A 57,671-nucleotide genomic window follows, 5' to 3' on the forward strand; every position below is an offset into this window, starting at 1 on the left:
GGGCTGCCGCTGGTGATCGCCATCACACCCGGTCACTTGGGTGACGCACCCATGTTGATCCCGCTGCTGGAGCAGCTGCGCGTCGCCCGCCCGGTCGGCGACCAAGGACCCGCCCGGACGCGATCCGCGGCGACAAGGCCTACTCGTCCCGTGCGATCCGACAGCACCTGCGCGACCGCGGCATCGAAGCCGTCATCCCGCAGCCCTCCGATCAGATCGGGCACCGCCTCCGCCGCGGATCCCGAGGCGGCCGCCCGATCAGCTACGAACGGATCGACTACCGCAACCGCAACGTCATCGAACGCCGCTTCGCGAGCCTGAAGCAATGGCGCGGCATCGCCACCCGCTACGACAAACTCGCGATCCTGTTCCGCGCCGCCGCCGTCCTGAACGCCGTCATCGCCTGGACCAAACCATTAGGAGACACACCCTAGCTCGCGGACGAGCGGGTAGATCATTGTGGGGAGACGCCGAGTTTGAGGTTCGCCTGCGACAAATACGCCGCCGCCTCCCGCAACACCTCATTCTCCTGCTCCAGCAATCGGATCCGCTTCTTTGTCTCCCGCAGATCCTCGGCCTCCGCCTTTGTCACCCCGGGCCGGGCGCCGGCCTCGACATCGGCTTGCCGCATCCAGTGCCAACGGCACCCCAGATCTGGTGTCACCTATCCATGCGGCAGTCCCGTTTGAGGTCAGCGTAGTAGCTGGCCCCAAACGGGACTGCTACTCCGCTGACCTCAACGCGCCATCCCAACTGGAGATGGCACCCGCATAGAAGCGACATCAAACCCGGGACGCTACCCTCTAGTCTGGATGACTACTTCCATCGGCCAGCTGGATTGCCCACCCAACTGGTTGTTGATCACCGCAATATATGTTCCGGTATCCGTCACCTTCGGATACACGGGCGCCTCCCTGTTCGTACCCTCAATACCGAAGGTGAGCATGTAAAACGTACTCTTCCCATCGTCGCTGGGCATACTAGTTGCTTGGGTTCGAGGATTGTTCGGGTCCGAGTTCTGCCCGTCCGGCGCACCATCCCAATCATCCACGTACTCCATCGTGGTTTCGTCCCATTTCTTCCACAGCACCGTCGGAGGCGGAGATCCGACAACCTGCATACCTAACTGCGCATCCCCAATACTCCACGTATTCCCAACCACGGAACCATCACCCTGCCCCGGTACCTGAGCCACAATGCTCGGATACACCCAATTACCAATCATTACCTGCATCGATGTCGACCGGCCCGTGCCCAAACTATTTCTGGCCACCAACCGGTACCACCCCGAATCTGACGGGTCGGCGGGATTGGTATTGGTGCCAAAGGTCAGAACACTCGTGTCTGCCCCAGACACAGCCGGGGATACCACTGGCGCATAGTCACCGTCGTTCCCAGTTTTCGAGAACTCCCACGACAGTTGTGGTTGCTCGTCTTCCATCCCCGGATACGCAGCAAACACACTAAATACGCCCTGGGTTCCTCTCGTGACATACACCGGAACACCCGGACGCACTCCCGCGATCGGCCGCGGCGACTCCACCGTCACCACCTGGTTGCTTTCCGCCCCAGGCAATGGAACTCCGTCATCACCCAAACCGATCACCTTGCCAGAAACAGTCATCGGCAAAACCGTCAGATCCCACCGCCCCGGAGTATTCCCATCATTCACAGGTACCACAGCAACTCCGCGTTGATTCCCCGTCTGTGAGTCAACTTTCACCGGTTGAGCAGACCGCCACGAATCCTGCTCGGCCGGCTTCCCGAACACCCAATACCCCGAAACCTTCACCTCGCGCGACACCGTGGAAGACAAATTCCATGACACCAACACATTCCCTCGGCCCGCCCCCTGCGCCACCGCAGCAAGCTTCGACGGCATCGAAAACCCAGCCGTTCCCGTCACGAACTGGTTCGAACCCGCATCCGGCAATGGGAAACCATCCGGTCCAACCCCCAACACTGTCCCACTAGCATCAACGGGCAACGCCACCACCGACCACAACACCTCAGAACCACCCATCCCACCAACAGGCAGGTCCGCGTAGGGTGAGCCCGCAGGAACAAACTGTTGGGTCGCCTTTGACCAGGACGGACCATCCGTCGCATGTTTATAGAAGAACTGAAGGCCCCGCATATCAGACGTCACCGAGCACCACGGCGGGACCCAGCCATCGTCACGTGTCCTTGATGTTGAGGGGGTACATGTTTCGTTTGTGAACAAGCGAAGAATGCTCTCGCCAGATGCGTCTAATTCGTATGTGGGCCACACACCTATTTCGCGCAGAAAAGGCAGCTCACGAGAGAATACGACTCCACCCATCTCGAGAGGTGGCTCGTCGTCATAGCGGACGGTCAGAACTCCGACTACTCTCCGTTCATCGCCTTCGCCGACCACAATCGGGCCGCCTGAATCACCATCCTCGATTTGGCCAAACTCTTGAGTGAAAAAAGCAAGAAACGTACCTGGATAGGTATTACTGGCCCGAAAACCAAGGGTTGTGCCGTCCACGCTGCGAAGCTGACCATGGGAATTGTAACCGTACGCCGATGCGCGGGTGCGGTTAGCAGCAGCAGACAGCACATTGAATGACAAATCCAGTCGCGCAAACGCGCTCCTTGGCCAGTTTTCTAGCGGGTTGGCAAGGTGCAGAGCAGCAATATCGCCGTGACCGGAAAGAACCCTATCTACCGCAACGTAAGAATTCCTTAAGGAATTGGTGGGGGTACCCGGTTCTTGTAATTGAATACGTGCAGTGTGTGTGCCTTCTCCTCGCCTGGGGAGGACATGGCCAGCAGTGATCACCCACTCAGGCGAAACCACAAAACCTGTTCCGAAACCTACCTCATCAGGACTTGAGGGGCCCCCGACCTCGACTCGAGCAACCCAAGGAGAAGCTGGCGCACCTTGCCCATTTACAATGGTGTTAGCGGGGCTTGAAGCTGCAACGCGCGGCTGGCCAGAGCTGCCTCCCCCTTGTGCCTGAGGAATCCGGTTATTCGTCATGGAGACTCCCTCCGTGGTTGCTGAGGCAGGGCTCTGCATCGTGTCGTACAACTATTGCTTCGCTTGCCGGAGGTGGATACAGCCGGTTCGTCTTCATAGACCCCACTCTTATCACTGTATGCCGTATTTATCCCTAGCGACCGTCGAGAAAGCCAGGGGATACCTCAAGGAACAGCAGCTCGCCTACCAGACCACGTTGGTTGCGGCCGCCGACCTCGAAGCCGACCCGATGAGTGACCCGACCGAATTGCGTGTCGTGCAAGCGCAGCTTCGGAGCATCAAACGCGACCTCGACATTGTCGGCACGGACATACGGGCACTCACCCAGCTGAACGCTGAAGAGGGCAAAGCCGAGAGCGATGCTCGCGACTGCACGGCGGCTATGCCGACAGCCGAGCAGCCAGGCGCATATCTGGAATGGAGATCAACATGCCACCTCGAATGGACGACGCGCTTTAGCAACACGCCCTGGACACCACACCTACTCGGACCCAGCCAAACTCATCGTCCAGAAAGTCGGAACGACAACGCCCCAATAACTGCACCCCTAGGATGTGCTGCTTTCCGCATCTTCCGTCGAATCAGCCAGCTCAGCGCGACATGCGCCGAGCCAGAGTCGAGCGCACCACCAAACCTTGACAAGTGGAACTCGATCACGGCGTATCGGACCAGTCCCCGCGAGGTCGTTTGCGACCGCGCTCTCAACAGCGTGGCGAGCTCCGGTGCCGAAGATAACACCACGCGTTCGCGGTTCACTGCGTGGGGCTACCCGGTCCGGGTTGCGTTCGAACGGGGCAGCGACCGGGTGGCCCAGCGCAACGGGACTCGGCCGCGCGCACTGACCACCACCGCCGGCGAGTGGTGTTCCAAGTCGTGGTCGTCGCGGTCGGTGTCGCCGCGGACGGACGCCCGGAGGTCCTGGGCTTCAAGGTCGGCGAGACCGAGTCGCAACCGTTCTGGACCACGTTCCTGCGCTCGGTGAAAGCGCGCGGGCTGGGTGGAGAGAAGCTGGTGATCTCCGACGCTCACACCGGACTGATCGCCACTATTCAGACCGTGTTCGCTGGCGCGGCCTGGCAGCGCTGGCCGCGTTCACTTAATGCGCAACGTCCTCGCGAACGTCCCGAAGACCGCCGGGCCCATGGCCGCCTCGATCATCCGCACGATCTTCGCCCAACCCGACACCGAACATGTGATCGCCCAGTTCGGGGAGGTCACCCGGATTCTGGCACGCTCACACCCGAAGATCGCGGACATGCTCGATCACGCCCGCGATGACCTGCTCGCGTTCACCGGGTTCCGAGCGCGCACTGGCGGCAGATCTGGTCCACGAACCTGCTGGAGCGGGTCAACACGGAGATCGAACGCCGCACCGACGTCGTCGGCACCTTCCCCAACCCCGCCGCCCTGCTACGCCTGGCCGGGCACGTCCTGATCGAGCAGCACGATGAACGGGACGGCGCCGACCGCCACTACTTCAGTGAGCACTCCATGAAGCTCTTGAATGTCGAAACCGAGGAGGTGGCAATCCCCAAACTCGCTGCGGCATAATCACAGACAACTGATCCCGCACGGTGTCGAGAAATTCCACCACTCAACGGGACGCCACCGGTCACGGACACTTCAGAGTGGCTTGCTGTTGGGGGCGTGCCCGCGGGCCTGGACCGACCGGCAGTAGCGGGCGTTGATCGACTTGATGGTTCTGACGCTGCCGAACAACGCACTGGCCCTGAATTGGGAACGTTCCCAGTTCAGGGCCAGCGCTGAGTTTGTCAAATATGAGCGAATGAAAAGCGGGGCAGTTCAGCGTCAGAGCCGGATGGCGAGTGTGGGTGGGATGGCGCTATCGATGAGGGCCTGTTGGATGGTGTCGGTTTCGTCGGCCAGCTCCGTGTGGTGAGGGAGTGTGCTGCTGGTGAGTGCGGTGAGGACGGGCCCCAGTTGGGTGAGGAGAGTGGCGCGGTGTGCGAGGTGTTCTGCCCGCGTCAGGTGAGTGCTGGCGCGCAGACCGGCTCCGTAGTTGACGACGCCTGAAATTGTTGCGTAGGGCAGGCCGCTCGCGCGAGCGCAGAGAGCCTCGGCACCGATGGTCATTCCGATGATGGTGCCTCCGAGCTGATGAAACATGCGGATCTCCGCCGCGGTCTCAAACCGTGGCCCGTCGATGTTGACATAGCAGCCGCTGCGAACATCCGCATTCGGCAGTTCTCGATTCAGGGCTGCGTGCGCGGCCTGGCGAACGTCTTCGTCGAAGGGGACCGTGACATCAATCTCCCGGTAACGGCGCTGGCGCAGCAGCGGACTGGTGTGCCGGGCGAAGTCGATCAGCTGGTGCGGGAGCACAATCGTCAACGGTGGCAGATCGCTGCTCAGACTGCCCACCATCGACGTGCTGATGACCGCATCCACCCCCAATCGTTTCAACGCCTCCATGTTTGCTCGATGGTTCACGCGATGCGGACAAACCCTTCGATTTTGCCCACGAACCACGGTAATGACCTCGTTGGCGCCGCAACGGTTCAGCCGGTACCGGACAGGGCCATGAACAGTCCAAATCGTTCGCAGTCGAGTAGGGTGCTCCTGGCCGACCTCGCACGTGCTGCTGATTATCGCCCACCGCATCATGTACCTCCCATTGAGAGCGCCGATCGCTCTCCGCTCAGGTTCGGCCATTGCGCGCACTCAGGTAAACAGCCCCAGGTACGGCAGCTGCTCATACCCACGTGCCATGCCCCCAGTGCCCCGCTGATGCCTTCGGAAGTGAGCTATTCTTCGGATCTCAACTGCATCTCGCAGTGGCCATCGTGCAGCTATGCTGCGATGGCGGTGAAATCGCTTCCGGCGTTTGGTTCGTCCGGGATGACGTCGTTGGTTCCGAGGACGGGGCGGGTGGCGCCGACTCCGGTTGTGATGCCGCCGGTGACGGCGGCGATGGTTGCTGCGCCGAGTGTGCTGCTTGCCTCTGGTCGGTTGCCGGTAAGCGCGTTGATTCCCTGGACCAGCAGTGTCGCGGCGATGCCTTCGGCCATTCCGCCGGCAAAGAGAATGAGCCGTTCGGTGGTTCGCATGGTAGGACCTATTGTGCCCAGCAGACGATGCCGGCGAAGGCCATTTCGATGCCGGTGCCGTTCTCGCTCAGGCGTCGATCGACCAGGCGGCGTACTGGACCAGTACGGGGACGATCGCGACAAGCGCGGCAACAGAGAGCCCTGCCGCGGCTCCGGCGATGGCGGCGGCCAGCACCTCCGGTCGCGTGGGATCGAGTAGCGTGATCCCAGAGCCCCGCGACCAGCGAGCACACCGGAAACGGCGCGGTCACGCGGCGGCCGCCAGGTCACCTACGACGAGGTCGACTACAAGAACCGCAACGTGATCGAACGCGGCTTCTGCCCACTCAAGCAGTGGTGCGAGCATCCGCGCGATCGCGGAGCGGCTCGGGAGGGCGCCGTCTTCTAGTAAGGAGGGGACGAAACTCAGGCCGATTCAGTGGAAGCGACTGCGAACCCGTGACCCTGAAACTCGACGGTGTTGCGCTGCTCAGCCTCCGTAAGCCTCAGCGTAAGCAGTATAGAGGGCGTCGGACGTCCGCGGAATCAGAGGTCGGCGGATCATCGAATAAGGGGACCCGGCTGGAGGACGCCGGTGCCTGTCAGGGTTCCGGCCGACCCCCGCAGACACGAGTCTTGGATCACGGGTGCGGAGCACCTTCCCCGACCATCTGCAGTTGCGGGGGAGGGAGTGTCCCTTGACAGGTTCCGAGCGGCCGGACAGAGAATCCCCTCGATGCTCCGGCACCCGCCTGCAGGTGGCGACCTCCCCTGGGGCCAGGGCGCCGTGCCGGTGGGTGGGGGCAGGGTGAAACTGCAGGGCACCATCACACGGAGCGGCCCGGGCATGTCGGGGAGGTGCGTAGGATTTTCGTGTGTCCCGGGCTAAGACGCGATTTCCCCCAAAGAGTTGGTCCGCCCGGGGCGCTTCTTCATGCGGTATCCCGGTGTGCTGCAGCAGATAATCTTGCGGAGCCGCTGCTGCAGCACGCCACCGCATGAGAACTGTGTCGTCTGCCTGGGTCGTGACCAGCGGCGGCGCCTCACAAGCTGGTGGGGCGGGTGCTAGGGCGTGTCTTCTAACCGTTTGAGCCAGAGTGTGATTGCGCGGAGGACGACTGCTCCCCGGTAGGTGACGGCGAGGTTGTCGTAGTGGGTGGCGAGGCCTCGCCATTGCTTGGTGTCGCAGAAGCCGCGTTCGATGACGTTCCGTCCTCGGTAGTTGATCGCGTCGAATCGGGGTGGTCTGCCGCCCGCGCTGCCGCGGTTGAGGCGGTGTCGCTTCTGATCGTCGGGTTCGGGGATGACTGCCGCGATACCGCGTCGGCGGAGGTGGGAGCGGATTGCGCGTGATGAATACGCTTTGTCGCCGCGGACGGCGTCGGGCCGGGTGCGAGCTCGACCCATTCGATCTACTCGGAGCTGTCCCATCAAGGCGTCAAACATCGGCGAATCACCGGACTGGCCCGGCGTGAGGAGCACGACAAGCGGGAGTCCGTTGCCATCGACGAGTTGGTGGATCTTCGTCGACAGGCCGCCACGCGAGCGGCCGATCGCGTGGTCAGCGGGTTCCTGACGAAGATTCTTGTGATTCGATCGTGCCCCCTGGGGTGTTGGTGGGGCGGCGGCCCGCGGGCTCCTCGACACGGGCGAAGGTGGTCGCATGCTGGTGGGCTCGGTTGATCGTGGAATCCACGCTCACCGTCCAATCCAGCACCCCGGCCGCGTCGGCCTCAGTCAACAGCGCAGCATGCACCCGGTCCCAGGTGCCGTCGTGACTGAATCGGTTGTGACGCTTCCAGACCGTCTGCCAGGGACCGAACTCCGCCGGCAGATCCCGCCACGGAATCCCGGTCCGATACCGCCAAATGATGGCCTCGACCACCAAACGATGATCACCGAACGGGCGACCGCCCTTCGGCGACGGGGCCGGCATCAACGACGCGATCCGCTCCCACTGAGAATCCGACAACACCCGAGACCGCGACACAACGCCCAGCCTGCACCACGACCACAACAACGGTTAGAAGACACGCCCTAGGTGTTCTTCCTCGAGAGCCCTCGTGTGGGTCGGGGTGAGTTTCGCACCCATCGGACTCCAGGGAATCCCCCACGTAGCAACATCATTATGGTCGGAAGCGCATATCTTGCCGAGAAGGGTGATCATGATGGGTCTGTTTCCGGCCAGGGCGGCGGCGAGGACTGTATCTCTCTCCCTTCCATCCGGGCACTTGCTGCGAGCGGGGGAGTGGGTGCGTCAATTGATGGGTCGCTTAGAGGCATCCGACACGTTGCTCAGCGCCAGGGACCTCTCGGCGACGGATGTCTATCGAGTGGCATGCTATGACGCGGTCACCGGTGTGCGAGGCGGGGCGTCGTTGCTCGGCCAGCGGGCGGTGGCTTCGAAGACCGGTCTGACAGTCTCCGAAGTGAACCGTGCCCGACTCGTCATGTTTGAGCTCGGTTTCTGCGCAAGAGACCTGTCTGGAATTTCGAGTATTAGTAAGCGGCGTGGGTGAGTTGTCGCACGTTAACAGCCGCGGCCGTATATCCCAACCGACCCGACCGCCTCACCCACATCGGGCGACGAGCCACGCTGTGCGCCGGATCTGACGAACTCTTCAGCGTTGGCCGCTGTGCGCAACGGCACGTCCTACGCGGACGCCAACGGGAACCTAAGAATTGAGCGGGTGCCCGATGCGACCGATACCACCCATCAGTTCACCGATGAAACGGTGGCATTGAGCACTGACTACGGAGTGTCGGCGATCTGCACCAGTGGCGGCTATCCCAGCGGACACACAACGAAGGCCTATCAGGCCGGAATCACACTCGCGACGCTGCTCCCAGAACTTGCACCAGAAATCCTTGCCCGTGCCTCCGAGGCGGGCAACAACCGTATCGTTCTCGGGGTGCATTCACCCCTGGACGTCATCGGTGGGCGCATTGTCGGGCAAGCCGCGTCAGCAGCACGGTGGTCCGACCCGATCTACCGGAGCAAGGTACTCGAACCGGCGCGAACAGAGCTCATCACCTACCTCGAAAACAGGTGTGGAGGAACTGTCGCGGGCTGCGCCGCAAGAGGCGATCCCTACCAATCGAACCCGTACGGCGGCCGCTCGACCCCTGCCGACACCGATGAGACAGTCACCGATCGCGCCAGCGCCGTGTCCACCTACCAATCACGATTGACGTACGGATTCTCCCCGATCGACGACACCAGCCTGCCGCCATCTGTCCCCGCCGGCGCGGCCAACCTCCTCCTGACCACATTTCCCACGTTGTCCGAGGAACAACGTACATCCGTCCTTGCGCAGACACAGCTCGCTTCCGGATACCCACTGGACCTGACAGTAACCGGGGGCCCGGCCTGGCAACGGCTGAACCTCGCCGCAGCGATGAGCGCCACCGTGCGCATCAACCACGACGGAACGGTCACCGTCACCAACACCGGAGGGCAAGCATCCGTACTCGAAGATCCTGACCGGCTCAAAGGAGAGAACACAGGATGACAACCTCGCCAGCCACCGGCATCATCTACCGCACCGCCGTCGTCCTCAACACCGTCATCGCCCGGACCAAAGACTTTGTCAGACACACCCTAGCAAGCGGTGAGGGGCACCCCGTTGGGGTGCCCCTCACCGCTTTGGACGGACCGTTGGTGACTTCTTGACAGTCTCGGTTTGGTGGCCGAGCTTGTCTTCGATGGTGTGGCGAGCATCATCAAGCTGCTGTTCGAATTTGCCACCAGTGGCCTTGTTGACTGCACCTTCAACAGCGTCCAGCACCTTGTCGACGACAACCTCACCCTCCGCGCTCTGCATGAGCCCTTCGACCTTCCCGACCGCATCCTCAATCCCCATTGCCACCACTCCCTTCACTTGAGCAGTCACACAACGCCCAACATCACGAGAAACCACGACGCCCCAGCTCCTACCGGACGAAAACACCCCACCATTAACCCGCGCACACGCAATCCATCTGAAGTCGCCGGGGTGATGCTCCCACGCTCAGGTTTGCGGGGAACGGTGGGGGCCGTTGTTGAGAGGGCGCCGCGTACGTCCCCGTCGGTCACGGCGCCCTCTGGGTGGCACGGCCAGCGAAAGCCGCGCCGCTCACCTGCCCTGTCAACCCACCCGTCGACTGGGCTGCTTCGAGCCAACCAGCCACTCCTGTCGCAACCGTTCGGTAGACGAAGCTGTCCACTATTTTCACCCGGACTGTAGGTCTTTCCGGCCAACGGTCGATAAGGGGCGAAATAACAGACCACGGTCATGGTGGACCCCGTAGCGTCGGATCGGAATGAACTGTCAATGCGGGGTGAACTTTCACCCCGTTTCGCCGTTTGAATCTTGACCCTCTGGGGTCAGTTTTTTGTCGGCGTGGTCTTTGGTGATGAGGTCTCGGCGGCCGCAGCTCAGAGACCCGAGCGCGGAAGATCGACGCCGAATGCTGCCAGTCGACCCGCTCCGCGATCACCGACGCCGGCATCCTCGGGAACTCGGCCAACAGCGCCCGAATCTGCGGCTCGAACGCGTCGACCAGCGATCCCGCGGCAGGTCGTTGATACTCCGGCGGCCTGTCTGATCGCAACGCGGCCCGCACCGTGTTCCGCGAGATCCCAAGCCGCCGAACGATCTCCTTGATCAGGAACTTCTCCGCCGTACAACCGACAGATCTCTGCCCAATCTTCCACTTCGATCACCCTCCCAAGAGTGCCGAAGAAGTCAAAATTCAAACGACACCAGAGGGTGATTATTCACCCGGCAGCGACAAAAACGTTCAGTTTCTCACGAACGCTGACACATGGAGTGCAAGCGCGGCCCGACGGGGCCGCCACCTCACCCGGGGAGGGTGAACCCGGTCCTGGGCGCCGACCCGAATGATCCACACGAGTAAGGACGCTGGAGGGTGAGGGGTGTTCCGGGTGGAGCGAGGATCCCCTAATGTTGTCGCCGACCCGGGACGCTCCCACCTGCGGGCATCGATCCTTCCCTCGAGCATCGCGTCGACCTCCGCCCTGTCGGTCAGGTCAGCGGGCGCGCCCGATCACGGGCGTTCAGTTTCGTGCGCTGGCCCGCTGTAGCATGGGACCTCCGTGACGAGAGGAGCCAGCATGCCGGTGACGGGCATCGGAGGAGTGTTCCTCCGCAGCCGTGATCCAGAGGTACGGGCCGCCTGGTACCGAGAGCACCTCGGCATCGATGCTGGCCAGAATGCCCTGTGGGCGCAGGAAGCCGGTCCGACAGTGTTCGCACCGTTCCCGGCCGACTCGGACTATTTCACCGCCGACCAACCGATGATGTTGAACCTGCGCGTGACCAATCTCGATGAGCTTGCCGCGTCGCTGGAAGAAGCGGGCATCAACGTCGAGCGTCGCACCGAGTGGGAGGGGGAGTACGGTCGCTTCGCGCGCATCCACGACCCCGAGGGCCTGCCGATCGAGCTGTGGGAATCCGCCAACTGACACAGCGCGGCCACCAGCCCAACTACATCACCCCCGCCGGTACCCGACCCTCGGTTCGGTAAGGACGGGTCTGGATCCACAAACCGGGCGCAGGCGTCAGCCGAAGCCCGCCCATGTGCTCTGATGGGCGCATAGCGACCGATGCGAGCGGTCATCGACGACCCGGCGACGACCGTGTTTCAGCTGCAGGCGCACATCCGGTCGGTGCAGCGCGACGATCCCGGGGGGGGACCCGGCCCCCGACCACTCGTCACCCCCAACACTACTTGTCGGTCTGGGACAAACTCAGGAATACCGGGCCAATCCCGCAGCCACGCCGGCTGCTCACGGAGCGTGAGCTCAATGTCAGATCTCAGCCCAGTGCAGCCCCAGACGATCGAACGCTTCCAGGAGCTCCACAGTGTCGGGCGCGACCCTCTGTGGCGTGCCCTGAGGATCAATTTGCCGGCTGCCCTGTGCGTCGTCCGCGCGCTCGAAGACTGCCCACATGCGGATCTCGTCGCCATGGCGGGATCGGAACTCGATTCCGTCGACGAACTCATTGCGATCCGCGTCGCGTAGGTCGTAGATCCAGTGGGCGATCGACCGGGTCAGATCGCGATCGCGTGCATCTTTCAGCATTGCACTGTCGACGTCGGCCGGAGCGATGTCGTGGCGGTCGAATCGGTAGCCGGCCTTCAACGCGGCCAGGCTGTCCGAGTGTGTGATGAAGCAGTACCGCCCATACTGCTCGGCGTCGCCGAACAGCCGGTCCTCCAACCAGCGAAGTCCGACCTCACCCCTGCCGCCCTCGGGGTGCTTCCCGACGCTTCCGTCATCGTCATCGAAATCGTCTAACGCTGCCTCGACCGTCGACGATGGCTGCAGCTTTGAAAGCAGCTCGAGGAAGCACCCGAGAAGACTGTCGGAAGTGTAGAGGGTGCGGAATTGGCCGAGCTGGTCATCCCAGCGCCCGTTGAAAAGACCTTCGTCGGTCGCGAACTGCCAAGGCGTCCACGCCCACATATCGGGTTCGAAACCGACTCGCCACACTCGGCCCGGGTTGCCCGAGACATTCAGAGCTACAGGGCTCATCCGATGTACGCGAACGACTTCGCGGCGGCGAGCACCTCGCGTGCGACCTCCATCGGCTCGCCTTCGCGCAGGATGCGCGCCGGAGCCTCATCACCCAGCGACGGATTCATGCCCTTGAACCACGACTGCACGGTGACAGCGTCGTAGCGCTCCCGAAGCAGAGCGGCCGCGTGAAAGGCGTGGCGCAGCCTTTCCTGGTCCTTCTCGCCGGGCGCGCCCTGACCGTCGACCCATACAGAGACCGAGCGCGCGGATTTGACGCCACCGATGTAACCGACAAGCCTCACGCCGAGAATCTCGCGCAACCGGCCCACCATGTCGTCGAACGGCAAACCGATCGACTCTTCATACGCCCGCAGACCGGGGCGCTGATCTGGAGCAGTTCCGATACGAGCCATACGACGAGACTATCCCGATAATCCTTAAAAGTCATTCAAACCGAGCTATCCAATGCATCCAAAAATACACCCATTTTCCCCGCCGATAATATATCTTATGTCAGCTTGGGCCTATATGCACTCGGAATGGCACTATTCCTGTAGCGTTTCATGCGTGGTGAACGTGTACTCCCCCTCCGATCCGGATCGACCCGACTTGGTCGAGCTCGCGATCGATACGCTCGGCAACCTCGCCCGGAACCAAATCCTCAGGCACATCGCGATCAACCCCGAAACCTACTTCGGAAAGATCCGTCAAGCCGCGCCCGGCATCAACCCGAACACTCTCTCCAGGCATTTACGACACCTCGAGAACGCAGGCCTGGTGACAGTCGACCTACCACCGGCGGAACGCAAAGGCCGCTCACCCCGCTACACCACCAACCCAGACCAACTCGCCATCCTCTTCAACGCCTGGTTCCTCTACCTCAACGCCAGCCTCTCCCCCACCCGACCCATCACGTAACCGGCGCGGCGAGGTCCACTGGGTCGCTGTCCGTGGCTCGATGAGGCTTGTCTGCTCAACGAACACGAGCCCTCTTGTCCTCGGAAGCCGCGGCAGATCCCCTTCGAAGGCGGCCCGCAGCGAAGCGAAGGGGTGGCGTCTGCGACGCACAACACCGCAACCCCACCAACGACACGACAACTCGCCCGGGCCGCCCACCTCGACAGCAACCAAGCACCGACAAAAGGGAAATCACCCTGTGCCGGCACCCTCATGCGCAGCCTCGACGACTCAAGTCCCAGTGACGTAGGGAGCCTGGTTCGCACCATCCGAGAACGGCACCGTCCAGTTCTCCGGCCGATAGTGCGCCCCCGCGGCCTGGAACAGGATCTGGTTGCCCACATCGTCCGGGTCATCGAACAAGACTTGAACGTCGTCGTCCTCGAACAGGAGGCCGCCGAGCTCGTCACGCCATCCCAGGTCGAGACGGACCCCGTTGTCATCCACGACGACCTGCACTTGCCCGATCAGCAGCCAGAGCGCGATGTTTCTGACAGGTTGAAGTGGCCCAGGCTTGTCGCCTCGATTTGGCCCAATGTGCTGTATGTCGGTGTGGCTGTGACGGTTTGATTTGGCCCACCCCTGAGCGTGTTCTCGTTCGAGTTGGACGAGGAGGGCCAGTTGGGGTCGAGAGTGGATTTGTACGCTGAGATTCGTCGGGCGGCGCGCGTCGAGGAGCTGTCGGTGAATGCGCTGGCCAAGCGGTTCCGTGTTCACCGGCGCACGATCCGACAGGCGTTGGAGTCGTCGGTGCCGCCGCCGCGGAAGACGCCGGTGCGGGCGTCGCCGAAGATCGGCCCGTTCAAGAACACGATCGACGGGATGCTCCGAGCGAACCTCACGGCGCCGAAGAAGCAGCGTCAGACGGTCACGCGGATCCATGCCCGACTGCTGGACGAGTTCGGCGCGGCCCTCTCATACGCCGCGGTCCGTGACTACTGCGCCAAGCGGAAGCCGGAGATCGCGGCCGAGGTCGGGCGCCTTCCAGACGTCTTCGTCCCGCAAGAGCACGCGCCGGCGGCCGAGGCGGAGGTGGATTTCGGTGAGGTTTGGGTGGTGCTTGCAGGGGTGAAGACGAAGTGTCACATGTTCACCTTCCGGCTGTCGCACTCGGGGAAGGCCGTCCACCGCGTCTATTCGACGCAGTCGCAGGAGGCGTTCCTGGAGGGCCATATCGATGCGTTCGAGGAAATCGGCGGGGTTCCGACTCTCCACATCAAGTACGACAATCTCACCGCTGCGGTGAAGACGGTGATCTATGGCACCGACCGCCGTCGGGTCGAGAACGACCGTTGGGTGCTGTTCCGCTCCCACTATGGCTTTGACCCGTTCTACTGCCTGCCAGGCGTCGAGGGCGCTCATGAGAAGGGCGGTGTCGAGGGCGAGGTCGGCCGGTTCCGTCGCACCTGGCTCTCCCCGATGCCGGAGGTCGACACCCTGGCTGAGTTGAATGAGCAGATTCGCCGCTGGGATCTCCGTGACGAGGATCGCCGCATCAACCAGCGCCGCTCCACGGTCGGTGCCGACTTCGCCGCCGAACGGCCGCTGCTTTGGCCGTTGCCGGCGGAACGGTTCGATCCGGGATTGGTGCTGCAGCCTCGAGTGGATCGCTCGAGCCTGATCACGGTCCGGATGGCGAAGTATTCTGTCCCCGTCCGGCTGATCGGCCGCAAGGTCCGGGTCTCGCTGCGCGCTTTCGAGGTTGTCGTGTTCGACGGCCACACCGAAGTCGCCCGCCACGAGCGGGTGGTCGCCAAGGGCGGTGAGTCGATCGTGTTGGACCACTATCTCGAGGTGCTGCGGAAGAAGCCGGGCGCGTTCCCCGGCTCGGTCGCGCTTGCTCAGGCCCGCCAGTCCGGGTGGTTCTCCACCGCGCATGAGGCGTTCTGGCAGGAGTCGCGGAAGGCCAACGGCGATGCCGCCGGCACCCGCGAGCTCATCGAGGTCCTCCTGCTGCACCGGCACATGCGCGCCGCTGACGTGATCGCCGGGATCCGCGCGGCGCTGACCGTCGGCGCGGTCTCCGCTGACGTCGTCGCCGTCGAGGCCCGCCTGCACGCTGGTGGGTCCGTTTCGGGCCGACATCTCGTTGAACAGCGCGCTGGCCGTGAGCAACGTGTTGTCAGTCTCACCCAGCGCCGCCTGACCGATCCCGCGGCCGTGATCGCCGGGCTCCCGCCGGACAAACGGCCAATGCCAACCGTCACCGCCTACGACGAGCTGCTGAAACGCCGTCCAGTCTTCACCGACCCCACCGTTACTGAGAGAGAAGGAACAACGAACACATGAGTCCCACCGCAACATCGATCACGACCACGCTACGCCGGCAACGTGGGATGACCGAGGAAACCGCCGCGGCCGCCGTCGACCAAGCCTGCAGACGGCTGCGTCTTCCAACGGTTCGGGCGGTCATGGACGAAGCGATCACCATCGCGAACCGGGAGCAGCTGTCCTACCAAGGGTTTCTCGCCGAGCTGCTGCTGGCCGAGTGCGACGACCGCGACCGCCGCTCCACCGTCCGCCGCGTCAACGGAGCCGGGTTCCCCAGACAGAAATGGTTGGGCGACTTCGACTTCGACGCCAACCCGAACATCAACCCCGCGACCATCCACACCCTCGCCACCGGCGATTGGATCCGTCGCGGCGACCCGCTCTGCCTCATCGGCGACTCCGGCACCGGCAAGTCCCACCTCCTCATCGGACTCGGCACCGCCGCGGCCGAGAAGGGCTATCGGGTCAAGTTCACCCTTGCCACGAAACTCGTAAACGAGCTCGTTGAAGCAGCCGACGAGAAACAGCTCGCTCGCACCATCGCCCGTTACGGCCGCGTCGACCTGCTCTGCATTGACGAGCTCGGCTACATGGAACTCGACCGCCGCGGCGCCGAGCTCCTCTTCCAAGCCCTCACCGAACGCGAAGAGAAAGCCTCCGTCGCGATCGCATCCAACGAGTCCTTCTCCGGCTGGACCAAAACCTTCACCGACCCCAGGCTCTGCGCCGCCATCGTCGACCGGCTCACCTTCAACGGCCACATCGTCGAAACCGGAACCGAGTCCTACCGCCTCGCCCACACCCGAACCGCAGCAACCACAACGCGCTAACCCTTGTGCCAGATCAAGGCGACAGCCTTGGGCCAACTCAACTTGACAGAGTCACTTTTCCGCATCCACAATGACAACGCCTTGTGGGACGTAGATGTAGGCCTTTAGGGCGTGTTGCTAAACGCATTTGGGTGCGTTGGGGTGAGTCTTGGACCCGTGTCGCGTGATGTGATCTCGGATGAGGCGTGGGCGGTGATCGGTCCGTTGTTCCCATCGGTGAAGTCGACGGGTCGGCCGCCGGTGGATCGGCGTACGGTGGTCGAGGCGACGGCGTGGCGGTTCCGGACCGGGGCGCCGTGGAGGGATGTGCCGGAGCGGTTCGGGAACTGGAACACGATCTACAAGAACTTCAACCGGTGGTCCGGGCAGGGTGTGTGGGCGCGGGTGTTGGAGAAGACGCAGTCGCTCGCGCAGCGGTCCGGAGATTTGGACTGGGTCGCGTCGATCGATTCCACGATCGTGCGCGTGCACCAGCACGGAGCGACCCTGCCACGCGCCACGGGGGGCTACATCGAACTACAAGAAGTTTGGTGACGAGCCGCCCGATCACGCGATCGGTCGCTCCCGCGGCGGTCTGACGACCAAGAGCCACCTCGTCTGCGACGGGAAGGGCCGCGCGCTGGCGTTCGTTCTCACGTCAGGGCAGACGGCGGATACGAGCATGCTGACCGCGACGCTCAGCGAGATCCGCGTCCCCGGTGCCCGCGGCAGACCACGCTCACTCCCGGACCGAGTGCTCGCGGACAAGGGCTACCCTTCGAAGGCGAACCGGGCTTGGTTGCGGGAACGAGGGATCGCCGCGACGATCCCCGAGCGCGACGATCAGATCACGCACCGACGCAAGCGGCGCGGGCGGCCGATCGACTTCGGTGAGCAGCAGCGGGCCCGCTATCGCGGCCGCAACGTCGTCGAGCGGTGCTTCAACAAGCTCAAGCAATGGCGCGGGATCGCGATGCGCTCAGACAAGACCGCCCGCAACTACTATGCCGGGCTCTGCCTCGCCGCCACCCTCCACTGGGTAGGGACGCTCACGACCTGACGAGCGCGAGGTCGGACCTTCAGATGTCGAGGTCCTCGACGTCGGGGACCGTGAGCGCTGTCATCGTGGCTTGGACCAGCTCTGGCGGTAACTCGTTCGCCATCGCCGCAGTATCGGGGAAGACCGACAGAGATCGTTGACCTGACCGCCACCAGTCTTCCGACCACGTCCTTGGGTTGTTCCATACGGGGGCGTCCTCGTGTGGTGAGATGAAGAGTCGCCAGTTCGGACCCTCGCGCTGGTAGACCGCGATCTGTCCTCCGGAGGTCGCATACACGCGGTAGGTGATCGAGCGCGAACCGTCCTGACTCTCGAACCGCAAGAGCTGACGCCCCGTAAAACGCTTCACCGTGATCACCGGGCCATCGCTGACGTCGACTTCGACTTCGCCCATCTTCTCCGCTCCTCGCTCCTGCTCTCGTGCTGCGACGAACAACCGCAGGCCTGAAGCCACTGCGGCAGAGAGCCCCCCGGCAAGTTCCGCCGCCCGGTCGAATAGCGCCGCATCGTCAGCAGACACATACACGTTCCGAGTAGCCATGCGCATAAGTATGCGCACATCTTGGAGCCGAGTCAACCGGCCATCTCGATCGCACGACGCTCTTTAGCAACACGGCCTAGGAAAGTGGGCTCTTCTTAGCCGGCGCGGGGGGATGCGTCATGAACTCGGTGGACGTGGGCATGATGGTTTTGTGACCGCAACCGGGTGGGGCTGGTGGGCAGGCAGGTGGGGCTGGTGGGCAGGCAGGTGGGGCTGGTAGACAGGGTTGTATGGGAAACCGAGCACACACCACATCCACCGGCCGCAATTCTGTCGACGGTCCCGTCCCGGGTCGGGGTTCCCAGGCCATAACCAACAGTGGCGATCGGGACCCCGTCCCCTGGATTCTGCGCGTCACAGTCGCCGCCCCTGAAGGAAGGGCCCGATCGTCTGTGACGGTACTTGGGTTGTATTGGGGAACAACAGCCGAGGGGATGGTGCGGGTTCCCCAGAGGGTGTTAGACGAAGTTACCCCCGAGGCGACCGGCGAGAATCCCCACCCGGAACCCGACTTGACACGCTTATCAGTCACGACAGTAGGTGGGCGCCCAGCAGGACCGGGTCGTCAGGTGTCGACGGTGGCAGGTTGGCGATCGTTGGGAGGCGGGGTGGCCGAGTTGAGACTCACAACTTGGCGAAGGAGCCGCGGCAGCAGTGACATCCCGGTGACTAATACTCCGTTTCCTGACCCGTCGGCGCCGGTACCGGCGGCAGGAGCAGGAACCGTCTACTGGGGACGCGGCACAGGTAACGCCCAGGCTGGGGTAGACACTCAGCGGGAGGGGTGGGGCCGGGTGATAAATCCGGCGTATCGACGTTCGGCCGATGATCCCTTTTTGTATGTGCTGGATGAGAACCGGGTGAACCCGGCCAATGCGGGGGATCCGAACGCAGTGGAGAGCTATTTGACCAATCAAACTGATTTGGGGTCAGTGGTGATGCTCCCCAACCCGGACAACCCGACGGAGTTGGTGCCGGCAGGGATCGTAGTGGAGGTGCTACCCGCTAGGGAACCACGTCGCGGTGACCGAACTGCTATGACGTCTCGCAGGAATATTTGGGCTCCGTTTGCCCGAATGGATCCGATGGCGTCCGCGTCTGTGCAACCAGTGTTGGGATCCTCGGGGGGGCAGGGTGCGGATGTGGTGCGGGATGCGGTGACAACGTCCGCGTCTCACACCGTCCCAACCCCGCCGCCGGCAACTATTTACACCGCCCCGGTAGCCTCTGACCTGTCGTTTGTGCAAGAAAGCAGCAGAACGGTTATCAACCAGACTCCGATAACCATGACCCCAAGCTCCCACACAACAAACACACAGGTGAACGTGGCCTCGTTGAACGTGGCCACAAATCAGACTCTGCAAAGTGTCGCACTGATTCCCGGCTACTCTCAGACGCAACCAAACGGGTTGCCGTTACCCGGGGACGCGAGCGGCCCGATGGAACTTTTCACAGAGAACTACGATTATCCCAATAATGTGCGGATCACACCGACCAGCCCGTTGGTGCCGCTATTCACAGTGACTTGGGATCCTGCTGTTCGAACAAACCCGTACTCCCCTGTGATTGCGGGGCACCAGGTGTTCATGAGGTACTACAACGCAGACGGGACTTTGCCGGCCTGGGGATCGGCTACTACTAGTAGCCATAACGCGCCTGGAGCTGATAGTTCCTCGTTGACGGAGGAGTTAGGGGTGAACGATTTCGGACGCAGGTTCCAGGTCGCTGTCCTTGCCTACGATGAGAACAATCAACTAATTGGTTCGGATACGGGGTACCCCCCGGAGGCTCTCCCGGGTAACTACCGGGCCATTTATGGTCCCCCTGCCCAGCTTGGGGGCCCAACAGACCAGTACATCGTCCAGGGAGAAGTAGGCAGCGAAATATCTCCCGACCTGGTATGGGTTGATGAGGTCACCACCCGGTACCAATGGGAACACTCCACAACCGGGGTATCGTTCGCACCCATCACTGATGTTCCCGGTATTACGGGAGAAACCACGGACACTCTCACGTTCGGGACAGCACAAACACCGATCGATAGGGATCTTCACGAGGGGTGGTACCAGGTGCGAGTGACCACCGGATTCGGTGAAATCCATGCTGGGCCCATCCATGTCACCGTATCTACCTACGACCTGCCCGACCTGCTGGATCAAGCACCACAACCAGGCGACGCACTGGTCGCGAACCTGGGTACCGTGGGGGATGCGTCCATCACCGGGCAAAGCTACCCCGAACCGCCCAAAGAAACCCGCACCCCCCAAACCCACCCAGACCCAACAGGGTCGGGGCAGGGAGACACGACGGGCCAGAAGTACCTCACCCCATCCACCTACAGGTGGTTGAAAATGGACCCCGACACGAACTTCTTCACCCAGATCGCGAACCCGGACACCACACTCCAAACAGATGACCTTGAAGAGGGCTACCACACCCTCACCTTCGGGTACGTCGACAACAACGGGAAAACCCACGGCGTCTCGTTCTCCGACGCCGGGTTCTACATCCTCGAAATCGTCGACACCTACGGCAACACCGCTTACACAGACCCAGTAGAACTCATCGTCCAAAACTAATTCCGGGAAGGATGGATTTATTCGGATCAGAGACGCTCTGAGGCTAGGGTGTGTCTGCCAATGGGCCGGCGGTGTGCTGAGAGTCTGTGATCGTGTCGCGATTCCAAATGCTCTCGGATGCACGGTTGATGGTCTAGGTGTACTGTCCGGGGAGGTTGGTTAACCGGGTGATGGGTGGTTGGTTGCGGATGGCGGTGTGGGGCCGATGATGATTGTATTCGTGCAGCCATGCTGGCAGTGCTTTGCGGTGGGCTGACTCCGACGTGTAGTGGCGGCTGAATGCCTATCCGTCGGCGAGGGTGCGGTGGAAGCGCTCGATCTTTCCGTTGGTCTGTGGCCGGTAGGGGCGGGTCTTCTTCGCGGTGATGCCGAGTTCGGCGCAGGCGTCCCGCCAGGCGTGGGATTTGTAGGCAGACCCGTTGTCGGACAGAACGCGGTGAACTACGACGCCGCGGTCTGCGAACCAGGCCACGGAGCGCCGGAGAACACCGATCGCGGTGACCGCCTTTTCCTGCGATGTTCGGTTCGGGCTGTGGTGTGGTCTCGAGGATCGGTCCATCATCCCGTTGCCCCCGAGGGCCCGGTATCGGTCTGCCCACCGTTTCGCGGTCGGCCAGGCGACATGGAAGAACGCTGCCGCGTGAGCGACCGGCCAGCCTTCATCAACGATCAGGCGTGCGATCCGAAGACGGTGACGCGGAGTCAGAGCAGCATTAGCGTGGGACATGAAGACCTCCTGGGGAAGCGGAATCTAGACAGTTCCACTCCACCCCGGGAGGTCCTCCCAACACCTCAACGACTACAGCGAGTCGTCACAGCTCAACCAACCTCCCCGGACAGTACACCTAGGGCGTGTCTTCTAACCGTTGTTGTGGTCGTGGTGCAGGCTGGGCGTTGTGTCGCGGTCTCGGGTGTTGTCGGATTCTCAGTGGGAGCGGATCGCGTCGTTGATGCCGGCCCCGTCGCCGAAGGGCGGTCGCCCGTTCGGTGATCATCGTTTGGTGGTCGAGGCCATCATTTGGCGGTATCGGACCGGGATTCCGTGGCGGGATCTGCCGGCGGAGTTCGGTCCCTGGCAGACGGTCTGGAAGCGTCACAACCGATTCAGTCACGACGGCACCTGGGACCGGGTGCATGCTGCGCTGTTGACTGAGGCCGACGCGGCCGGGGTGCTGGATTGGACGGTGAGCGTGGATTCCACGATCAACCGAGCCCACCAGCATGCGACCACCTTCGCCCGTGTCGAGGAGCCCGCGGGCCGCCGCCCCACCAACACCCCAGGGGGCACGATCGAATCACAAGAATCTTCGTCAGGAACCCGCTGACCACGCGATCGGCCGCTCGCGTGGCGGCCTGTCGACGAAGATCCACCAACTCGTCGATGGCAACGGACTCCCGCTTGTCGTGCTCCTCACGCCGGGCCAGTCCGGTGATTCGCCGATGTTTGACGCCTTGATGGGACAGCTCCGAGTAGATCGAATGGGTCGAGCTCGCACCCGGCCCGACGCCGTCCGCGGCGACAAAGCGTATTCATCACGCGCAATCCGCTCCCACCTCCGCCGACGCGGTATCGCGGCAGTCATCCCCGAACCCGACGATCAGAAGCGACACCGCCTCAACCGCGGCAGCGCGGGCGGCAGACCACCCCGATTCGACGCGATCAACTACCGAGGACGGAACGTCATCGAACGCGGCTTCTGCGACACCAAGCAATGGCGAGGCCTCGCCACCCGCTACGACAACCTCGCCGTCACCTACCGGGGAGCAGTCGTCCTCCGCGCAATCACACTCTGGCTCAAACGGTTAGAAGACACGCCCTAGCGCCCGTTACGTCTATGAGGCCACGCCATCCTCAGGATGACCGTCGCCAGAGCAGCGAGGAAAGTGAGGAGAGTCGCGATCAGCACGGGGAGAACGGAACCGACCTGGTTGAAAAACAGCACAGCCAGGGTCACTCCGGCAACGGCAAAGAGGACCGTCACCCATCCCAGTGTGATGAGTAGGAGTTTTCGCATCTCACTCACTGTCCACCACACCAGGGAACGCCAGTCACGTGAAGGGTCTCCCCACGCCCGGCGGCATTGCAGTATGAAACGGCGGCAGCTCCCAAGCCCAACATTGCGCTTGCGATCACGGCAAGCAGAGCCACCGGTGCAGCCACACCCGTTGCGCCCAGAATTCCGGCAAGCCCGGCCACGCCCAAACTGCCTGCTGTCCACAGCGCAATAATCCGGTTGACCTTGCAGGTGTCGATTTCTAGGTGCATCCCCCATTTGTCCTGCCAGAATCGGTCCCTCCCGGCACAACCACGCACGTCACGCTGGAACGTTGCCGCCGCGCGAGCCTGGTCGGCCGTCAGTGCTACGACGATCCCCTGCGCAGTGCCGCCAGCGAGCACTACTCCTTCAGCGAAGTCCCTGGCAAAGGCCTGATCGCTTCCTGCGTTGATTGCGGCCGAGTAATCGAATGTGCGTGTCTGCTCGTTGAAGAAGTTGAGCGCAAGGTCGCGGCCTGCCGAGGTGTCCAGAGCGACGTCTACTTGTTTGGTTGGCGGCGCCGCATTCGCCGGCCCGGCAATAACGCCGCTGGCAATAACCACCGCGGCCGCGGCACCGATGAGGATTCTACGAAATTTCATCTCGTTCTCCGTCCGTGAGCGCAACATCGCGCTCAGCCCTCGCAATGTTCTCGCTGAAATCCCACCGGCCCGCTGGCGTGCCGTCGGAGGGGGCAAAGATTCACCCTCCGATGACAGACTCCATTTCTCCTGATGGACGCCACCTGAGCAACCCAACCAGCAGAAAAGAGCTGTCCAACTTTTGGGTTCATTTCAGCTCCGCGTCCTCGCACACCCCTGGCCGTACCGCACCGTGTACCGGTGGCTTACTCCCAAACTTGCAGGCGGGGTGCCGGAGCATCGAGAGGGGGGAAGCGTACTGGGTGGGGGTGTCCGAGGCTCGACCGATCGCCGCGGGCGGGTGATTTTTCTTACTTCTTGCGTGCTGCGCCCTGGTGGTTTCCCCGAGGGCTTAGTTTCGCACTCGCATCCTGCTGGGGTTTTCCTTCGCCGTTCGATTGAGCGGAGGGAGAGTCTGGGCCGGTTTTCTGTATGCGACAACGATGACGAATTGGAATGAGGCCATAAATGCGACGCAACATCATGGGGGAACACAAGGGGTGGGGAATCGTCGGCGCTGGTGCGGTCGCGTCGATTGCCCTCGCGCTTTCTGTGACAGGTTCGCTTTCCGGGTTCACTGCGAGTATCACGAACCCGAATAACCGGGTCACGACGGGGACCTTGTCAATGGAGGAGCAGGGGCTGGACACGGATGGCAGCCCGCAGGGTGCGGCGTGTACCAGCGATGGGAAAGGCACTGCGAAGTGCACCACGGTGAACTTGTTCGGGTCGGGTAGCGTAACCTCCCCGCTCGCTCCCGGTGGTACCAACGAAACCGATGTGGTTATTAAGAACACGGGCACAATCGACGCGAAGACCTTCGCGTTGGCCCCGACCACTGCGTGCACCTCAAGCGGTGGCGGTGTTGGGGGAGGGGCAGCACCCACTGATTTTTGTGATCAGGTGCATCTGGAAGTAGCCATTGATGGGACCACGTATTTCAGCGGCTCGCTGACTGCCTTTGCCGCTAACACGGCACCAAACGTGATTCAACCTCTGCCGGCTGTCGCCGCTGGAGACAGCAAGACCCTCTCCTTCACCACGACCCTGCCGCAAACGCTGGGCAACGAGTACCAGAGCACACAGGCGCAAGTCGGCGCCAAGTTCACCTTCGCGGCTTAAACCGCGGACGACACATCACATGGTTCTGTCGGCAGGTTTCTGACCTCTGTCGGCAGAACCATGTGATGCATCACCGTGTATTCACGGTTGGGTGGCCGAGAATAAGGGAGCTCTTGTGAGACGCACCAACACGTGGGTGATCTTGTCGGTCACTGCCGCGATGGCATTCGCCTTCACCGTCGCGTCACTGGCGGGGGTGAGATGGTTTATCACCGAAACACCATCCATGGGGACCGCCGGACCAGTTGGCAGCCTCGTGGTATCGGCCCCCACACCGTTTGACGCCCTCCGAGCCGGTGACGTCATCACGTTCAGGCCGCCCACTAACCCGAACGAGGTCTACACACATCGCATCAGCACGCGCACCGCCAGCGAACTCACCACACGAGGAGACCTCAACCCAACAACTGACCCCTGGCGCCTCACCCAAGCAGACATCATCGGCTCCTCCATCCTCCTCCCCGGCGCCGGGTGGCTTGTGGAGTTCCTCCCCTACCTCGCCATCGCAAGCATGATCGCAGTGATCCTCCGCCCTCAACTTTCACCGCCGCTCCGCGGCCCCACGTGGCTGATCTGTACTTTCCTCGCCCTCACAGCTTTCCTAACCGTGGTACGACCGATCGGGCAAGTCGAACTCATCTCCGCGACCACCACCAACACCCACACAGACGCCTACATTGTCTCTACCTCCCTCCTGCCCATCAACGTGCAAGCCCTCCCGCCAGCCCCCGAACACAACACCAGCACCCTCAACAACGGCCAAACAGCCCACCTCCACGCTGCCAACACACCCAACCACCACTACAACCTCCACACCACCATCGCTCTCCCCCCAAGCGGATGGGCCCTCCTCCTCCTGCTCTGCTCCACCTGCCCCCTCACCTGCCTCAACGCCACACGCAAGCTCAACAACCCAATGGCAACATGAGCCGTTCTGAACTGAACCGGTCCGCTTTTCAGCCGCTTGTATTTGAGGTGCTGAGAGGATGACACAATGCCACGCAAGATCGACCCAATCGTTCGTAGTCGAGCTGTTCGGTTGGTGACCGAGCACCGATCGGAGTACACCTCCGAGACCGCTGTCCGGGCCCAGGTCGCCGAATCCTTGGGGGTGTCCCAGGAGTCGATCCGGCGGTGGGTGCAGCAGCACGAGATCGACGCCGGCGCGGTCGACGGGGTGACCACGATCGAACGGGAAGAGATGCGCCGGCTGAAGTCGGAGAACGCCCGCCTTCGTGAGGTGAATGCGATCCTGCGTTCGGCAGCGATTTTCTTCGCGGGGGAACTCGACCCCCGCAACCGCTGATCGTGGCGTTCGCCGACCAGATGCGCGCGTCTGGTCATGCCGTCGAGTCGATCGTGACCGCCCTGAACATCGGCGGCTTCACGATCGCGGCACGGACGCTCAGGGCCTGGCGGTCCCAGGCTCACACGGTCGCAGCAAGAACCGTCACCGACGCCATCGTGGAGGACGCCGTCCGTGCGATCGCGTTCCGTATCACCGCGGAGGGTGAGCGGGTGCTTGCGCCGGAAGGTCTCTATGGCCGCAGGAAGATGCTCGCCGCCGTGCGCCGTCAGTATCCGGCGGCCGGGATCAAGGCCGTCGTCAAAGCGATGCGCTCCCTTGGGTTGTCGGGTGTGGTGCGCGGCCGAGCACCGCGGACCACGATCCCGAACCCGCGGGATGCGCGGCCGCAGGACCTGCTGGAACGTAACTTCACCGCGCCGGCACCGGACCGGGTGTGGGTGACCGACTTCACCTATGTGCGCACCCACACAACGTTCACGTATGTCGCCTTCGTCGTCGACTGCTTCAGCCAGCGCATTGTCGGCTGGAACGCTTCGATCAAACGCGACGTCGAGCTCGTCGACGTACCCGTGCGGATGGCACTCTGGCAGCGCGAACGCGACGGCCGGCCCATCGAACGTGGCCAGTTGATCCATCACTCGGATGCCGGCAGTCAATACACGTCCGTGAAGTTCTCCGAGCACCTGCAGCTCGAGGGCATCCGCCCGTCGATCGGTTCGGTTGGCGACGCATATGACAACGCCCTCATGGAGACCATCAACGGGCTCTACAAGACCGAATGCGTCCGCACCGACGTGTTCCACGACGGAGCATTCAAGACTGTTGACGACGTCGAGTACGCCACCTCTGCCTGGGTCGAGTGGTACAACTCCAGACGCCTCCACGGCTCCCTCGGGATGCTCTCCCCTGCAGAGTTCGAGGCGGCCCACTACGCTGACACAGAACATACGAGTGAGCTAACGAGCCGCACGTAAACCACCGGCCGAAAACCGGGCCAGTTCACGCGGCGGCAGGCCGGTCGGGCTCGACGCCGCCGACTACAACAACCGCAACCTGATCGAGCGCCGCCACTGCCACACCAAGCAGTGGCGCGGCCTCGCTACCCGGTACGACAAGCACGCCATGATCTACCGCGCCGTCGTCGTCCTCAACGCCGTCATCGCCCGGACCCACACATTGTCAGACACGCCCTAAACGCTCAGCAGTCCCAACTTCATTGGTTGGAACTGAGTTGGGCACCCCAGATCCTCGCCATCGTCGCCACCGCAGCGAGCGATCGTCGCCGGTGCCCTATCTCAGCGATTGTCCGCCGCGGTCCCACCCATCGTCCCATAACAGATCTTCGCCGGGGGAACCCATGCTTGTGTCCCTCGCCACAGTGATTCCCACGTTCGTTTCTCTCAGAAAGACACGTACCAGAGAGAACCTGGCCACTACCCCATAATCCCGGATGTCGTCAAACCATCCCTGGTCAAGGCGGCTATCGGGTTGCGGAGCAGTCGGCGGTGGCGTGGGGTCCGGTCGCTTTTTGTTGGGAGATGATTTTGCCATCAACGGTGATGGTGCAGAAAATGGTTCCACCGGTTTTGTCGGTGGAAGCAACCAGTTTGTAGGTGGTTTCGTTGGTGAGGATGCGTTTATCCGCATCAATCTTTTTGCGGAACGGGGCCGCGGGTTGGACATAGTTGACGGTGGCGGGTTGGAAGTTGTCCCCACTGTGACCGATGCTTGGGTCAGCGTAGGTGATTCTATCGATCGTTCCATTGTCGATGGTTACGTCGTATTGAACGGTCGTGGTCCCCGCCGGTAGAGCAAAGATGGGCAGGCCCGGCCGACCAAACAAGAAGGATGCTCCGCTCATAATCGACATCACGGAAACAATGATCGCCACGACCCAGGCGACTGCGGCGATGATCAGAGAAACCCAAGTTACGCGGGTGTGATGGTTTTTCGCGATAAGGCTATAGATCGTTATTGTCAACGCGGCTGCGGCTGGTAACCATGCGGTGAAGCTGAGGATCGGGATGAACGCGAAAATGAATGCGATTATCGCGAGGACCAACCCAACGAGACCCAGTCTTTGTTCGGTAGTTTTCGACGCTTTTACTGGTTCTGGTCTTGTTTCTGCGTTTTCTGGTTTGGTGTCCTGTTCACGCATTATCTTGCCCCTTGGTTTCCGTGTTAACAGCAGTGACTTTGCTGAGGATAATAGTTAAGCCGCGGGGACCGCGGCACCCGGTTGGACCAGGGCCGCGACCCCGCAGCGGCGGTTTTATGTGTTATCCGAGGATCGCCGCGTCATACGACCACACCTTGCCGCTCTCGGTCGTGTAGTACAGCAAGTTGTCGTCGTATTGAACATTGATCGACGTGACCTTCTCCGGTGTCCAGCCCGCTGACGGGGCAGATGTTTTCTCCAACTCCAGAGTGGACCGTTTCAGCGAATAGATTTTCCCGGTGCTGTTATCAATTGCATAGACCCGGTCCGTTTTCGGGTCCGTGCTGATAGCGGTAAAGCTGGCTCCCTCGAACTTTTGCTTGCTGACGATCTCGTTTGTTTGGGTGTCGACCGCGATCACCCACCCGGAGTCACTCACGAAATAGACCCGGTGGTTAGCCTCATCAGCCACAGCCTTTTTCCACGCACCACCAAAACTGGCATCAATTATCTCTGGTTGCCCCCCAGAACCCGCGACCCAAATATTGCCTCCATCGGAGTCGGACGTGACATAGGTGCGGTGAACCGAAGAGTCTTCGGCCATGACAACCGAGTTGTCATAATTGTTGCCGAGATTACCTAAATCATTTACGTCTTGGTACCCCTCCATCGGTATAGAGAGAAGTGAGACAGGGCCAGAGAAAGCAGCGTATGGCTTGAACATGGCAGTGAAATAAATCCTCTTCGAGTTTGTATCAAGCGATATGCCATAAGCACGCCACGCATCCGGTCGCGCAAGTCCCTGGAAAGCGTCGAATGACTTCACAACTTTATCCGCGGAAGTGTCGATGACTTTGATCTGGGAGTTCTTGAACAGGGCATAGGCAAGGTGACTGTCCTGATCAACCTTGATTGGTCCGTCACCCCCTCCCGGAATATTCTTGATTATCTGATCATTCCCTGTGTCCATCACGACAACGTCGCCGTCCTTAGTTGTGAGGTAGGCACGGTGATTGGTTTCGTCTATCGCTGAATCCACAACACCCACACCTAAGTCCTGTGCTCCGGTGTGGAGAATCGTGATCGCGACAGGATCCGATTCGGAACCCTTATCATCCCGAGCGACTACTTCAAAAGCTCCCGGGCGCATCTGTCGTGTTTCACACGCCCACGACTTGTCTGGCTGCACTGTTGCCTCACACAACGGGGCCACATGCTCATTCTTGAACGCCACACTCAGCTTCACGCCCGGTGTGCCATGCCCGGAGAAATCAACCGTGGTGGTGCCCTGCGGGAAAATGTGATCCTGCTCTGGAGAGTCAATGGTCAACGCGTCCACCGTGAAATCACTGTCCACCGTCCGCGGATCTTTCATCCCCAAGTCGTTATCCAACTGGTATGTGGTCGCTTTGTAGGCTTGGCCTTTCTTCAAACCCGTGACCGTGCAGCTCCAGTTCTGGGGCGTATCAACCTCGCCCGGAACTGGAGCAAAACACCCCTCCGTGCCCGGCACATCCACGTTCACGATCATGCCGCCGGCCGCGGTCCCCGAGAAATCAACCGTTGAACCATTCTGAGAAACCTCCCCCCCTGCTGCAGGAGACGTCACCGTCACGGCGGCAGCCTTAGCGATCGTGAACGCAGACGTAACCTCAGATTCTTGTCCCGCAACGGTTTGCCAGGCTTTCCCTGACCACGAACCTAATTTTGCGTGGAAAGCACACGCCCAATAGGACGCGCTTCCAACGGTGGTTGACGCTGATTTACCATCACCTGGCGGGTTCGAGGTTGGTGTATCACCATCATCCCCCTCTTCAGGTTTACACCCGCTTTTTCCACCGACCGGCTCCAAATGATCCGAACCGCTATCCGCCTGCACCGCTTCCACGTGGACCCTGTCGCCGAGGGCACCGAATCCATTTAGGTTGAGAATTTGATTCGGGCCAAAGTAAGGGACTTTCTTGTCCTTCGCTGGGTTCTCCCATGTCAGCTTATGGGTCACGTGAATCGTCAGAGTTGTCGTCGCCTCGCCGAACTGGGTATTCGTATCCATAACCGTGATATCGACGTCATCCCCTGCCGGAAAGTATGACTCACCCTTAGCGTTTTTGCCTGTGCAGGACCACGTAGTGTCTTGTTTCACCAGGATCTGCTCACACCCACTCCCCTGGGGAATGTCCTTCCCTTTCACTGTCGCAGTGACCTTCAACACGTCACCCGGAGTAGCTGTCCCGCTGAACACGGCAGGCTGCTTCAAACCAAACCTTGCCTTATCCGCTGGGGAAGTCACTACGGGGCTCACCGGCCGAACCGACACCGTCCGCGACGTGGAAGCCCCCGAATCATCACCGGACTGGGTTACTTTGATCTGATTCTTCCCAATAGGCAGAAGATTATTGTTGTCGTTCCCCGCTATGCAGCCCCATACCCCATTCTTGTCAACCGGAACCTTGTCACACACCACCGAGTCGGTCTTGTGCGCAAAATCGTTCGTGGTTTTCACTGTCACTGTCTGACCCGGCGTCGCACTCCCCACAAACCGGACCGGATCCCCCGAAACTACAGAGAGCTCTTCGTCAGTTGGCTCGATCACCGTCAGCGGATCATCGACGATCGTCACAGTTCGATGCTTCGGAGATCTTGTATCACCGGACTGGGTTATGGTGAGGACGTTCGTGCCTACAGGCAGAAGATTCTCAAGCTCCTTCTTCGACGTACACGACCACTTACCCTCGCTATCAACAGGCACCCGATCACACACCATCAGGGAGCCGTCTTCGCTCTTCACGGTGACAGTTTGACCCCGTGTCGCCGTCCCGTCAAACGTGATCTCGTCCCCATAAGCGCGGGTTATCGATTCATCCTTCGGGTCAGTGACCGACAAAACATCATCGACGATAGTGACAGTGCGGTGCTTTGCTGCATTTGAACCCGACTGCGAAAACTTGATTTTATGCGTGCCGAGCCCCAAGAGAGGACCCGGAGAGCACGACCAGTCCCCATCAGAGTCGATCTGTTTACTACACAAAATATCGCTCGTGGACGTGTCTGTCACCGTTAGTTGCTTGCCCGGCGTCCCACTCCCCTCGAAGTGCGTTCGCCAGCCATAATCCTTTGTGATCCGGCTTTCGCTCGGGTCTGTCACCTTCAACTCGACATCTGTGACATTCAAAACAATCGACGCCGAGCTACCAGGGCGTGTCTCCGAAGCCGTGAATGTCTGGTCACCCGTCGGTGCGGTAATCTTTCCGACACATGACCAAGTAGTACCCGACTTGCGGTCATCCTCACAAACAAAGTCGCTACTTTCGCCAACCGTCACTTTCACCGTGTCATCCACACTTCGAGTGCCGGAAAATTCGAACGTGTCCCCGTAGACCACGTCGTCATCACCTTGATCGATGGTCACAGGCAAAGCAGCCGTCATTGTGATCCGAACAAACCGGCTCCATCCCACCTTGATAGTCGGATCAATACCTACCGGTTCGAGCCACAACCCCTCAACATTCTCACCATTCACGGACCACGGAATCTTCCCGTCACAAGACTGAAGCCAGGAGATCCCGGAGCCAGTGCAGACTTCCTGTGAGGCATCGGGGCCGCCACTCGAAGTTCCTGCGCCGATTCTGACCCGTCCTTCCGGCATACCCACCCCAGCGGCCGAAGTGGACAAGAATCCGTATGACTTACCTTCGGTAAAATGATCAAGATCCGAACTGCCTCCTACCGTTAGTAAGCGGGGATTCTGAAAATAAAACTCCTGCGACCCCCCCTCGCAGGAAGCATCAGTGTTGTATGAGTCAATGCCGCAACTGGTGGCAGCGCCTGGAATTACTGTGGTGAATTTGGTTTTCCAACCGTCGTGGTCGGTGTGCCAGTGCTCCCATTTCATTCCCGCCTGCTGGTTGTGACCCATCTCATCCGTCCAGGTGACGTTCCAGCTAATACGTTTCATGCGATTACCGCTAAGGGGATCAGCGCAACCCCAGTTACCCCACAAACCGGTCACCGAATTAATGTCATACCAACTTCTACCGAGAGTCTGACCGGGATCAAGAGTGAAGGATTTGGTCTCGTCTTCACCTGACCCCGGGTCAATGCATAACCAATTTGTGCGCGAAACCGTCAACTTAAAATCTGTGTTGTTGCTTATGTTAAGAGTCCACCGCGCATCTGTTTGTAGGGGTGGGGTGATGGTCCCCTCTGGGGTAGGAACAGCCGGATCTGTTTGAGCCGGAGGTTCCGGGGTTGGTGAGTTTTGATCAGTCGGGGGCGGGGTAGGGTTGGGGGTGCTGTCGGGCGGGGTAGGGGCAACATTTGTTGTGACTGGTGCGCTCGGGTCGGTGGGTGCCGGGGTTGGATCTTCAGCCTGAGCGGGAGCGACGATTCCGACCAGTAACGCGATTGTGGCAAGGAAAACCCCGCCACCGATTAGTTTTCTGCGCATCATTCCCCTTTGAGTCCTTCCTCAAGCACCGGACAACAGCGGCTTGGTTCTCTTAAAGCTCTTTCACAACAATGAAAAGATCATCCCAACCGAGGCCCCAAGAGGCCGGCCGTCGACGAAAGACGCAAATTCGCCGAGCACGGCGTCCAGGGCTCGGATTGGCAGACGCGATAGTCCATTGAGTGACAATACGTTCAATAGGGCGTAGATGGATAGTCCCAACGTGAGTGCGCTGACCCCGCCCAGTAGCCGCCCAAGGATTGTGCTCTTCATGTGTGCTCCTTTGCTCACATGGGCATTCCAACCGCTGCCACCCGGTGCACCCGCCCATGTACAGCGAGAACATATGAATTCACCCCACCACTATTGCGGGAGATGGAACGCGTGGACCGTTCCCCAGAAGCAGTCCCACGTCCTTCTCGTACCTCCCGAGTTGGTACCGGGGTCTGAGCGCGTGTGGGTCTGTGCGTTGATGCGTGTCGTAGGTGTGGGTTTCTAACGTGGATTTATGAACACAACAGGTCGTCGGAATCAAAAGAATCGAAGTGCTCGTGGGCGGGATGCCCGCGGACAGCTGATCGGGCGCCGGGAGAACGCCGTCGTGGTGGGTCCTTCTCTCGGCGGCAGCGTGCAAGGGAGGGAGTTGACAGCCCGGCTGAGAGCGAACCGGGCGGCTGGGCCGACGGCGAAGGAGGGCACCTGAGATGCGTTCCCAGGTGACAACGGGTGCTGCCGGGGTTATCGCTCGCCTCGGCCATGTTCGAGTGGATCGAGGGCTTCTACAACCCGCTCCGGCGACACACCAGCCTCGGCAACCTCAGCACCGCCGACCATGAAGCCCTTCACACCACCGCCGAAATCGCGGCATGATCAAGGGTCAGGCTCCCGTCAGGAAAGGGAAGAACATCCACTGGTTCCCGTGTGAACTGGTTCGACTCTGAAAGCGTGGAGCAAAGCCAATACGTTGATGGAGAAAGGCGGTTTCATGGCAATCACAAAGAAGCGATTCCTCACCGAGCTCGGAATTGCGGGTGCGATCATCATCAGCGGTGTAGCGGCGCCCAGTCTGGCGCAAGCCGCAGAACCAACTGATGTTTCACCTTGCGAGACGTTTCAGAACTTAGCTTCTGGTGAGGATTATCCGACGTGGGACGAGGTGGCGTCCGAACGGGCGTGTCAGGCGGATATTGAGGCGAAGATGACAGCTTGTCAGCGGATCCCCCCGTTCTCCGCTGAGGGTATAAAGTGTCAGAACGAAGTAGAACGTGCTATAGCACAACGCGATGCCGGTTTACGACAGAGGGCTCACTAAGGTGGAGAGAATTGGAGCTACCTTTGCTCCGATGACTACTGGACGTGCTCTCGCCCTAAAAGGCCTGGTGCCTCTGCGCATGTTATAAACCGACAAGCAAGAAAACACGCAACCCTGTGTCATAAACCTCCCTCCGTTGCACACCTAGGGCGTGTCTTCTAACCGTTTGAGCCAGAGTGTGATTGCGCGGAGGACGACTGCTCCCCGGTAGGTGACGGCGAGGTTGTCGTAGCGGGTGGCGAGGCCTCGCCATTGCTTGGTGTCGCAGAAGCCGCGTTCGATGACGTTCCGTCCTCGGTAGTTGATCGCGTCGAATCGGGGTGGTCTGCCGCCCGCGCTGCCGCGGTTGAGGCGGTGTCGCTTCTGATCGTCGGGTTCGGGGATGACTGCCGCGATACCGCGTCGGCGGAGGTGGGAGCGGATTGCGCGTGATGAATACGCTTTGTCGCCGCGGACGGCGTCGGGCCGGGTGCGAGCTCGACCCATTCGATCTACTCGGAGCTGTCCCATCAAGGCGTCAAACATCGGCGAATCACCGGACTGGCCCGGCGTGAGGAGCACGACAAGCGGGAGTCCGTTGCCATCGACGAGTTGGTGGATCTTCGTCGACAGGCCGCCACGCGAGCGGCCGATCGCGTGGTCAGCGGGTTCCTGACGAAGATTCTTGTGATTCGATCGTGCCCCCTGGGGTGTTGGTGGGGCGGCGGCCCGCGGGCTCCTCGACACGGGCGAAGGTGGTCGCATGCTGGTGGGCTCGGTTGATCGTGGAATCCACGCTCACCGTCCAATCCAGCACCCCGGCCGCGTCGGCCTCAGTCAACAGCGCAGCATGCACCCGGTCCCAGGTGCCGTCGTGACTGAATCGGTTGTGACGCTTCCAGACCGTCTGCCAGGGACCGAACTCCGCCGGCAGATCCCGCCACGGAATCCCGGTCCGATACCGCCAAATGATGGCCTCGACCACCAAACGATGATCACCGAACGGGCGACCGCCCTTCGGCGACGGGGCCGGCATCAACGACGCGATCCGCTCCCACTGAGAATCCGACAACACCCGAGACCGCAACACAACGCCCAGCCTGCACCACGACCACAACAACGGTTAGGAGACACGCCCTAGATGTTGCCGGGTAAGACGTCCGGGCCGAAGCGCCGTGCGGTCCGTCTGCAATGGGTGGCACAAAAAACTCGGCCCCAGAGGGGCCGAGTGGTATGCGTTCATACTATCGGGCATAGCGCTTATTTGTAAACATCACCGCCACCAATCAACGCTACTCGTCGCCGCTAAGGACCCCTCGATCTACCAGCCCTGCGGTCGCACCGTCCGCCCAACCGCGTCCGGCAGCTGCGCACTCTTCAGGTCCAGCGGAGTGAGCTGATACCACCAGTGGCCACCAACCCCATCTGCGGGGGTTCCCCCTAGCTTGCCAGCACGATAGCTCTTGGTCGGGTTGATCAGTCCGACGGGCACTCGCTTGCGCGCTTCCGCCACAGGAAAAGCGAGATCGCTATCGTTGCTCACCACGACCGCCGCGTCCACCCGATCGCCGAGCACATCCAGCAATAGATGCGAAGCAACGTTGACGTCGGAACCTTTCTCCTCGCGCCGAGCTACAGATGCCATGAACACGGCATCCGGTTGCGCCACTCCGGTCGAGTCCTGGATCATGACTGGCCAATGCGGGACCGTCAAGACCGGTTTCCCATTCGGGCCAGCGGTCGCTAACGGGGCGGTGGAAGTTCGGGAGACGTAGTTACCCATCGACAGCTCGTCGACGGCTCCCGCGGCCGTCAACGCTCGCAAGTACACATCCTGATCGCGCTGACCGCTCGGATTCGAGGCACCACTGATCCGAGCGGTGCAATAAACCACACGCGTTGAAGCAACGCCCAACCATCCCGACTGAGAACCGATCACCGACGTCACCAGGTCGCGGAGATGCAACCACCGCCAACCCGCCGTCGACTTGCCACACAACCCCCGCGCCCCGTAGTACAGGTTGAACCCGTCCACGTACACACCTACTCGCATCCCCCCACACTATTTCCCCCGAAGGCCGGCTCCTGCAGTAAACGCTCACCGCACAGCACCCGCCCACTCCCCCGCACCTATCGAGGAAAAGTGATCAGCTGTCCCCTGCGAGGTAGGGGGCCTGATTCGCTACCTCAGAGAACGACATCGTCCAGTTCTCCGGCAGGTAGTGCTCCCCCGCGGCCTGGAACAGCACCTCGTTGCCGACGTCGTCCGGGTCATCGAACAGCACCTGGACGTCGTCGTCCTCGAACAGCAGCCCGCCGAGCTCGTCCCGCCACCCCGGATCGAGCCGGATCCCGTTGTCGTCGACGACGACCTGAACCTGCCCGATCAGCAGCCATAGCGCGATCTCCTCGAGCACCGACACCGGATGCGCCCACTCCCCCGTCAGTCGCGCCGTGACCGCCCCAGCGGCCACGATCAGCTGACGTACGAAGTGCGGCGAGTAGTGCGCCGCGAAGCGTCGCGGAAGGCCACCACACACCGGCTCCTGCTCCCACCCCCACGGCCGACCCGCGACAATGGCGGCGACGGCCCGGCCATGCTCCTCAAACAACTCCTCCACCAGCTGAGACGCAGCCACCCACAGAGCGCCCTGCAGCAGAGCGAACTGCTTCAACTCCCGGCGCCGCGTCAGCTCGTCAAGCTCACCATATGAAGCCGCCTCATCATGCACCTCCGCCAGGAGCCGGGCGACACCCTGACACCGCTCCCCCACCCGTCGCAGCTCGATCTCGGTCGCCATGCGCACACCTCCAGCCACGAAGGCTACCGCTCGTCGCCTCGATAATTCAGATCGCTCGTGCCCGAACAACGGAACGGCCCCGCGACTTCAGAACGTCACGGGGCCGATCAGCAGGCCTTAGCTCCCGAGGGGTCGTCCGGTGCGGAATGCTTGTTGGTTCGGAGGGTATGGCTCGCCGTTGTTGAATTCGCTCTGCAGGCGAGCGATCTCGCGCAGTAGAGCCCCTTCGACGAGTGCTTGCAGAGAGTTGTACCCGCCATCCAGTCCACCAGTCCTAAGAACGGCGGTCTGGGCGCGAAGACGTATCCAATTCCTCAGCTGCAGGGTTTGCGTCACTTTGCTGAGGTCCTCGCCCGGCTCAGGCTCGGGGAGGAGCAGTGATTCGTCCCTGTTACCCGCTCGGCTCCGTGCAGCAGCTGGCTTTGGTCGAGGAAGTTCCTGCTCTGCCGCGAACGTTGGCGTTGAGGACTTGGACGAATCCGTCTTCCGGGGACCGCTCGGCGGGGACACCGTATCCAGTTGCGTGGGTTCGATCACAGCGGTGCTCGCGAGAGCGACTTCATCCACACCGGTGTTGATGCGCTCTACCTGCGGCGCGAGGCGCGGCGCGACCGCATCGCTGGGTCGCCGTCTCTGGGTGCTCATGCTGCCTCCTCCGCCCTGGTTATCACGCGGTCCACAAACCTCTCCGCCAGGCGGTCATAGATCGCTGTCACTTCACGTCCACGCCGGTTCCGGTACTCGCTCACGGAGGCACCCGCCCCGTCAGCTTCCTTAATTCGGGTGAAGCGCGGGATAAAGCTGGGCATGCGGTACTCGTTCCCGCCATCGTCGAGGTCGACCACGCTGCCCCCCACGTCGAGCCGAAACAGCTTGCTCTTGACCGCGTCCGGGAGGCCGGCGAGCTGGAAGTCGTGTTCGGCGCTGCGGTCGTACGCGTTCACGATGTATCCGGTCACGCGGAGCGTCGGATTACCGAGGTCCACAGCATGATCTTCTACGAAGGTCTCCATTCGCATCGCTCCCCCGACGGTGTCGTACTCAGGGTCGAATACCACGAGCACTTCGTCTGCGGCCGCCATGGCCATCTGCACCAGGTGCCCTAGGTCAGGTCGTGTGTCGATGAGCACGAAGTCATAGCGGTCGCTCCACTGTGAGAGAGCCTTCCTCAGCCGTCGGACTGATCCGATCGCGCCGGCCTCCTGTTCACGGTTGATCAGGTCGAACCGCGAGGGGATGATGTCAATCAGTTGGGCCTCAGCAGTTGGCTCCCCCGACTTCTCGTCGACCCAGTTCGCGCCGAGCACGACTCCTTCTGCTGCGCCGTCGGCGTTCTGCTTGATCGCTTCTGAGACGGTCGCGAAGGGATCATCATCGTATTCATATCCCAGCCGACGTGTGAGATTTGCCTGTGGGTCCATGTCCACTACGAGGATCCGGAACCCCATCCGCGCTAGCGCAGCAGCAAGCTGGATCGTCACTGAGGTCTTGCCCACTCCCCCCTTGTGATTCCCGATCATGAACACACGCGGTCGCTTTGTCAGCGCCAACAGGCGTCGTCGAAGAGTTCTAGGTCCCACGAGTCTCCTCATCTCAAAAACACTTGCCTTTCAAGTCTTGTCTTTCTTGCGTTACTTCGGCGGTAAACACGCCGTCTTCACGCTATTGCAAGATAGACAATAAACCCAAGTCTTTATTGTCTATCTTTCCTTGCGTTGAATACGTTTGTTACGTGGCTTTCAACTCTTTCTTTAGATGTTGAACGCCATGATTCCTCTTGTGGATCGATACAGGCCAGAAGGGAAAGTCAGCGGATCATGTCGGCGATCTCGCGGTCGCTGGTCGCTGGTCGCTGGTCGCTGGTCGCTGGTCGCTGGTCGCTGGTCGCTGGTCGCTGGTCGCTGGTCGCTGGTCGCTGCGAATGCTACGTCTGTTGACGCGTTCCGGATCGCGTCGATGAAGGGGGCGTAGATCTCGACTCGGGCGGTCTGGTAGGCGTCGAGTTACGCGGCATCGCGGATCCGCGCCGTCTCGGCGCACCGCTTCCGCTCAAGACGTATCGACTCGGCACGCTGATCCTGCAGGAGAGCTGCAACCGCCTTGCGTGCGCGTCGGATTCGTCTCGTCGACGTGCGCGGCGTGATGGTGCCCACCCGTTTCCCCCTTTGGTGCTGTGCGGCCTCGGCCGCGGTCTTGTATGTTCGCCGAAAACATACTGTCTGGAAGCTGCATGGGGACTCGAAACGCCTGGACGGCTTCAGTGTCGGCGGTCGAGGGCGGTGTGGAGTTGGGGGAGGGTGAGGCGGAGGTGGGTTGTGGGGGTACCTGCGGTGTTGAGGTTGTAGTGGGCGTGGGTGCCGGCGGTGCGGGGGACGATGAAGGCGATGCTGGTGACCGGTTCCAGGCCGTCGGCGGGGTGGGGAGTGCGGGTGCGTTCGTCGTTCCAGCGGATCTCGCCCTGGGCGAGCTCGTGGAGGTCGAGCGTCCAGCCGCGGCGGGTGAGGCGCTCGTGGAGGGCTTGGATCTCGGCGTGCAGGTCGCGGGCGGGCGTCTCGAATTCGTGGGGGTGGCGGCCTTCGCCGAAGAGGACGTCGGTGATCGCGCGCCGGGCGGTGCGCAGCTGCGCACGGCGGGTGTCGCGTTCGGCGGCCGCGGCCGCGTGCAGCTGCGAGAGGGTGAACTCGGCGTCGACGACGTCGGCCTGGTCGTCGACGGGAGCTGCGGGCGAGGGGCCGGCCGGCGCCGGCCGGGACGCCGTGGCGGCCGCCGGCTGGTAGGCGGGGTTCCAGGGGGAGGGCGGGGTGATGGTGCGGGGGGTGTCGCCGGCCGTGATGGTGGCTTTGACCATCCACGTGAAGTAGCCGATCGGGTCATCGGCGGCGGCGACACGGGCGGCGGCGGTGAGTTTGTCGGTGGCGAAGCGGCGTTCGACTTGCTCGACGATCTGCCACCAGGTCCAGGCGTCCAGGTCGACACCGGCCTGCAGCAGCGCTGCTTCCAGTCGGCCGATCCGGTTGACCAGCGGGAATCCGGACTTCCCGATGCGTTCGCGGGTGAATGCCCCGCGCAGCTGGGCGGGATCGGCGGGCGCCGCCGTGTCGGGGGAGAGGATCATGTCTTTGCCGGAGCTCCACTGGTCCAGGCGAGCCAGCAGTTCGATCCGTCCCGGCGTTCGCGGGGTCTCGGGAACGTAAGCTGATGCTTCCTCAGAAACAACCCGCTTTATTCCAGGCTGTGCGCTCGAAGAGCGCTCCATCTCCCGTAGGGGGAGGTGATCTAGGTTTTCTGGACCAGTTGTGTTTGAAGAGCGAAGCGGGGATAGGTCGGAAATCGTCGTATCGGTGCAGGACTTATCCACAGGTCGAACCGGGGCAGCCGTCCGTGCTGCAGGGGAGCTTGCGAGGGGCGTCCCGCCGGCGGCGGCGAGGCGGGCGGGGGTGGTGCAGGCGAAGACGTTGGCGGCCGCGGTCTGGGTGCCTTCGTGGGTGTGGAACGCTTCGGCGCGCTCCTCGCGGGAGAGCATGTTGCGCCCGGTCGCCATCCGGCGCAGCAGGCCGACGTGCTCGAGCATCTTCACGCACTTCGCCACGGCGCTGTCCCCGATGCGGATCGGGCGGCCGCTCCCGCGGCTGGTGTTGGCCAGCACCCGGGCGCGGACGGTGCGGTAGGAGATGGTGACGTGGCGGCCGGTCTTGCCGTCCGCAGCCTCGGAGAGCACGTAGGCGACGGCAAAGGCGGTGCGGTTGGCCATCTTCCACTTCGCCCGTGCTTCCAGCCACAGCGGGTCGTTGTCGTTCTGCAGGTCCAGCAGGATGTCGCGCCACTGCCGGCGGGACTCCCAGCACGGGACGGCCGCCCAGGCGCCGGGCTCGATCGGGATCGACCAGCTGGTCTTCTCCCGCACGCGCCCCTCAGGGGTCGGCGGCGCCTGCCGGGCGAACTCCTCGAGCGAATCCAGCGCCTCCCGCGCCGTCCGCACGCTGGCGGTGGCGAGCGGGTAGCCGGCCGGGCGCCGGGACGCCTGCGCGGCTGTGAGGGCGCGGCGTTTGGCCTTAGCCGTGGTGGCTCTCATGACCGGGGTGGTCCTTCCTGGAAATGGGCGCAGCAAAGCTGCCGACATGTGCTCGGCACTGTTTTCGGGCGCAACAAGATCGCCGCAGGTGACGGCGCTTCTGTGATGCGATGTGCCGGAACCGCGCGGAGGCGGGCCGACCGGTGCGGGGGAGGGCGGGCGCTTGGCGCCGGCCACGGTCTCTGCGCTACTGGGTGATGACCGTCCTCCTCAGGGTGAGGAGCTGGGCGCACGCGCCGTCGACGGAGTCAATCGGGCGTGCAGGACGGGCGCCACCGGCGGCCGGGCACGACATCGTGCGGGCCTGCAGCGGGGCAGAAACGGGGGAGAGAGACAGCTGCAGCTCGACGTCGACAAGACGGGCGACGGAGCGGTTCACGGCCGACACGCCGACACGCGGAACACGCGCGCACGTGCACGAACCCGAAATCTGGGTTACGATGCTGCCAACTCCTCTCAGAGGGTGTAAAGAAGCCTCCGGCTCCTACCGGATGTGGATTTCATTCATGAGATGAAGCTCGAACCTCGCGACCGCCAAGTTTTGAGGGTTTGAGCTCCAGACTTTGGGAGCGGCCCGTCACTTCGGTGACGGGCCCTTTCTGGTTAAGCGGCTGAGATGGGCAGCTCCTCGTTTGATCCGTGCGTGGGCGCCAGCTCAGGCATGCCGACTTCTTTCGCAAGCACACAGGCGATGAAGTCGTTAACGGTGAGTCCCTGCCTGCTGGCTCGATGGCGAACAGCATCGCCGATCGCTGGAGCAACCCTCGAAATGAGCGGCTCGCGCTCACCCTTGCTGCGTCTTCCGCCTCGATACCGTTGAGCTGCCATGCCGTCACCGTATAAGGCGGCAGAATCTGAATCTGGGATGGTGGGCGCGTGTCGGGGAAACATGTGATCCGCTATCGAGCGGACCATCCGCCGTCGGGAATTGTCTGTTGGTCCGCTCGCGATTGGGGCCGTGAGCACTGCGCGCATCCCTTCCTTCTTCTGTACCGCTCTCTCCGCACAGACGTGACAGGTCCACGAAGTGTTACCAATCTTGCACATAAGAGCTTATTCTGCACCTTAGTGGCTTCGGACCAGCATCGCCTACTTATGATCATTGAATGAGCGATATGCGTGCCGTCTCGCCACCGACGCTCAACGATGCTCTTGCCGCTGAGCTACGTATGGCTCGCGCACTCGCCGGGATTCCAATAAAGCAGCTTGCCTCAGAGTTATCCTTGGGGCGTTTTACCGTGCAGCGAATCTTCAAGGGTGAAAAGGAGATCACGGCTGGCGAATTGATCAAGCTGGCCGATGCCATGCGCGTAGACCTTGGAGAGTTGATCTCGAAAGCCCGCGACAGGGCACGCAACGAGGCCGAGAGAGCAGCCGAGGCCAAAGCCGCGCACGACGCGCAGTTGCTTAGGGAGATCCAGAACCTCTAAGAGGAGAAACGCATTGTCGTCCTGGAACCTGTTGATAGTTGTTGGGGCAGTGGCGTGCATCGCTGCCGCGGTGCGGTTGCTCCGAAGCACCGGCGCCCAGTCAGCGTTCGCGATCATGGGCCTTGCCAGCCTCGCGCTCTGCTTGACACTCAACGTCAAGCCAATCTATCTCGCGATTGATCCAGCGATTGGCGGCAACAACAGCCTCTACTTAGTTGTGCAATTGACCTTCGTTATCGCAATGTTCTTTCTCACATCTTCATTCGCTCCGACGCGACACCCCATCACCCCGGGGTCATTGACGTCATGGTCCGGTGTGGCGTTGGCCACAGTGACTCTTGCGCTGGTGTGCATACTTTTCAGCCTCGCTGAGATGCCCACCACCGCTTACCGCGTCGAGCCCTATCGAGAAGAATGGCAGGTTCTCGCCTTTACGCAGCTGGTCAACGTCTATTCAGCGGGGTGCGCGATCTTGGTTATTCGTCGAGCCAATGCCCGAGTCCGCGTCTCCCCTCAGCCCATCATGCAAAGGCTGGGGTGTTCGCTCGTCGGGGTCGGCTTTGCCATTGGCCTCCTGACGGCAATCGAACGCCTGACTCTCGTCGGCTTGACTATGACGACACGGGCAACAGCCCTCGAGGGACTAGACGGGGCGTTAGTCGTTGCAACATGCCTGAGCCTGGTGGTGGGATTCGCGCTTCTATTTGAAAGCAATCGACAGCTTGCTCGCCGAGGCAGTCCGATCCCAAATGCCAGCTCCATGGCACTATAGTGCGCTTTCCGCACTATAGTGCATTGTATGCACTTACAGGATCTGGGCTTCAAGGATGACAGCGCTACTGCGGCAGAATCCGAGATGCGGAATCCGGTTGAGCGTGAGCTGATGCGGGAGTTGGTGCGCAAAGGGACGATGCCTGCGTCCTTCCTGGTGGGCACTTCACGTACAGCTCTTGCAACCGCGGCTCACGAGAACGACGCGCGCCGTCCCGGTGCTGCCATTGCTGCACAATCACGGGTTCCATGCACGCCTTCTTCGGTGGAGCGGCGGGTGATGCGACAGTTGGTGAGGAAGGCGACGTTGCCTGCGTCCCTTCTCGCGTTGACGCCGCGCGACGAGCTCGTGGGCGCTATGCGCCACGCGCCCTTGTATGCGGTGTCTGTTCGTGAGTCGTTGCGTGAGGCGTTGGCGTTGCTGGACGAGGTGGCCGCGCAGGCTGGCTTGGATGATCTGGTAGTGCCGGGGTCGGGGGTGGGTGGTGTTTGAGCTTTCGCGTGGTGAAGCGGCGGCGGCTCTGGTAGAGGCTGTCAACATCCTCGCGGGCGGTTCGGACGTGCTGATGGATCGTGGGTGCAGTGCGCGGTACGTGGCGATGATCCGTCAGTATCTTGCGGGACCGATCGTGGCGGTCGCTCGTGGCCGGCTTGGAGCATCTGATTTTGATGAGAACCGGGCCGTGAGCATGGTGGTGACGCGCCTCCAGCTCGAGGCAGAGAGAGATGTTGTTCGTCGCCGTGATAGCCGCCCCTTGGTGTTGCCGCAGATTGTGGCGGCGCAGAGCCCGATCGGGTTTGTGGTTCGGTGCGCGACAAAACCTCCAACGCCAAAGCAGGGCAGAGGATGGGTGTATGACGAGGTCGCCCAAGACCGCTCACCGACAGCTGAAGTCTCTCTCGACGAGTTGCGAGAGGCGGGCATTCAACCGGAGGCACCTGCGGCATCGGCAAGCTTAGACCAGGGGTGGGAGGCGTTGGCCGTGCACACGTTCGAGTTGCTCCGGCCGGAAACACCGCCCGCGCTATGGGAGGCAGTAGGGGAGGCGGTGTGTTGGTTTGTGTCGGCACTCCCAATGGTTGGAGTGTCGCATGAGCTGGACAAGGAGTGCGGGGAGACGAACCGTGTCCGGCTGGCGGAAGAGTTATTCCCTGCTTTGACCCGGACGCAGTTGGACGCCCTGTTCAAGGTGTTGTGGGGTGGGCGGCCGCACCCGGAACGGTCAAGTTTGCTGGCGCATGTGGCGTTACTGCGGAACGCTCATCAATACGGTGAGCACGACCGCAGGACGGTGCTCGGCGCTCGAGTACGCGACCAGCCACACGCGTGCGGGGCATGCCACTATACCCCGCTTTCCGGGGACCGGTTGCGGGCCCTGGTCGACACGTACGCCTCTCGAATAGCGTCCTCCGAGCCTGCTGAGGCCGCCTGACCCGGGACGTTCCAAGGGGTGCGGGGTGGTGCGCAGTTGTCGACTGCGCACCACCCCCTTTCTATCTGTGACGCGCGAACGATCGTCGCGCCAAGTCATATAGATAGGAATCCCTCTTCATGTTGTTTCGGAAACGACCAGACGGGACGCTGCCGGTCAAACCCGACCCATCAGCTGCAAACCACCCGCCCCAGCCGACCACCCGCACCCGGCTAGAGCGACTTCTCCGGGGTGCCGCGACCGTCACGGCCGCGGCCGCTATCGTCGCGGCCGCAACCGGTGCTGTTCTCCCGGCAGAAAGAGCGGCCGCTCTGACGGCGAAGTCGCCTCAGGTGTTGGCGTCGGAGGGGTTGGGGGTCGCGAACGCGACCAAGTTCGGCGGGTACGCCGGTTCGTATAACGCCCCCGGCGGTGTCGACGCCTATTGTGGCGACCCGTCCCGCGCGTGGCCGTCCGGGAACACGGGTGCCGGGCACACGATCACCTCCTTCGCCTCGGACCACGGATACACGCTCACCGGGCCGGCGATGGCGGGAATCAACGCCGCCTACGACGTGTATGGGCACGGAGACGCCACCTCGCGGGCCGCGCTCAACTTCCTCATCTACGCCTACACCGGCTCCCACCTCGGCGGCGGCATCCAACAGGGCACCGAGGAAGAAGGTGCCGGATACATTAGTGCATCGCATCCGGAGATCACGGCGAAGTACCACGAAGTGTGGGCATACGCGCAAGCACACCAGTCTGGTGCACCGGCGGGGACCCCAACGGGCAGTTACACGTTCAACGTGGACAGCAACAACTACGCCGGCACGATGACCGCCCACATCGGCATCAGCGGGGGAGTAGCAACCACCACGACCCTCACCAACGGTGTCTTCCCCTCCACCGGAACCAACACCATCACCGGGCTGCGGGATGGACAGTCAGTAGCGGTTCAGGGTGTCCCGCCTCAGAACGCGCCGGACTATCAGATCAGCGCCACCGGCACCGTCACCTATCCCGGCGGTGCTGCAGCGGAGCTCACCCAGTTCGACACCGGCACCCAGCAACGTCTCCTCGCCGGCAACGGGGCACGGACCGGTGGCAGCTACCAGATCAGCGGGCACGACCCCTTCAACCGCACCACCCTCTTCGCACCCGTTGTCGGGACGAGGGTGGCATCGAAGTTTGTCGAACCGGGCAAGAAACCACAGGACACCCTCACCTTCAACACCACCACCTTCACCGACAACGGACACACCGTGAACAACCCGTGGGCGCAGCGGTCCGGTGGTGCATTTGCCGTTATCTCAGCGAAGGGCACCCTTGTTGGGCCCTCAACACAACCGTTTACCGAATCAGACCAGATTCCATCGGGTGCGCCCATTGCCGGTCACGCCTCGGTAACCACCTCGGATGTGATTGGACCTAACAAGACCTACACGGCCACCAGCGATACCGCGATCAAAGAGGCCGGCTATTACACCTGGGTCTGGTCGATTGACGCGCTTGATCAGACAGCTGGCGTAAAGACACAGCTTCCTCCGAATTACGCATTTACGGATCGGTTTGGTCAGGTGGCGGAGACAAGCATCAGTCCGTCGACGGTGCACTTCACGACGAGTTTGTCGCCGTCAGACTCCGCCCGTGGCATTACGTTGGCGCAGCGTTTGGATGCGCGTCAGGTTGCGTTGGGTGGGCAAGTGACGGACATGCTGACCCCGTCCCTGGTCGGTGGTGCGTGGTTGCAGGAAGCCGGGCAGCGGATCCCGGTCACCTTCACCGGCCGCGCCTACTACACCCCCACCGAGCCCGAACAGGCGGCGAAGCCGTCGAAGGATGCGGTGCTGATCGCCACGGTCACTAAGACGGTGGATGGTCCGGACCCGGCGCAGGCCCCACCGGTGGAGGTTGGGTGGAAGCCCGGGTATGTGACGATGCAGTGGAGTATCGAGAAGAGCGCGCAACCACCGCAGTATCAGGGGTTCTTCACGGACTGGGCTGACGACTTCGCCGTCCCCGCCGAGACCGTGCAGATCGTCGGCCCGAACGTGACCAGCAAGGCGCTGGCGAGTTCGGGCCCGGGGAGCGCGGCACAGGACATCGCGATTGTGGCTGGGCCGATGCCGACCGGTGGTGTCGATCTGACCTTCGCCGGGTACCTGCAGAAGCCCGGCACCCAACCGGTGTGCGATGCCACCACCCTCACCTACAACTCCGCCCACCCGGTCACCGCGACGGCAGCGGGGGAGTTCCCGTCTGAGGAGTTCCCGGTCGATGCGGGCACCCCTGTCGGGTCGGTGATCAACTGGGTTGTCACCGCAACCTTGCACGACACAGGCCAGGTCATCAGCACCGGTGTGTGCGGGGACACGACAGAACAGACGAAGATCATCGCCCCGACTGTCACATCCACCCCACCGGCCGGTCTAGTGGCCGGCACGGTGGGCCATGACACCCTCCATGTCAGCGGGTGGGTTCCCGCCGGGGCAACCACCACCGTCACCCTCTACCGGCAAGCCGAGAACACCACCCAGCTCGTCTGCACCCCTGCCACGAAGGTGGAGGCCCTCCCCGCCGTCAAGCTGGCGACAGGGAAAGCGGCTGCGGCCAACCTGACCACCGCCGACACGAAGTCGCTACCTGCCGGGCGATACGGGTTCGTGCACACCACCACCGACAGCAACGGTGTTGTGATCGCTGAAGGCGGCTGCCACGACGAACTCTTCACCGTCACCCCCACCGCCGTCCTGGCCCACACCGGCTCGGACACCACCCGGGACGTCTACCTCGGCATCGGGGCCGCGCTCATGCTCCTAACCGGAGCCGCCATCATGGCCATCTCCCGCCGGAAGAAGGGCGCACACGCCAAGTAACCAAGCGCAGGCAACACAGCAGCGGGGTGGCAGGTCATTTGACCTGCCACCCCGCTGTCTTTTGCTCGTGCGGTTATTCGTCGCAGTCGTACACCTTCAGCCCCCAGCCGTCGTCGGTGCTGTAGGTGGTGTACGTGTAGGAGTAGTCGACGTCGATGATGATCCCGCCACCAGAGTTGGTGGACTGCGAATACATGTAGAACCCGTCACATCCCGGGCGGTAATCGCCGTTGGCGGTGACGTGTGGGGTGTGGTCGACAGGGGCCGGCCCACCGCCACCGTTGTTGCCGCCGTCGCCGGCGCCGCCTCCGCCGTTGGTGCCGGTGCCGGTGCCGCCGGGGTTCCCGCTTCCACCCGTGCTCCCACCATTACCGCCGCCGTTTCCGCTGCTTCCGGTGTGGTGGGTGGTTCCGCCGCTGGAGTTGTAGTGGGGGTTGGTGATGGTGTGGCCGGTGGTGGGGTCGGTGTAGGTGGGGGTGTTCGCCGCTTGCGCTGCCGCGGCCGCTGCCGCGGCTTCGGCGGCGAGGGCAGCCTGTTGGGAGGCGACGAGTTGTGTTGCGGCGTTGACGTATGCGGTGAGCGCCGCGGGCAGTTGCGCTGGGTGGTTCTTGTTGGCTTCAACAACCGCCGTTTCTGCGGTGAACGCGTTCTGGATGTTCTGGTCGGCTTTCGGGTTCGCGGCCAGGAATGCTGCTGCGGGGTCTTTAAGGGTCGCCGCGATCGTGGCCAAAGCAGCTTGGGCGTGTTGTCGGGCGATGGTGTATCCGTGGGCGATGCGGCTGCTGGTGTCGACGTTGGGTGTTTGCCCGTCGACGGTGGTTTTCGCGGTCCCGATCGCGTGAATGTAGGTGGGAAGCAGGATTCCGTCCGCTGCCACGTGCTTTGCGGTGATGGGGGTGGCGGGCTTGAAGTGCAGGAACGTGTTCAACAGGCTCGAGGCGTGCTGGAGTTGCCGCTGCGAGAGAGGGTCGAGGGACCCGGCAGGTGCACCAAGGATCCCGGCCAGTGTTGCTTCATACCCGGTGGCTGTTCTCGTCGCTGCCGGGTATTCGCGGTGTGCGGTGGCGTCCGTGCGGGCCAGGGTGGCCAGTTGGGTGTTCAAGCTGTCGAGTTCGTTGCTGGCGGCGCCGACAGTGATCGCGTAGCCGCCGGTGATGCTTCCGCTGACCAGGAGAGCGGCGGTGATGAACCCGATCGCCCGTTTCCGGGTGCGCCCGTGATCCGTCGTGTCCTCGTCCGCTGGTGTCTGGTTCACAACCAGCGCGCCCGGGTCTGGGTGTGGGGTCTCAGCGGTGGTGGGGGTGGTGTCGTCGATGACAGTCATGCGTGTAGTACTCCTTCTTCTGTATGGATACCGGGCCAGCAGACAGGTGTGTCTACTGATGGTCGGTGGGGTCGGCTTTTCACCCGAACGGGTGCTGCTGTACGGGGTTGTTCACAGTGGTGGTGTAGGTGGTGGTGCCGGGGATACGGACGGGCGCGTCGCTCCAGGCAGTGACCGGCCGGGTGCTGGCGGTGCCGGTTGCCGTGCGACGGCGGTGTTCGACCACGTCGAGGTGGTGCAGCACGCTGGCGACGAGTCCCGCAGTGGTGCCGTCGGTCACGGTGTGTATGCGTTCGAGGTCGAGGACGGTGTCATCGATCTGCTGGCGCAGGTGTGCGCGTTCTTGCAGGGCGGTGCGGATGCCGTGGGTGTAGAGCTGGAGGCCAGCATCCGTGAGCCGGTCTAGTCGGACGGGCCGGGCGGGGATGGCGACCTCGTCACCGCCGAACCCGGCCGGTGCCGGATGGAACGGCAGCCGGCCACCGTCACCACAGCTGGCATCGTGGTCGACGAATGCTCGGTGGTATTCGTACGCGGCGCGCTCACGCAGCTCCGCCAACGTGAGGTAGAGGTCGGCGAAGGTTTCCCGGGTGTCGTTGATACCTGCGGTGATGATCTCGACCGGTGTGTAGGGTCGCATGCTTCCTCCGTTGTTTGACGGCCTCGCCAAACCGGCCTGGGCGGACACGAGGTGTGCCCACTGGTGGCCATCGGGTTTGCCCGTTCGTGGCCAGTGGCGTCTATTGGCACGACTCGCACTGCAGGCCGTCCATCGGGTCGGACGGGACCACATATCCGCCGATCTCTTGCGCTTGGTCGTTGATGTCGGTGTTGGTGTTCACGGTGTTCTCCTTCCTGTGTGTGGTGGGTTGTTCTCTTCCTCAGGTCGTTTTCCTTGCCGTTCCGGCGCTCTGATCCCGTTTGAGCGGAAGCTGGTGCAGTGCCGTCACGGGCGCGGTTGCTAAGCGGAGGGAGCGCAGCGACCGGAGTCTGCAAATAGCGGCCGGGACGGCACGGAACCAGTGGGAGCGAAATAGGGTCGGTAGGCCGGATCGGCGAGGATCGCCGACAAGCACGGGGCACGCACCGCGTGCTCGATCAGCTGCCGCAGGCAGCACCGGGGAGAGAAGAGGGGCAGGGTTGCCCTTCTTATGGCGCCGGCAGGTGCCATGCCGCGCACGGACACCCGAGCCGCTATTTGCCTCGCTACTTGGACAGGTAGGTGAGGAGTTGGTAGGTACCGCGGGTCGGGTACTCGATTGTCGTGTTCGCGTCCACCGTGTATCCGCGCTGGGTGAGTTCACGGAGTGCCTCCTCGTGTTGGCGTAGCAGGGATCGTTCCCTCGCTTGCCCGATGTCATCGGTCGGATGCAAAGGAATCCCACCGGTGGGGATGGTGACCGTTTCCGACACTGCCGCTGAGGTGTTCATCGTCACCGGGGCATGCCGGTGATCGGTTGGGGGAGCGGTGTGGTGTTCATCGTCGGTCTCGCCTTTCGGTCACGGTGACGGGCTCGTAAACAGTCGTCGAGAACAGAAGGGGTGGGCCGCGCAGTCGTCAACTGCGCGGCCCACCCCTTCTATCTCGTGAACGGCAAACACGACCGTGCCGACGACCAACCGAAGACTTCCGTCTCGGGGGAGGAGAACCAATGCAACAGCACCTGCAGCGGCCGGCCCGGTGCACGGTAGCGACCCGGCACGTGTCGTTGTTGGACGCCGGACAGCAGACGGAACGGTTGCTGGTTCGCGCGCATCGTTTGGATGCGTTACGGATGCTCGGATACCGGGTCTACGGCACTACCCGGACCATCGAGCCCGGGCAGGCGGCGTTCACGATCGAGGACCGACTCAAGCTCGTTGTCTCGGGAGCGCGGGTGTCGTCGTGGTGAGTGGTGGGGGAGAGCTGTCGGCGGAGACAGCCCCGGCCTCGATCGTTCAGCCGGCAGTTCGGTTGACCTCGGCCGGTGGGCTACTGACCTTCACCGCGCACACCCTCCAACTCTTCCCCCACACCCCGACCAGGAAGGGACATCGGTGATGCCGTCCGTCCTGATCGTCGCCGTTGTCGCCCTTGTGTGGGCGGCCGGCGTCGGGATCGTGTTCTTCAACACCCGCCACCACCCGGTGCATCCGGTCCGCACCCACCGGGCACCCCCACAGACCTTTCGATGACCACATCCACACCGAACACGTAAGGAACCGACAACTCATGCCCACCCTCATCCAGAAGGCAACACTCCTCGCCGCCGCCAGCGGCTGCCTCATCGCCGTCGTCCTCCCCACCGCGGGCGCCGTGGTGAAGAAGGGCGGTCGTTGAGATGGATCTGTTGAATTCGATCCTGCAGCTGATCAGCAAGGTCGCGATCCTGGGTGGCAGCTTGTGGCTGCTGTGGGGTGTGATCGTCCTCGCTGGGGGTTTGAAGAACCATGAGGGGCCGGCGATCCAGGGCGGTATCTGGCAGATCGTGGGCGGAGGGATGATTATTTCCGCGGCCGCTCTGTTCACGACGTTGACTGGCGGCTGGTAGTTCGTGGACATCACGCCCGGGCTCGTGCTGATGTTGAACGCCTTATCGGCGGGTGTCAGCGGCGGGACGGACAGCCTCCTGCAAACGCCGGAGCAGTACAACAAGGCGTTGTACGACGCGTCGATCCTGATTCACAACACCGCGGTGAAGCCGATCACCGCGATCGTGCTGGCGATCATCTTCATGCTGATGCTGGCATCGAACTCGACCCGGATCGAAGCCGATCGGGAGCTCGGCGTCCGGATCATCTCCGGCACGCTGCTGAAGGTCGTTCTCGTGTTCCTGGTCGCCCAGAACGCCACCATCATCCTGAACGCCATCGCCGCCGTGTCCACGATCATCTCCAAGGCCGCGAACAATCTCGACGTCGGCACCGGCGCCAGCGGGCAGCAGCTGCTGGGGGAGACGATGAAGGCTGACATCCAGTCCGGCGGGATATGGATGCAGCTGGGCCTGTTCATCGTGCTGCTGCTGCCGTTCCTAGTGTCGTCGCTGGGAACGGTCGTGGTGATTGTGCTGGTGTTCGTCCGGTTCCTGCAGATGTATCTGATGAGCGCGTTCGCGTCCCTCCCGATCGCGTTCTTCGGGCACGAGGACACCAAGCAGATCGGCATCGGCTATCTGAAACGGTTCGCGGTCGCAGCGTTCACCGGGACGGTGATGCTGATCACCGTGAAGTTCTACCAGGCGCTGCTCGGCGGCTGGCTGGGCGGCCACGCCGGCTACAAAGGCGACCCGTGGGGATTCATCCTCGGCAACTACGGCAGCTTCTTCATCGCCCCGGCCGTGCTCGTGGTTCTGGTCATCGGCGCGAACGGGGTCGCCAAAGCGATCGTCGGGGAGGGCTGAACCATGGCACTAGAGATGAAGGTCCCGAAAGAGATCACCGCCTACGAGGCCAAACCGATGTTCGGGCTCTCTTGGCGACGGCTCGGCTCGCTGGTGTTCATGGTCGTCGTCGGTGGTGGCGTGTTCGCCGCCATCGCGTTCGCGATCGCGACCCCGCAGGACGGAACGAAGGCCGCCTGGGAGCAGGCCACCAACGTGGCCATGTTCGCCATGTTCGCGATCGATGTCCCCGCGGCGTGGTGGGGATGGTTTCGGCCGATGGGTTTGAAACCCGAGATCCACGCACAGTACTTCCTCCGATTCCACTTCCTCAGAAGGGTTATCCCGTATGTCGACACCTACCTCCACCGAAACCGCAAACCCGTACACCAGCCTGCCGAACAGCCAGTCCGCAGGAGCCGAGCAGACGCCCGGGCGCAGGCGCGGGCTCGGCGCACCCTTTCCGAGCACCAAGAAGAAGCCCGCCCTGCCAGCTCCCGGAGAGCGGCGCGGCCGCGCCGGACGAACCGGCACTGACACCTCCGCGGCGCCGGGCGTGTTCAAGTCGGTGCCGAAGAGCACGCGGGACGTCCTCGGCTACAAGACCATGTTGCCCAACGGTGTCGCCTGGCTCGGCGCGGACGAATGGTCGATGACGATGCGGGTCTCCGACATCAATTACGTTGCCGCGGCCGAAGAACACCAGGAGTCGATCGTGGACCGGTGGGCACGGTTCCTGAACAGTTTCGGCGCTGGCACCCGCGTGCAGGAGACCGTCACCAACCGGGTCCTCGCGGATGCGGATGTGGCCGACCTGGTGCAGAAGCAGCTGCGCGGAGACGAAGGCGATAAGTACCGTTCGGACTTCAATCGCATCGTGCGGGACAAGCTGGCCTCGGCCAGCGGCAACACGGTGACCGAGAAGTACGTGACTGTCACCGTGCAGGAGCCGGACGAGGAGAAGGCCAACGCCACCCTGACCCGCATCGCCCACGAGATCGAAGCGTCCCTGCAGAGCATGGACGACTGCAAGGCGGAGCGGCTGACCCGGACCGAACGGCTGGCGGCCCTCGCGCACGTGCTGCGCCCGCACGAGCTGTTCGGGTTCACCGAGGACGACTTCGCCGGCAAACACCGGCAGGCGACCGCGGACTATGTGGCGCCGTGGGGGATCGAAGTGCTCGATAAGGCCGGCCCGCTGCAGTTCCACAACGGCACCGCCGACACGTTCCACCAGGTGCTGTGGGTGCGGGACTACCCGGTGTGGCTGTCCGACCGGCTGATCACCGAGCTGACCGAGATCAAATGCGACCTGACGGTGTCGCTGCACTTGGAACCGTACGACCAGATCGAAGGGATGACCCTGATCGAACGGCAGATCGCCGAGATGGAGATGCAGACGATCACCGAACGGAAGAAGGCGAAGAAGCAGGGCATTGGGGAGGACATGATCCCCAGAAAGCTCGTCGACGCCCTCGACGAGGGGCGCGAGCTGCGGCAGGAACTGTCGACGTCGAACCAGAAAGTGTTCAGCACGGTGATGGTAATCGGCATCTCCGCCGGCAGCCGGGCGGCCCTGGAGCAGAACGTCAAGCGGGCGATGACCGTCATCCGCAAACAGTCGGTGAAGGCGGAAGTCCTGAAGTGGATGCAGGTCGACGGGTTGACCACCGAGCTGCCGATCGGCCGGCGGGCGATCCCGATGCGGCGCACCCTCACCACGGCGTCCGCGGCGATCATCGTCCCCTTCACCACACAGGAGCTCTTCGTGCCTGGCGGCATCTGGTACGGAGTGAACGCCCAGTCCTCCAACGCCCTGGTCGCCGACCGGACCGCCACCCCCAACGGCAACGGATTCTTCTTCGGCACCTCGGGGTCCGGGAAGTCGCAGTTCGGCAAGAACGAGATCGCTCAGATCGTCCTTGACCGACCGGATGACGATGTCATCATCATCGACCCGGAACGTGAATACGAGCCAAGCGTTGCCGCATTCCAGGGCAGCACGGCCCGTATTCATGCCGGCAGCCTCGACAGGGTCAACCCGATGGATATCGACCTGGACGCGGCCACCGACGACGGGGACCCCATCTTGGCCAAGTCGAACTTTGTTCTCGCTGCTCTCGACCACCTGATCGGTGGCCAGACAGGGCTGAACGCCCAACAGCGCAGCCTCGCGGATCGTGTCACCGTGGCGTTGTACCGACGTTATGCGGCCGAGCGTGGCCCCATGCCGACCTTTCTCGATCTGCGCGACGGCCTCATCGCCACGGGCGATCCGGTGGGCGCCCAGATGGGAGCGGCGTTGGAGCTCTACACGGTCGGCTCGCTGAACACCTTCTCCCACCAGACGAACGTCGACACCAATGCTCGCCTGTTCTCGTGGGACATCAACCAGCTCGGTAGCGAGCTGAAGTCGTTCGGCATGATGGTCGTCCTCGACCAGGTCTGGCAGCGCATCGTCCGAAACCGGGCGATCGGCCGTCGCACCTGGGTGTACATCGACGAGTTCCACCTGCTGCTGGTCGACCGCTTCCTGTCCGAGTTCTTCCGCACCCTCTGGGCCCGGGTACGGAAGTACGGGGCGATCGCCACCGGCATCACGCAGAACATCGAAGCGGTACTCGCCCACGAGGACGCCCGTCTCATGCTGGCGAACTCGGACTTCCTGGCTCTGTTGGGTCAAAACCCGACCGATGCGGACGCGCTGGTCGAGCTGCTGCACTTCAGCAGCGAACAGCGGCGCCGATTCACCAACGTGCTCCCCGGGCAGGGGCTGCTCCGCTCCGGTGGCCGGGTCATCCCATTCGACGGCCGGATCCCGGAAGACTCCCTTCTGTATTCGTTGTTCTCGACCAAGTTCGGTGAGACGAACGAATGAGAGATCTCCGCAGGCAGGATACCGGCAGCAACGCGACCGACCACCTGGGCCGGCTCAGCCTGGCCCGCCGGTCACAACGCCTCATCGGCGACACCGCCGCCAGCAGCGCCGGCAAACCGCGCGCTCTCCTGACGGCGATTAGAGGGGCTGCCAAGGGTGCCGGTAAGACGGTGAAGCACGGCGCTAACGCGGCCACGGCCGGGTACCGGGCCAGCCAGGAGGACCAGGACCTGCAGGAGCGCACCCACCGCCGCCCCAGTGCCCCTCGGGGTGTCGGTCAGCGGTTGCTTCCAAAAGCGACGGGAGCGAAGAACCTGGTCACGGGCACCCGGGATGGGCGGGCGGCGATCCGAACGCAACGCCACGGGTCCGGCCTGGTCCGTGGTGGGATCATTGCCGGCCGCAAACGGGCGAAGGGAGTCGCGAGCGCGCGGAGCGTAGGAGTGAGCGCGTCGCGTACGGCGGCCGCGGCCTCACGTGCGGCGGCCGCCGCTGCCAACACAGTCCGCGCGATCGTCGCAGCCCTCACCAGTGCGCTCAGCTCTGCCCCGGTGCTTCTGATCACCGCGATCGTGGTCGTCGCGGTGATGGCGGTCCTGGTGGCGGTGGCCTGGCTGCTGCCAGGGGCGCAGCAAGTGCAGGCCGAACAGTCCGCTGGGACGAACCTGGCCGGGTCGTTCGGCCTGGTCGACGACTACCCCTACAAGGGCAAGTACTCCGAAGACGCCATGTCCCCGTTGGGGTATGCGTACGGGAACTGCACCGACTTCGTCGCCTGGCGCATCAACCGCGACGCCGGCGTCAGCACTGCCCCGTGGAAGCTGACCTGGAAGGATCTCACCCCTCACGGCGGCAACGGGGCGGACTGGGGCAACCTCGGCAACCTGCCCGGCTGGGACTACACCCGCACCCCGGTGCCCGGGGATGTCATCTCCATCAAACGCGCCGGCGTTCTGGGCTCCTCTACCAGCAACATCGGCCACGTCGGCTATGTGGGCGCCGTAGACGGCGCCGGGACCGTCACGATCGAGAACTACGGCCGCGGCCGCTACTTCCTCACCACCGTGTCCGTCGCCCAGCTCGGCGCCTACATCGACGACGGTGCGCTCGCGATCAAACACAACCCGGCCGGCCGTATCGGCGGTGTCCCGAACGGTGACGCCAACGGAGATGCCAAGGCGTACGCGCTGCAGGCGCTCGGTGGGGACACGAACCAGTTCGACTGCCTCAATAACCTCTGGATGGGGGAGTCCGGCTGGAACCCGCACGCTCAAAACCCGTCATCTGGCGCTTACGGCATCCCTCAAGCGCTCCCGGCCGAGAAGCTCGCCTCCGCTGGGGCGGACTGGCGAGACAACCCCATCACCCAGGTGAAGTGGGGGCTCGGGTACATCCAAGGCCGGTACGGCACACCGTGTCAGGCCTGGCATTTCTGGCAGCTCAACTCTCCCCACTGGTACTAGGAGCCCATCGTGGTCAACAAGAAGAAACTCGCCCTCATCCTTGGCATCATCCTCACCGTGGTGCTCGCGCTGGTGCTGGTCATCGTCCTGGCCGCAACAACTGGCACGACAGCGCACATCTCCAAGCCCCACGAGTCCACCGCGGCGCCATCAGCAAGCGCATCGTCGACGCCCGGCTCTGGGGCCACGGAAGGGTCGTACGCGGATGTGGAGGCGTTCACCGAGCAGCTGGCCGAGCATGCCCGGTCGGCGGCGTCGGCCGCCAACGCCTGGTCAAAAGCCGCGCCAGACCAGAACCGAGTGAACCAGTACCTGCGATCGCACATCAGCCCCGCGACTGCCTCCACGTTCACGCCGGTTTGGGCGGAAATCTTCGCTGCCGCCAAGACTGCGGAAGTCACAACGTCCCTCGTTGGTGACCCGGCGATCAGCAAGGTCACCGGCACGAGTGGGCACCACACGTTCCTCGTGGGCGTGCCGGTGAACTATCAGGCCACCTGGCTCCGCCAGGACGGCACCACGGGCTACCAGGCACCCACCCGCGCTACGTGGTGGGTCACGGTCGATGAGGCAACCGGTCTCATCACCGCGATCGCTCAACCGGCGCCGGACGATCTGCAGATCCGGATCGGAGGTGCAGACCAGTGACGCAGATCTACGCCACCACCGAACGCGATGGGTCGGCGATTATGACGATCGACGGCTCCCGCCGCAAAGTCATCGGAGAGGACCTCGACGACGCACGCCGCAAGGTGCTCGGCATCGTGCGTGAGCACGCCGCAACAACCGACACGGTGGCAGCGTTCACGTCGAACGACCCCGACGGGACCTGGTCGATGCTCGTCCACCCGGATGGTCACGTCCAAGAAAACGGCAGACACGACACGGCAACGTCCATGCCAGCGACGGATGACCTCGCTGATCTGTTCGACACACGGGACGTCGCCCCGGCCGCCGTCGACGACAGCGAAGCCGCTCCCACCTTCGTCGCGCCCGTATTGCTGAAGCCGCCTGTCGTCGCGCCGACGCTGCCGGTCCTCAGAACACTGCCGGAGCCAACCACAGACACTGTCGATGGCCCAGGAGAGGAAGATCCGTTCTTCGAGCTGGAGCGCACGATGATCCGGCCGCGGAAGACGCCGCCGCGCGGGCCAGAGCTCCGATTGAGTAGCGGACTCACCATCACCCTTGAGGAGACGGTGGTGATCGGCCGGCGCCCGCACGCCCTCGCCGAGGACGGCAGTGCACGCCAGATGAGTATCGACAGCGACCGGGAGATGTCTCGAACGCACGCCGTATTCGGTCGCACCAGCATGGGCGAGGTGTGGGTGTTGGACTGCGGATCCTCCAACGGAACCTGGGTGCTCGACGCGAACGGGCAACGTGTCGCGGAGCTGGAACCGCAGATCCGCTACCGCCTGCGCCCGAGCGACGTGCTGGAGATCGGCAACGTGCAGATCACTCTCCACCCCGACCCCGCG

Annotated in this window: 45 protein-coding genes and 5 pseudogenes (1 of these 50 running past the window's edge); 26 read left to right on the top strand and 24 right to left on the bottom strand. The window is 62.7% G+C overall.

Annotated features, from left to right (window positions below):
• Positions 1-434, top strand: a pseudogene (locus IT072_RS20675) (transposase); the annotation flags it as partial.
• Between the two features lie 20 nt (positions 435-454).
• Here IT072_RS20675 and IT072_RS21455 read toward each other — a convergent pair.
• On the bottom strand, positions 455-664 hold the full coding sequence (locus tag IT072_RS21455; protein ID WP_442786819.1) for a hypothetical protein: 210 nt from the start codon (positions 662-664) through the stop codon (positions 455-457).
• Between the two features lie 132 nt (positions 665-796).
• Positions 797-3,046, bottom strand: coding sequence for a trypsin-like serine protease (locus tag IT072_RS20685; RefSeq protein ID WP_327058964.1), 2,250 nt, complete (start codon positions 3,044-3,046; stop codon positions 797-799).
• 792 nt (positions 3,047-3,838) lie between these two features.
• Between IT072_RS20685 and IT072_RS20690 the strand changes: the two are divergent.
• Positions 3,839-4,558 (top strand): annotated as a pseudogene (locus tag IT072_RS20690) (IS256 family transposase); the annotation flags it as partial.
• A 258-nt stretch (positions 4,559-4,816) separates the two neighbouring features.
• Here the strand turns inward: IT072_RS20690 and IT072_RS20695 are convergent.
• The 3 genes from IT072_RS20695 to IT072_RS20710 form a co-directional block, all read right to left on the bottom strand.
• A complete protein-coding gene (locus IT072_RS20695) occupies positions 4,817-5,680 on the bottom strand; it encodes an MTAP family purine nucleoside phosphorylase (RefSeq protein ID WP_327058961.1) in 864 nt (287 codons plus the stop codon).
• A 137-nt stretch (positions 5,681-5,817) separates the two neighbouring features.
• Positions 5,818-6,075 carry a hypothetical protein gene (locus IT072_RS20700; RefSeq protein ID WP_223361089.1) on the bottom strand — a complete coding sequence of 86 codons (258 nt, stop codon included), beginning with the start codon at positions 6,073-6,075 and terminating at the stop codon, positions 5,818-5,820.
• Between the two features lie 1,044 nt (positions 6,076-7,119).
• A protein-coding gene (locus IT072_RS20710; protein WP_442786820.1) for an IS5 family transposase occupies positions 7,120-8,044 on the bottom strand; the annotation gives its coding sequence in 2 pieces (ribosomal slippage) (positions 7,120-7,699 and positions 7,698-8,044; 927 coding nt in all).
• 700 nt (positions 8,045-8,744) lie between these two features.
• On the opposite strand from IT072_RS20710, the gene IT072_RS20715 reads away from it, so the two are divergent.
• Positions 8,745-9,566 carry a phosphatase PAP2 family protein gene (locus tag IT072_RS20715; protein ID WP_223361090.1) on the top strand — a complete coding sequence of 274 codons (822 nt, stop codon included), beginning with the start codon at positions 8,745-8,747 and terminating at the stop codon, positions 9,564-9,566.
• A gap of 126 nt (positions 9,567-9,692) precedes the next feature.
• On the opposite strand, the gene IT072_RS20720 is transcribed toward IT072_RS20715, so the two are convergent.
• Together IT072_RS20720 and IT072_RS20725 are read right to left on the bottom strand one after the other, a co-directional pair.
• Positions 9,693-9,974: an Rv0909 family putative TA system antitoxin gene (locus tag IT072_RS20720; RefSeq protein ID WP_223359368.1), complete on the bottom strand. Its 282-nt coding sequence runs from the start codon at positions 9,972-9,974 to the stop codon at positions 9,693-9,695.
• 487 nt (positions 9,975-10,461) lie between these two features.
• Positions 10,462-10,759 (bottom strand): annotated as a pseudogene (locus tag IT072_RS20725) (IS21 family transposase); the annotation flags it as partial.
• A 411-nt stretch (positions 10,760-11,170) separates the two neighbouring features.
• On the opposite strand from IT072_RS20725, the gene IT072_RS20730 reads away from it, so the two are divergent.
• A complete protein-coding gene (locus IT072_RS20730; protein WP_223361091.1) occupies positions 11,171-11,521 on the top strand; it encodes a VOC family protein in 351 nt (116 codons plus the stop codon).
• A gap of 345 nt (positions 11,522-11,866) precedes the next feature.
• Here IT072_RS20730 and IT072_RS20735 read toward each other — a convergent pair whose 3' ends face one another.
• Entirely contained in the window at positions 11,867-12,595 is a 729-nt protein-coding gene (locus IT072_RS20735) for an RES domain-containing protein (protein ID WP_223361092.1), read from the bottom strand.
• The gene (locus tag IT072_RS20740; RefSeq protein WP_223361093.1) at positions 12,592-12,993 is read right to left on the bottom strand and encodes a hypothetical protein; all 402 of its coding nucleotides are present in this window, start codon (positions 12,991-12,993) and stop codon (positions 12,592-12,594) included. The genes IT072_RS20735 and IT072_RS20740 overlap by 4 nt, the downstream gene beginning before the upstream one ends.
• Positions 12,994-13,147: 154 nt before the next feature.
• Between IT072_RS20740 and IT072_RS20745 the strand changes: the two genes are divergently transcribed.
• Positions 13,148-13,498 (top strand): ArsR/SmtB family transcription factor, encoded by a 351-nt coding sequence (locus IT072_RS20745; protein ID WP_223361094.1) that lies wholly within the window; start codon positions 13,148-13,150, stop codon positions 13,496-13,498.
• 270 nt (positions 13,499-13,768) lie between these two features.
• Here the strand turns inward: IT072_RS20745 and IT072_RS20750 are convergent, their stop codons facing one another.
• Positions 13,769-13,996: a hypothetical protein gene (locus tag IT072_RS20750; RefSeq protein WP_223361095.1), complete on the bottom strand. Its 228-nt coding sequence runs from the start codon at positions 13,994-13,996 to the stop codon at positions 13,769-13,771.
• Between the two features lie 162 nt (positions 13,997-14,158).
• Between IT072_RS20750 and istA the strand changes: the two genes are divergently transcribed.
• The 3 genes from istA to IT072_RS20765 all read left to right on the top strand — a co-directional run bounded on the left by istA (position 14,159) and on the right by IT072_RS20765 (position 17,677).
• Positions 14,159-15,826, top strand: coding sequence for an IS21 family transposase (istA, locus tag IT072_RS20755; RefSeq protein ID WP_223361118.1), 1,668 nt, complete (start codon positions 14,159-14,161; stop codon positions 15,824-15,826).
• Entirely contained in the window at positions 15,823-16,638 is an 816-nt protein-coding gene (gene istB, locus IT072_RS20760; RefSeq protein WP_223361096.1) for an IS21-like element helper ATPase IstB, read from the top strand. The genes istA and istB overlap by 4 nt, the downstream gene beginning before the upstream one ends.
• A gap of 156 nt (positions 16,639-16,794) precedes the next feature.
• Positions 16,795-17,677 (top strand): IS5 family transposase gene (locus IT072_RS20765; protein ID WP_442786817.1). Its coding sequence is split into 2 segments (ribosomal slippage): positions 16,795-17,166 and positions 17,168-17,677, totalling 882 coding nucleotides; the frame shifts between segments, so codons are not numbered across the junction.
• A 19-nt stretch (positions 17,678-17,696) separates the two neighbouring features.
• Here the strand turns inward: IT072_RS20765 and IT072_RS20770 are convergent.
• A complete protein-coding gene (locus tag IT072_RS20770; RefSeq protein WP_223358599.1) occupies positions 17,697-18,071 on the bottom strand; it encodes an EXLDI protein in 375 nt (124 codons plus the stop codon).
• Between the two features lie 1,841 nt (positions 18,072-19,912).
• Here IT072_RS20770 and IT072_RS20775 point away from each other — a divergent pair.
• On the top strand, positions 19,913-20,797 hold the full coding sequence (locus tag IT072_RS20775; RefSeq protein ID WP_223361086.1) for a hypothetical protein: 885 nt from the start codon (positions 19,913-19,915) through the stop codon (positions 20,795-20,797).
• A 133-nt stretch (positions 20,798-20,930) separates the two neighbouring features.
• Here the strand turns inward: IT072_RS20775 and IT072_RS20780 are convergent.
• Positions 20,931-21,524, bottom strand: a pseudogene (locus IT072_RS20780) (integrase core domain-containing protein).
• Positions 21,525-21,693: 169 nt separating this feature from the next.
• On the opposite strand from IT072_RS20780, the gene IT072_RS20785 reads away from it, so the two are divergent.
• Positions 21,694-22,618, top strand: a protein-coding gene (locus IT072_RS20785; protein WP_442786821.1) for an IS5 family transposase whose coding sequence is annotated in 2 segments (ribosomal slippage) — positions 21,694-22,040 and positions 22,039-22,618 — 927 coding nt in all. Because the reading frame shifts where the segments join, the coding sequence is not laid out codon by codon here.
• A gap of 199 nt (positions 22,619-22,817) precedes the next feature.
• Here IT072_RS20785 and IT072_RS20790 read toward each other — a convergent pair.
• Entirely contained in the window at positions 22,818-23,435 is a 618-nt protein-coding gene (locus IT072_RS20790; protein WP_223361097.1) for a hypothetical protein, read from the bottom strand.
• Positions 23,436-23,942: 507 nt separating this feature from the next.
• Here IT072_RS20790 and IT072_RS20795 point away from each other — a divergent pair.
• The 4 genes and pseudogenes from IT072_RS20795 to IT072_RS20810 form a co-directional block, all read left to right on the top strand.
• On the top strand, positions 23,943-24,596 hold the full coding sequence (locus IT072_RS20795) for a hypothetical protein (RefSeq protein ID WP_223361098.1): 654 nt from the start codon (positions 23,943-23,945) through the stop codon (positions 24,594-24,596).
• Between the two features lie 91 nt (positions 24,597-24,687).
• Complete coding sequence (locus tag IT072_RS20800) at positions 24,688-25,524, top strand: hypothetical protein (RefSeq protein WP_223361099.1); 837 nt, start codon at positions 24,688-24,690, stop codon at positions 25,522-25,524.
• 66 nt (positions 25,525-25,590) lie between these two features.
• A protein-coding gene (locus IT072_RS20805; RefSeq protein WP_223361100.1) for an IS3 family transposase occupies positions 25,591-26,879 on the top strand; the annotation gives its coding sequence in 2 pieces (ribosomal slippage) (positions 25,591-25,864 and positions 25,864-26,879; 1,290 coding nt in all).
• Between the two features lie 16 nt (positions 26,880-26,895).
• Positions 26,896-27,099: pseudogene (locus IT072_RS20810) on the top strand (IS5/IS1182 family transposase); the annotation flags it as partial.
• Positions 27,100-27,385: 286 nt separating this feature from the next.
• Here IT072_RS20810 and IT072_RS20815 read toward each other — a convergent pair.
• The 8 genes from IT072_RS20815 to IT072_RS20850 all read right to left on the bottom strand — a co-directional run bounded on the left by IT072_RS20815 (position 27,386) and on the right by IT072_RS20850 (position 41,062).
• A complete protein-coding gene (locus IT072_RS20815) occupies positions 27,386-28,063 on the bottom strand; it encodes a hypothetical protein (protein WP_223361101.1) in 678 nt (225 codons plus the stop codon).
• 121 nt (positions 28,064-28,184) lie between these two features.
• Entirely contained in the window at positions 28,185-32,018 is a 3,834-nt protein-coding gene (locus IT072_RS20820) for a hypothetical protein (RefSeq protein ID WP_223361102.1), read from the bottom strand.
• A gap of 1,948 nt (positions 32,019-33,966) precedes the next feature.
• A protein-coding gene (locus IT072_RS20825) for an IS5 family transposase (RefSeq protein ID WP_442786818.1) occupies positions 33,967-34,891 on the bottom strand; the annotation gives its coding sequence in 2 pieces (ribosomal slippage) (positions 33,967-34,546 and positions 34,545-34,891; 927 coding nt in all).
• Between the two features lie 231 nt (positions 34,892-35,122).
• Positions 35,123-35,854 carry an NYN domain-containing protein gene (locus IT072_RS20830; protein WP_223361103.1) on the bottom strand — a complete coding sequence of 244 codons (732 nt, stop codon included), beginning with the start codon at positions 35,852-35,854 and terminating at the stop codon, positions 35,123-35,125.
• A 94-nt stretch (positions 35,855-35,948) separates the two neighbouring features.
• On the bottom strand, positions 35,949-36,602 hold the full coding sequence (locus tag IT072_RS20835; RefSeq protein WP_223361104.1) for a hypothetical protein: 654 nt from the start codon (positions 36,600-36,602) through the stop codon (positions 35,949-35,951).
• A 641-nt stretch (positions 36,603-37,243) separates the two neighbouring features.
• A complete protein-coding gene (locus IT072_RS20840) occupies positions 37,244-38,122 on the bottom strand; it encodes a ParA family protein (protein ID WP_263282078.1) in 879 nt (292 codons plus the stop codon).
• Positions 38,123-38,859: 737 nt separating this feature from the next.
• Entirely contained in the window at positions 38,860-40,674 is a 1,815-nt protein-coding gene (locus tag IT072_RS20845) for a hypothetical protein (protein WP_223361106.1), read from the bottom strand.
• 187 nt (positions 40,675-40,861) lie between these two features.
• Positions 40,862-41,062 carry a hypothetical protein gene (locus IT072_RS20850; RefSeq protein WP_223361107.1) on the bottom strand — a complete coding sequence of 67 codons (201 nt, stop codon included), beginning with the start codon at positions 41,060-41,062 and terminating at the stop codon, positions 40,862-40,864.
• 718 nt (positions 41,063-41,780) lie between these two features.
• On the opposite strand from IT072_RS20850, the gene IT072_RS20855 reads away from it, so the two are divergent.
• From IT072_RS20855 to IT072_RS20870, 4 genes are all read left to right on the top strand, one after another.
• Positions 41,781-42,104: a helix-turn-helix domain-containing protein gene (locus IT072_RS20855; RefSeq protein WP_223361108.1), complete on the top strand. Its 324-nt coding sequence runs from the start codon at positions 41,781-41,783 to the stop codon at positions 42,102-42,104.
• A 13-nt stretch (positions 42,105-42,117) separates the two neighbouring features.
• Positions 42,118-42,876 carry a hypothetical protein gene (locus tag IT072_RS20860; protein ID WP_223361109.1) on the top strand — a complete coding sequence of 253 codons (759 nt, stop codon included), beginning with the start codon at positions 42,118-42,120 and terminating at the stop codon, positions 42,874-42,876.
• 27 nt (positions 42,877-42,903) lie between these two features.
• Complete coding sequence (locus IT072_RS20865) at positions 42,904-43,368, top strand: hypothetical protein (protein WP_223361110.1); 465 nt, start codon at positions 42,904-42,906, stop codon at positions 43,366-43,368.
• A 1,275-nt stretch (positions 43,369-44,643) separates the two neighbouring features.
• The gene (locus IT072_RS20870) at positions 44,644-47,166 is read left to right on the top strand and encodes a hypothetical protein (protein WP_223361111.1); all 2,523 of its coding nucleotides are present in this window, start codon (positions 44,644-44,646) and stop codon (positions 47,164-47,166) included.
• A gap of 73 nt (positions 47,167-47,239) precedes the next feature.
• Here IT072_RS20870 and IT072_RS20875 read toward each other — a convergent pair whose 3' ends face one another.
• The 3 genes from IT072_RS20875 to IT072_RS20885 all read right to left on the bottom strand — a co-directional run bounded on the left by IT072_RS20875 (position 47,240) and on the right by IT072_RS20885 (position 49,332).
• Positions 47,240-48,490, bottom strand: coding sequence for a hypothetical protein (locus IT072_RS20875; RefSeq protein WP_223361112.1), 1,251 nt, complete (start codon positions 48,488-48,490; stop codon positions 47,240-47,242).
• Positions 48,491-48,569: 79 nt separating this feature from the next.
• Entirely contained in the window at positions 48,570-49,130 is a 561-nt protein-coding gene (locus IT072_RS20880; protein ID WP_223361113.1) for a hypothetical protein, read from the bottom strand.
• Between the two features lie 100 nt (positions 49,131-49,230).
• Positions 49,231-49,332, bottom strand: a complete 102-nt coding sequence (locus IT072_RS20885; RefSeq protein ID WP_223361114.1) for a ribonucleotide-diphosphate reductase subunit beta — start codon at positions 49,330-49,332, stop codon at positions 49,231-49,233.
• 810 nt (positions 49,333-50,142) lie between these two features.
• Here IT072_RS20885 and IT072_RS20890 point away from each other — a divergent pair.
• From IT072_RS20890 to IT072_RS20925, 8 genes are all read left to right on the top strand, one after another.
• A complete protein-coding gene (locus IT072_RS20890) occupies positions 50,143-50,382 on the top strand; it encodes a hypothetical protein (protein ID WP_223361115.1) in 240 nt (79 codons plus the stop codon).
• Between the two features lie 429 nt (positions 50,383-50,811).
• Positions 50,812-51,021 carry a hypothetical protein gene (locus IT072_RS20895; protein WP_223361116.1) on the top strand — a complete coding sequence of 70 codons (210 nt, stop codon included), beginning with the start codon at positions 50,812-50,814 and terminating at the stop codon, positions 51,019-51,021.
• Positions 51,022-51,024: 3 nt separating this feature from the next.
• Positions 51,025-51,870 carry a hypothetical protein gene (locus IT072_RS20900; RefSeq protein ID WP_223361039.1) on the top strand — a complete coding sequence of 282 codons (846 nt, stop codon included), beginning with the start codon at positions 51,025-51,027 and terminating at the stop codon, positions 51,868-51,870.
• Positions 51,871-51,873: 3 nt separating this feature from the next.
• On the top strand, positions 51,874-52,386 hold the full coding sequence (locus IT072_RS20905) for a PrgI family protein (protein WP_223361040.1): 513 nt from the start codon (positions 51,874-51,876) through the stop codon (positions 52,384-52,386).
• Positions 52,387-52,405: 19 nt separating this feature from the next.
• Positions 52,406-54,727 carry a VirB4-like conjugal transfer ATPase, CD1110 family gene (locus IT072_RS20910; protein ID WP_223361041.1) on the top strand — a complete coding sequence of 774 codons (2,322 nt, stop codon included), beginning with the start codon at positions 52,406-52,408 and terminating at the stop codon, positions 54,725-54,727.
• A complete protein-coding gene (locus IT072_RS20915) occupies positions 54,724-56,190 on the top strand; it encodes a CHAP domain-containing protein (RefSeq protein WP_223361042.1) in 1,467 nt (488 codons plus the stop codon). Before IT072_RS20910 ends, IT072_RS20915 begins: the two co-directional genes overlap by 4 nt.
• A gap of 9 nt (positions 56,191-56,199) precedes the next feature.
• On the top strand, positions 56,200-56,838 hold the full coding sequence (locus tag IT072_RS20920) for a hypothetical protein (RefSeq protein WP_223361043.1): 639 nt from the start codon (positions 56,200-56,202) through the stop codon (positions 56,836-56,838).
• A protein-coding gene (locus tag IT072_RS20925; protein ID WP_223361044.1) for an FHA domain-containing protein crosses the window boundary here: on the top strand, positions 56,835-57,671 show its 5' portion. Its footprint extends 60 nt past the window's final position; only the first 837 of its 897 coding nucleotides appear in the window; its start codon is at positions 56,835-56,837; its stop codon lies beyond the right edge, outside the window. Before IT072_RS20920 ends, IT072_RS20925 begins: the two co-directional genes overlap by 4 nt.

Origin of the sequence: Leifsonia sp. ZF2019, assembly GCF_019924635.1 — a bacterium.
Lineage (GTDB): Bacteria > Actinomycetota > Actinomycetes > Actinomycetales > Microbacteriaceae > Leifsonia.

Excerpts from the sequence above, each read along its gene's own strand:
- IT072_RS20695 (WP_327058961.1), bottom strand. The coding sequence starts at position 5,680 with ATGGCCGAACCTGAGCGGAGAGCGATCGGCGCTCTCAATGGGAGGTAC.
- IT072_RS20740 (WP_223361093.1), bottom strand. The coding sequence starts at position 12,993 with ATGGCTCGTATCGGAACTGCTCCAGATCAGCGCCCCGGTCTGCGGGCG.
- IT072_RS20790 (WP_223361097.1), bottom strand. The coding sequence starts at position 23,435 with ATGAAATTTCGTAGAATCCTCATCGGTGCCGCGGCCGCGGTGGTTATT.
- IT072_RS20815 (WP_223361101.1), bottom strand. The coding sequence starts at position 28,063 with ATGCGTGAACAGGACACCAAACCAGAAAACGCAGAAACAAGACCAGAA.
- IT072_RS20895 (WP_223361116.1), top strand. The coding sequence starts at position 50,812 with ATGGATCTGTTGAATTCGATCCTGCAGCTGATCAGCAAGGTCGCGATC.
- IT072_RS20770 (WP_223358599.1), bottom strand. The coding sequence starts at position 18,071 with ATGGGCGAAGTCGAAGTCGACGTCAGCGATGGCCCGGTGATCACGGTG.
- IT072_RS20820 (WP_223361102.1), bottom strand. The coding sequence starts at position 32,018 with ATGAAACGTATTAGCTGGAACGTCACCTGGACGGATGAGATGGGTCAC.
- IT072_RS20890 (WP_223361115.1), top strand. The coding sequence starts at position 50,143 with ATGCAACAGCACCTGCAGCGGCCGGCCCGGTGCACGGTAGCGACCCGG.
- IT072_RS20840 (WP_263282078.1), bottom strand. The coding sequence starts at position 38,122 with ATGATCGGGAATCACAAGGGGGGAGTGGGCAAGACCTCAGTGACGATC.
- IT072_RS20875 (WP_223361112.1), bottom strand. The coding sequence starts at position 48,490 with ATGACTGTCATCGACGACACCACCCCCACCACCGCTGAGACCCCACAC.
- IT072_RS20830 (WP_223361103.1), bottom strand. The coding sequence starts at position 35,854 with ATGCGAGTAGGTGTGTACGTGGACGGGTTCAACCTGTACTACGGGGCG.
- IT072_RS20730 (WP_223361091.1), top strand. The coding sequence starts at position 11,171 with ATGCCGGTGACGGGCATCGGAGGAGTGTTCCTCCGCAGCCGTGATCCA.
- istB (WP_223361096.1), top strand. The coding sequence starts at position 15,823 with ATGAGTCCCACCGCAACATCGATCACGACCACGCTACGCCGGCAACGT.
- IT072_RS20905 (WP_223361040.1), top strand. The coding sequence starts at position 51,874 with ATGGCACTAGAGATGAAGGTCCCGAAAGAGATCACCGCCTACGAGGCC.
- IT072_RS20700 (WP_223361089.1), bottom strand. The coding sequence starts at position 6,075 with ATGCGAACCACCGAACGGCTCATTCTCTTTGCCGGCGGAATGGCCGAA.
- IT072_RS20845 (WP_223361106.1), bottom strand. The coding sequence starts at position 40,674 with ATGAGAGCCACCACGGCTAAGGCCAAACGCCGCGCCCTCACAGCCGCG.
- IT072_RS20835 (WP_223361104.1), bottom strand. The coding sequence starts at position 36,602 with ATGGCGACCGAGATCGAGCTGCGACGGGTGGGGGAGCGGTGTCAGGGT.
- IT072_RS20735 (WP_223361092.1), bottom strand. The coding sequence starts at position 12,595 with ATGAGCCCTGTAGCTCTGAATGTCTCGGGCAACCCGGGCCGAGTGTGG.
- IT072_RS20880 (WP_223361113.1), bottom strand. The coding sequence starts at position 49,130 with ATGCGACCCTACACACCGGTCGAGATCATCACCGCAGGTATCAACGAC.
- IT072_RS20915 (WP_223361042.1), top strand. The coding sequence starts at position 54,724 with ATGAGAGATCTCCGCAGGCAGGATACCGGCAGCAACGCGACCGACCAC.
- IT072_RS20685 (WP_327058964.1), bottom strand. The coding sequence starts at position 3,046 with ATGCAGAGCCCTGCCTCAGCAACCACGGAGGGAGTCTCCATGACGAAT.
- IT072_RS20795 (WP_223361098.1), top strand. The coding sequence starts at position 23,943 with ATGCGACGCAACATCATGGGGGAACACAAGGGGTGGGGAATCGTCGGC.
- IT072_RS20865 (WP_223361110.1), top strand. The coding sequence starts at position 42,904 with ATGCACTTACAGGATCTGGGCTTCAAGGATGACAGCGCTACTGCGGCA.
- IT072_RS20855 (WP_223361108.1), top strand. The coding sequence starts at position 41,781 with ATGAGCGATATGCGTGCCGTCTCGCCACCGACGCTCAACGATGCTCTT.